The organism is Massilia agri, assembly GCF_024753255.1.
GTDB classification, from domain to species: domain Bacteria; phylum Pseudomonadota; class Gammaproteobacteria; order Burkholderiales; family Burkholderiaceae_D; genus Telluria; species Telluria agri.
Window position 1 is genome coordinate 1 of sequence record NZ_JANUHA010000026.1, and the last position, 52,208, is coordinate 52,208.

At 66.5% G+C, this 52,208-nt stretch carries 54 protein-coding genes; 18 read left to right on the forward strand and 36 right to left on the reverse strand.

The window, feature by feature from the left end; genetic code table 11:
- Positions 1–32: 32 nt before the first annotated feature.
- The 3 genes from NX780_RS23295 to NX780_RS23305 form a co-directional block, all read right to left on the reverse strand.
- On the reverse strand, positions 33–1,025 hold the full coding sequence (locus NX780_RS23295; RefSeq protein ID WP_258830277.1) for an MYG1 family protein: 993 nt from the start codon (positions 1,023–1,025) through the stop codon (positions 33–35).
- A 164-nt stretch (positions 1,026–1,189) separates the two neighbouring features.
- Entirely contained in the window at positions 1,190–2,017 is an 828-nt protein-coding gene (gene fdhD, locus NX780_RS23300; protein WP_258830278.1) for a formate dehydrogenase accessory sulfurtransferase FdhD, read from the reverse strand.
- Positions 2,014–4,320, reverse strand: coding sequence for an FdhF/YdeP family oxidoreductase (locus NX780_RS23305; protein ID WP_258830279.1), 2,307 nt, complete (start codon positions 4,318–4,320; stop codon positions 2,014–2,016). Before NX780_RS23305 ends, fdhD begins: the two co-directional genes overlap by 4 nt.
- A gap of 271 nt (positions 4,321–4,591) precedes the next feature.
- Here NX780_RS23305 and NX780_RS23310 point away from each other — a divergent pair, with 271 nt between their 5' ends.
- Positions 4,592–5,938, forward strand: a complete 1,347-nt coding sequence (locus NX780_RS23310; RefSeq protein ID WP_258830280.1) for an SGNH/GDSL hydrolase family protein — start codon at positions 4,592–4,594, stop codon at positions 5,936–5,938.
- Positions 5,939–6,122: 184 nt separating this feature from the next.
- Here NX780_RS23310 and NX780_RS23315 read toward each other — a convergent pair whose 3' ends face one another.
- Both NX780_RS23315 and NX780_RS23320 read right to left on the reverse strand, forming a co-directional pair.
- Positions 6,123–6,734 (reverse strand): tetratricopeptide repeat protein, encoded by a 612-nt coding sequence (locus NX780_RS23315; RefSeq protein WP_258830281.1) that lies wholly within the window; start codon positions 6,732–6,734, stop codon positions 6,123–6,125.
- 92 nt (positions 6,735–6,826) lie between these two features.
- On the reverse strand, positions 6,827–7,612 hold the full coding sequence (locus NX780_RS23320; protein ID WP_258830282.1) for a GIN domain-containing protein: 786 nt from the start codon (positions 7,610–7,612) through the stop codon (positions 6,827–6,829).
- A 363-nt stretch (positions 7,613–7,975) separates the two neighbouring features.
- Between NX780_RS23320 and NX780_RS23325 the strand changes: the two genes are divergently transcribed.
- From NX780_RS23325 to NX780_RS23340, 4 genes are all read left to right on the forward strand, one after another.
- Positions 7,976–9,370 carry a M16 family metallopeptidase gene (locus NX780_RS23325; RefSeq protein ID WP_258830283.1) on the forward strand — a complete coding sequence of 465 codons (1,395 nt, stop codon included), beginning with the start codon at positions 7,976–7,978 and terminating at the stop codon, positions 9,368–9,370.
- Positions 9,371–9,380: 10 nt separating this feature from the next.
- Entirely contained in the window at positions 9,381–10,790 is a 1,410-nt protein-coding gene (locus NX780_RS23330; RefSeq protein WP_258830284.1) for a M16 family metallopeptidase, read from the forward strand.
- Positions 10,791–10,917: 127 nt separating this feature from the next.
- Entirely contained in the window at positions 10,918–11,343 is a 426-nt protein-coding gene (locus NX780_RS23335) for a BPSL0067 family protein (RefSeq protein WP_258830285.1), read from the forward strand.
- Positions 11,344–11,346: 3 nt separating this feature from the next.
- Entirely contained in the window at positions 11,347–11,766 is a 420-nt protein-coding gene (locus tag NX780_RS23340) for an STY0301 family protein (protein ID WP_258830286.1), read from the forward strand.
- 148 nt (positions 11,767–11,914) lie between these two features.
- Here the strand turns inward: NX780_RS23340 and NX780_RS23345 are convergent, their stop codons facing one another.
- The 11 genes from NX780_RS23345 to NX780_RS23395 all read right to left on the reverse strand — a co-directional run bounded on the left by NX780_RS23345 (position 11,915) and on the right by NX780_RS23395 (position 24,446).
- On the reverse strand, positions 11,915–12,232 hold the full coding sequence (locus NX780_RS23345) for a DMT family transporter (protein WP_258830287.1): 318 nt from the start codon (positions 12,230–12,232) through the stop codon (positions 11,915–11,917).
- 91 nt (positions 12,233–12,323) lie between these two features.
- Positions 12,324–14,222: an ATP-binding response regulator gene (locus tag NX780_RS23350; RefSeq protein ID WP_258830288.1), complete on the reverse strand. Its 1,899-nt coding sequence runs from the start codon at positions 14,220–14,222 to the stop codon at positions 12,324–12,326.
- Positions 14,219–15,589 (reverse strand): ATP-binding protein, encoded by a 1,371-nt coding sequence (locus tag NX780_RS23355; protein WP_258830289.1) that lies wholly within the window; start codon positions 15,587–15,589, stop codon positions 14,219–14,221. The genes NX780_RS23350 and NX780_RS23355 overlap by 4 nt, the downstream gene beginning before the upstream one ends.
- Positions 15,586–16,614 carry an ATP-binding SpoIIE family protein phosphatase gene (locus tag NX780_RS23360; RefSeq protein WP_258830290.1) on the reverse strand — a complete coding sequence of 343 codons (1,029 nt, stop codon included), beginning with the start codon at positions 16,612–16,614 and terminating at the stop codon, positions 15,586–15,588. The genes NX780_RS23355 and NX780_RS23360 overlap by 4 nt, the downstream gene beginning before the upstream one ends.
- Positions 16,602–17,069 (reverse strand): anti-sigma regulatory factor, encoded by a 468-nt coding sequence (locus NX780_RS23365; protein WP_258830291.1) that lies wholly within the window; start codon positions 17,067–17,069, stop codon positions 16,602–16,604. Before NX780_RS23365 ends, NX780_RS23360 begins: the two co-directional genes overlap by 13 nt.
- Complete coding sequence (locus tag NX780_RS23370; protein WP_258830292.1) at positions 17,069–17,425, reverse strand: STAS domain-containing protein; 357 nt, start codon at positions 17,423–17,425, stop codon at positions 17,069–17,071. The genes NX780_RS23365 and NX780_RS23370 overlap by 1 nt, the downstream gene beginning before the upstream one ends.
- A gap of 13 nt (positions 17,426–17,438) precedes the next feature.
- The gene (locus NX780_RS23375) at positions 17,439–18,299 is read right to left on the reverse strand and encodes an STAS domain-containing protein (protein ID WP_258830293.1); all 861 of its coding nucleotides are present in this window, start codon (positions 18,297–18,299) and stop codon (positions 17,439–17,441) included.
- A gap of 141 nt (positions 18,300–18,440) precedes the next feature.
- Complete coding sequence (locus NX780_RS23380) at positions 18,441–21,605, reverse strand: efflux RND transporter permease subunit (protein ID WP_258830294.1); 3,165 nt, start codon at positions 21,603–21,605, stop codon at positions 18,441–18,443.
- 10 nt (positions 21,606–21,615) lie between these two features.
- On the reverse strand, positions 21,616–22,797 hold the full coding sequence (locus NX780_RS23385) for an efflux RND transporter periplasmic adaptor subunit (RefSeq protein ID WP_258830295.1): 1,182 nt from the start codon (positions 22,795–22,797) through the stop codon (positions 21,616–21,618).
- Entirely contained in the window at positions 22,794–24,032 is a 1,239-nt protein-coding gene (locus NX780_RS23390) for a TolC family protein (RefSeq protein ID WP_258830296.1), read from the reverse strand. The genes NX780_RS23385 and NX780_RS23390 overlap by 4 nt, the downstream gene beginning before the upstream one ends.
- A gap of 81 nt (positions 24,033–24,113) precedes the next feature.
- A complete protein-coding gene (locus NX780_RS23395) occupies positions 24,114–24,446 on the reverse strand; it encodes a hypothetical protein (protein ID WP_258830297.1) in 333 nt (110 codons plus the stop codon).
- 97 nt (positions 24,447–24,543) lie between these two features.
- Here NX780_RS23395 and cadR point away from each other — a divergent pair, with 97 nt between their 5' ends.
- Entirely contained in the window at positions 24,544–24,948 is a 405-nt protein-coding gene (gene cadR / locus NX780_RS23400) for a Cd(II)/Pb(II)-responsive transcriptional regulator (RefSeq protein ID WP_258830298.1), read from the forward strand.
- Here cadR and NX780_RS23405 read toward each other — a convergent pair.
- Together NX780_RS23405 and NX780_RS23410 are read right to left on the reverse strand one after the other, a co-directional pair.
- Complete coding sequence (locus NX780_RS23405; RefSeq protein WP_258830299.1) at positions 24,857–25,579, reverse strand: hypothetical protein; 723 nt, start codon at positions 25,577–25,579, stop codon at positions 24,857–24,859. The two genes, cadR and NX780_RS23405, sit on opposite strands and share 92 nt — an antisense overlap.
- A 111-nt stretch (positions 25,580–25,690) precedes the next feature.
- Complete coding sequence (locus NX780_RS23410; protein WP_258830300.1) at positions 25,691–26,065, reverse strand: hypothetical protein; 375 nt, start codon at positions 26,063–26,065, stop codon at positions 25,691–25,693.
- A 160-nt stretch (positions 26,066–26,225) separates the two neighbouring features.
- Here NX780_RS23410 and NX780_RS23415 point away from each other — a divergent pair, with 160 nt between their 5' ends.
- From NX780_RS23415 to dmeF, 3 genes are read left to right on the forward strand one after another with little or no spacing between them, the layout of a single operon-like run.
- Complete coding sequence (locus tag NX780_RS23415) at positions 26,226–26,498, forward strand: metal/formaldehyde-sensitive transcriptional repressor (RefSeq protein ID WP_258830301.1); 273 nt, start codon at positions 26,226–26,228, stop codon at positions 26,496–26,498.
- 8 nt (positions 26,499–26,506) lie between these two features.
- Positions 26,507–26,707 (forward strand): DUF1289 domain-containing protein, encoded by a 201-nt coding sequence (locus NX780_RS23420; RefSeq protein ID WP_258830302.1) that lies wholly within the window; start codon positions 26,507–26,509, stop codon positions 26,705–26,707.
- Positions 26,704–27,687 carry a CDF family Co(II)/Ni(II) efflux transporter DmeF gene (gene dmeF, locus NX780_RS23425; protein WP_258830303.1) on the forward strand — a complete coding sequence of 328 codons (984 nt, stop codon included), beginning with the start codon at positions 26,704–26,706 and terminating at the stop codon, positions 27,685–27,687. Before NX780_RS23420 ends, dmeF begins: the two co-directional genes overlap by 4 nt.
- Here dmeF and NX780_RS23430 read toward each other — a convergent pair.
- Positions 27,673–28,590: a LysR family transcriptional regulator gene (locus NX780_RS23430; protein ID WP_258830304.1), complete on the reverse strand. Its 918-nt coding sequence runs from the start codon at positions 28,588–28,590 to the stop codon at positions 27,673–27,675. The genes dmeF and NX780_RS23430 overlap by 15 nt on opposite strands.
- A 105-nt stretch (positions 28,591–28,695) precedes the next feature.
- Between NX780_RS23430 and NX780_RS23435 the strand changes: the two genes are divergently transcribed.
- The gene (locus NX780_RS23435; RefSeq protein ID WP_258830305.1) at positions 28,696–29,496 is read left to right on the forward strand and encodes an alpha/beta fold hydrolase; all 801 of its coding nucleotides are present in this window, start codon (positions 28,696–28,698) and stop codon (positions 29,494–29,496) included.
- Between the two features lie 44 nt (positions 29,497–29,540).
- Here NX780_RS23435 and NX780_RS23440 read toward each other — a convergent pair whose 3' ends face one another.
- The 4 genes from NX780_RS23440 to rpsO form a co-directional block, all read right to left on the reverse strand.
- On the reverse strand, positions 29,541–29,960 hold the full coding sequence (locus tag NX780_RS23440; RefSeq protein WP_258830306.1) for a hypothetical protein: 420 nt from the start codon (positions 29,958–29,960) through the stop codon (positions 29,541–29,543).
- Between the two features lie 8 nt (positions 29,961–29,968).
- The gene (locus NX780_RS23445) at positions 29,969–30,340 is read right to left on the reverse strand and encodes a hypothetical protein (protein ID WP_258830307.1); all 372 of its coding nucleotides are present in this window, start codon (positions 30,338–30,340) and stop codon (positions 29,969–29,971) included.
- Positions 30,341–30,504: 164 nt separating this feature from the next.
- A complete protein-coding gene (pnp, locus tag NX780_RS23450; RefSeq protein WP_258830308.1) occupies positions 30,505–32,607 on the reverse strand; it encodes a polyribonucleotide nucleotidyltransferase in 2,103 nt (700 codons plus the stop codon).
- 274 nt (positions 32,608–32,881) lie between these two features.
- Entirely contained in the window at positions 32,882–33,151 is a 270-nt protein-coding gene (rpsO, locus tag NX780_RS23455; protein WP_027867691.1) for a 30S ribosomal protein S15, read from the reverse strand.
- Positions 33,152–33,325: 174 nt separating this feature from the next.
- Here rpsO and NX780_RS23460 point away from each other — a divergent pair, with 174 nt between their 5' ends.
- Entirely contained in the window at positions 33,326–33,826 is a 501-nt protein-coding gene (locus tag NX780_RS23460; protein ID WP_258830309.1) for a hypothetical protein, read from the forward strand.
- A gap of 61 nt (positions 33,827–33,887) precedes the next feature.
- On the opposite strand, the gene NX780_RS23465 is transcribed toward NX780_RS23460, so the two are convergent.
- From NX780_RS23465 to NX780_RS23480, 4 genes are all read right to left on the reverse strand, one after another.
- Positions 33,888–34,436 carry a GyrI-like domain-containing protein gene (locus tag NX780_RS23465; RefSeq protein WP_258830310.1) on the reverse strand — a complete coding sequence of 183 codons (549 nt, stop codon included), beginning with the start codon at positions 34,434–34,436 and terminating at the stop codon, positions 33,888–33,890.
- 66 nt (positions 34,437–34,502) lie between these two features.
- Positions 34,503–35,375, reverse strand: a complete 873-nt coding sequence (pssA, locus tag NX780_RS23470; protein WP_258830311.1) for a CDP-diacylglycerol--serine O-phosphatidyltransferase — start codon at positions 35,373–35,375, stop codon at positions 34,503–34,505.
- Positions 35,376–35,457: 82 nt separating this feature from the next.
- Complete coding sequence (locus NX780_RS23475) at positions 35,458–36,237, reverse strand: SIMPL domain-containing protein (RefSeq protein ID WP_258830312.1); 780 nt, start codon at positions 36,235–36,237, stop codon at positions 35,458–35,460.
- Between the two features lie 147 nt (positions 36,238–36,384).
- Positions 36,385–37,302 carry a LysR family transcriptional regulator gene (locus NX780_RS23480; RefSeq protein ID WP_307733052.1) on the reverse strand — a complete coding sequence of 306 codons (918 nt, stop codon included), beginning with the start codon at positions 37,300–37,302 and terminating at the stop codon, positions 36,385–36,387.
- A gap of 96 nt (positions 37,303–37,398) precedes the next feature.
- Between NX780_RS23480 and NX780_RS23485 the strand changes: the two genes are divergently transcribed.
- Together NX780_RS23485 and NX780_RS23490 are read left to right on the forward strand one after the other, a co-directional pair.
- Positions 37,399–38,607 (forward strand): SGNH/GDSL hydrolase family protein, encoded by a 1,209-nt coding sequence (locus tag NX780_RS23485; RefSeq protein ID WP_258830313.1) that lies wholly within the window; start codon positions 37,399–37,401, stop codon positions 38,605–38,607.
- The gene (locus NX780_RS23490) at positions 38,604–39,710 is read left to right on the forward strand and encodes an alkene reductase (protein ID WP_258830314.1); all 1,107 of its coding nucleotides are present in this window, start codon (positions 38,604–38,606) and stop codon (positions 39,708–39,710) included. Before NX780_RS23485 ends, NX780_RS23490 begins: the two co-directional genes overlap by 4 nt.
- A gap of 57 nt (positions 39,711–39,767) precedes the next feature.
- On the opposite strand, the gene ilvC is transcribed toward NX780_RS23490, so the two are convergent.
- Genes ilvC through NX780_RS23505 form a run of 3 tightly spaced genes read right to left on the reverse strand, consistent with a single transcriptional unit; the run spans position 39,768 to position 43,060 of the window.
- The gene (gene ilvC / locus NX780_RS23495) at positions 39,768–40,784 is read right to left on the reverse strand and encodes a ketol-acid reductoisomerase (protein WP_258830315.1); all 1,017 of its coding nucleotides are present in this window, start codon (positions 40,782–40,784) and stop codon (positions 39,768–39,770) included.
- 57 nt (positions 40,785–40,841) lie between these two features.
- Positions 40,842–41,333, reverse strand: coding sequence for an acetolactate synthase small subunit (ilvN, locus tag NX780_RS23500; protein WP_027867685.1), 492 nt, complete (start codon positions 41,331–41,333; stop codon positions 40,842–40,844).
- Positions 41,333–43,060, reverse strand: a complete 1,728-nt coding sequence (locus NX780_RS23505) for an acetolactate synthase 3 catalytic subunit (protein WP_258830316.1) — start codon at positions 43,058–43,060, stop codon at positions 41,333–41,335. The genes ilvN and NX780_RS23505 overlap by 1 nt, the downstream gene beginning before the upstream one ends.
- Before the next feature lie 543 nt (positions 43,061–43,603).
- Here NX780_RS23505 and NX780_RS23510 point away from each other — a divergent pair.
- The 5 genes from NX780_RS23510 (at position 43,604) to NX780_RS23530 (ending at position 46,892) form a co-directional block, all read left to right on the forward strand.
- Entirely contained in the window at positions 43,604–44,173 is a 570-nt protein-coding gene (locus NX780_RS23510; RefSeq protein ID WP_258830317.1) for an RNA polymerase sigma factor, read from the forward strand.
- Positions 44,170–44,568: a DUF3619 family protein gene (locus NX780_RS23515; protein WP_258830318.1), complete on the forward strand. Its 399-nt coding sequence runs from the start codon at positions 44,170–44,172 to the stop codon at positions 44,566–44,568. Before NX780_RS23510 ends, NX780_RS23515 begins: the two co-directional genes overlap by 4 nt.
- Positions 44,565–45,329 (forward strand): DUF3106 domain-containing protein, encoded by a 765-nt coding sequence (locus NX780_RS23520; RefSeq protein ID WP_258830319.1) that lies wholly within the window; start codon positions 44,565–44,567, stop codon positions 45,327–45,329. Before NX780_RS23515 ends, NX780_RS23520 begins: the two co-directional genes overlap by 4 nt.
- Positions 45,330–45,339: 10 nt before the next feature.
- On the forward strand, positions 45,340–45,828 hold the full coding sequence (locus NX780_RS23525; RefSeq protein ID WP_258830320.1) for an RDD family protein: 489 nt from the start codon (positions 45,340–45,342) through the stop codon (positions 45,826–45,828).
- 95 nt (positions 45,829–45,923) lie between these two features.
- A complete protein-coding gene (locus NX780_RS23530) occupies positions 45,924–46,892 on the forward strand; it encodes an SDR family oxidoreductase (protein WP_258830321.1) in 969 nt (322 codons plus the stop codon).
- Here NX780_RS23530 and NX780_RS23535 read toward each other — a convergent pair.
- The 6 genes from NX780_RS23535 to hscA all read right to left on the reverse strand — a co-directional run bounded on the left by NX780_RS23535 (position 46,889) and on the right by hscA (position 52,116).
- The gene (locus tag NX780_RS23535; protein WP_258830322.1) at positions 46,889–47,620 is read right to left on the reverse strand and encodes an rRNA pseudouridine synthase; all 732 of its coding nucleotides are present in this window, start codon (positions 47,618–47,620) and stop codon (positions 46,889–46,891) included. The genes NX780_RS23530 and NX780_RS23535 overlap by 4 nt on opposite strands.
- Entirely contained in the window at positions 47,620–48,651 is a 1,032-nt protein-coding gene (ltaE, locus tag NX780_RS23540) for a low-specificity L-threonine aldolase (protein WP_258830323.1), read from the reverse strand. Before ltaE ends, NX780_RS23535 begins: the two co-directional genes overlap by 1 nt.
- A 16-nt stretch (positions 48,652–48,667) precedes the next feature.
- Positions 48,668–49,546, reverse strand: a complete 879-nt coding sequence (locus NX780_RS23545) for a class I SAM-dependent methyltransferase (protein ID WP_258830324.1) — start codon at positions 49,544–49,546, stop codon at positions 48,668–48,670.
- Positions 49,533–49,727 carry a Fe-S cluster assembly protein IscX gene (gene iscX, locus NX780_RS23550; protein WP_258830325.1) on the reverse strand — a complete coding sequence of 65 codons (195 nt, stop codon included), beginning with the start codon at positions 49,725–49,727 and terminating at the stop codon, positions 49,533–49,535. The genes NX780_RS23545 and iscX overlap by 14 nt, the downstream gene beginning before the upstream one ends.
- 16 nt (positions 49,728–49,743) lie before the next feature.
- Positions 49,744–50,085, reverse strand: a complete 342-nt coding sequence (fdx, locus tag NX780_RS23555) for an ISC system 2Fe-2S type ferredoxin (protein WP_258830326.1) — start codon at positions 50,083–50,085, stop codon at positions 49,744–49,746.
- A gap of 141 nt (positions 50,086–50,226) precedes the next feature.
- The gene (gene hscA / locus NX780_RS23560; RefSeq protein ID WP_258830327.1) at positions 50,227–52,116 is read right to left on the reverse strand and encodes a Fe-S protein assembly chaperone HscA; all 1,890 of its coding nucleotides are present in this window, start codon (positions 52,114–52,116) and stop codon (positions 50,227–50,229) included.
- Positions 52,117–52,208: the final 92 nt, after the last annotated feature.

Below are 52,208 nucleotides of genomic sequence, written 5' to 3' on the forward strand. Positions count from 1 at the left end.
CAGGGCGAGCCCACACTGAACGGTGACAGCGCCTAACTCATGGGCGTGACCGCCGGGCGCGGCACGAAGAGCGGCGTCTCGCCGCTGTCGACGGCCTGCAGGGCCTGCAGCGCCATCGCATAGGCGCCGTTGTAGGACTTGGCCGCGGCGATGAAGCGGCCGTTGTGGCAGAACTTCGCGTCAGGCACGCCGGTGACCGCCGCCAGATCCGCGTCGCGCAGCCCTGCCCAGCTTTCCGGCAGGTCGGCGCGCGCATCGAAGGTGTCGACGGTCGCCGGCACCGTGTGCAGCATGTGACGGTCTTCCGAGCGGCTGTAGCTGATCACGAACAGCACCTTCGGCATTTCCTTGCGCACCACCGAGGTCCAGGGCAGCGCCGCGTTCTTCAGGAACAGCAGGCGGCCGTTTTCCAGCACCTCGGCCTGGCGCACCTGCGACAGGGCCAGCGTCGCGCCGACGCGGTACTTGACGGCGTTGGCCATCACGTCGGTAAGAAAAGCCATCACCTTGCGGAACTGGGCCAGGCGAAAGGCTTCTGCTTCAAGCCCGTAGCCGAGGCGTTCCTCGTCCATCCAGTTCGGGTTATAGCCCGACACCACCGCCGACAGGCCGTAGCCGCCCGGCGCATTCTTGGCGGCGCCGACGTCCGACAGATCCAGGTATTGCACGATGTCGCCATCGATGGCGTAGGCCATCTGCTGGGCCGTCTCCTCGTCGAGCTGCTGGCCGGTGTGCTGGAGGGCGAGCGCGGCCACGCAGCGCGCGCCGTATTCGCGCCAGACCAGGCCGGCGCTGGCATAGGGCACGCCTGACATGCGGGCGCCGTCGAAGCCTTTCTGGTGATGGTCGAAGCGGCCCGTGGCCGGGTCCCAGATGCCGCCGACGTCGACGGCGAAGTCGCCCGACTCGATGATGGCCGGGTCGCGGGTGCGGACGATCTCCGCTTCAGGGAACAGGATGTGCAGGACGGCCACCGCCCATGCGTCGTCGGCGTGGAACTTGCCGTTGTGGGTCACGATGACCATGAATACTCCAGGATGCGCAGTGCGAAGGGTGGCATCATACTCCGATCACGATGATGCCTGTAGGGTGTTCGGCTCTGCCGAACGCGCGTTCAACCCGCGTGAGAATGGACGATACGCCTCATCTCGCCGTGCATTTGAACGCGCGGTCGGCGAAGCCGACCACCCTACGAAAGTCGTTCGCGGTGGCTGTAGAGCACGTGCCGCCCGCCGCGCACGAAACCGGCCAGCGTGAGGCCGGCCTGCTGCGCCAGCTGCACCGCCAGCGCGGTCGGCGCCGAGATCGCACCCAGCAGCGGGATGCCTGCGCGCGCGGCTTTCTGCACCATCTCGAAGCTGGCGCGGCTGGTCACTACCGCGAAGCCGGCGGCCGTGTCGATACCGTCGCGCGCCAGAGCGCCCACCAGCTTGTCGAGCGCGTTGTGGCGGCCCACGTCTTCGCGCACGCAGCGCAGCTCTCCGTCGCGGCCGGCCCAGCCGGCCGCGTGCACGGCGCCGGTCGCGTGGTGCAGTTCCTGGCGCGCGGCCATCGCCGCCATGGCCCGGTGCAGGGCGTCCGCGTCGAAGCGCACCGCCGGTCCATCGCGTGGCGGATCGAAGGACTCATCCTCGAAACAGGCCAGGCTCTCGACGCCGCACAGGCCGCAACCGGTGCGGCCCGTGCGGGCGCGCCGCGTTTCCTTCAGCCGCATCATGGCGCCGCCGGCAATCCGCATCTCGATCGCGATGCCATGGGCGCCCTCTTCCACCTCGAGCCCGTAGATATCGCGCGCGCTGCGCACGATGCGCTCGCCCAGCGAGAAGCCGATCGCAAAGTCTTCCAGGTCCAGGGGAGACGCCAGCATCACCGCATGGCTGATGCCGTTGTACACCAGGGCCACCGGCACTTCCTCGGCCACCAGCTCCGCGCCGTCTTCGCACACGCCCTCGCGCCAGCGCGCGGCCGGCAGGCGGCTCGCGCCCGCCGGCGCGAAGAAGCCCTCGCCCGCGTTCATGACAGCCTCCCGCCGCGCTCGAGGATGACGTCGATCGCCTTGGCCGCCGGCACCTTGCTCTCCTTCGCGTGGTGCCACAGCGGGATCAGGGCATTCAGTTCCGGATAGTAGCCGGCGATACAGCCCTCCGGCACGTCGTAGGGCACCACCGCCAGGCCGTCGACACGGCGCTCGACGCCATCCATGGCCGCGGTGCGCAGCGATACCAGTTCGCCCTCGCGCAGTGCGTAGCGCGCCACGTCCGCGCGCGCCATGAACAGCACCATGCGGCTGCCCTGCACACCGCGGAAGTGGTCGTCGTAGTTGTAGATGGTGGTGTTGAACTGGCCGTCGCTGCGCACGGTGAAGAGGCGCAGCGTTTGCGGGCCGCCGCGCAGGTCCGGATTGCCCTGCAGGGCCTCGGGCGCCGTGAAGTGGGCCTTGCCGGATTCGGTCTTCCAGACCCGGTGCGCGGCGCCCAGCGGCCGGCGAAAGCCGCCTGGCGTCCACATGCGCGCATTGAAGTCGTGGAAGATGTCGGGGTAGGTCTCGGCGATGGCCTCGCGCACCAGGGAATAATCGCCCACCCAGCGGTCCCAGTCCACGTTCGGGTTTGGGTCGAGGGTGGCCTTGGCCAGGCCCGCCACGATGGCCGGCTCGGACAGCAGCGTGGACGCCACGGGTTCGGCGCGCCCGCGCGAGCCGTGCATGCAGCCGGTGCTGTCCTCGACCGTCACGTCCTGCTCTCCGCCGGCCTGGCGGTCGATCTCGATCCGGCCCAGGCAAGGCAGCAGGTAAGACGCCTTGCCGTGGATGACGTGGTTACGATTGAGCTTGGTGGCGATCTGCACGGTAAGGGGAATCTCGCGCCAGGCCTTCTCCATCAGGCCGCGTTCCGGCACCGCGCGCACGAAGTTGCCGCCCAGGCCGATGAAGGCGTCCACCTTGCCGGCCAGGATGGCCTCGCAGGCCTCGACCGTGTTCATGCCGGCCTTGCGCGGCGGCTCGAAGCCGTATTGTTCCTTGAGCTTGTCGAGCGGCGCCAGCTCGGGCTTCTCGGTGATGCCGACGGTGCGCTGGCCCTGCACATTGGAGTGCCCGCGCACCGGACACACGCCGGCGCCCGGCTTGCCGATGTTTCCGCGCAGGAGCAGCAGGTTGACGATCATCGTCACGTTCTGCACCCCGTTGCGGTGCTGGGTCAGGCCCATGCCGTAGATGCCCATCACGGCGCCCGCCTCGCAGTAGGCCTCGGCCGCGGCCTCGAGGTCGGCGCGCCGCAGGCCGGATTCGCGCTCGATGTCAATCCAGCCGCAGGCGCGCACCGACTGCTCGAACTCCGCGAACCCGTGCGTGTGCTCCTGGATGAAGGCGACGTCGAGCACGCGCTGCGCGCCGGCGCGCTGGGCCGCGTCGTCGCGGTCGAAGACGGCCTTGCACAGGCCCATGATGGCCGCCGTGTCGCCGCCCGGCTTGACCTGGTGGTACTGGGTGCTGATCGGGGTCTCATGCCCGGTCAGCATTTCGACCGGGGACTGCGGATTCGTGAAGCTGACCAGGCCACGCTCGCGCAAGGGGTTGAAGGTAATGATCGGCACGCCGCGCCTACGCGCTTCCTGCAGCTGGTGCAACATGCGCGGGCTGTTCACGCCGACGTTCTGGCCGAAGAAGAAGATGCAGTCGGTTTCCTCGAAATCGTGCAGCACCACGGTGCCGACCGGCACGCCGATGGTCTTCTGCAGCCCGACCGAGGTGCTTTCGTGGCACATGTTCGAGCTGTCCGGCAGGTTGTTGTTGCCGTACATGCGGGCGAACAGGGAATACATATAGGAGGTCTCGAGCGAGGCGCGGCCCGAGGCGTAGAACACCACCTGTTCCCTGGCCATGCCGCGCAAGGTGGCGCCGATCTCGGCGAACGCCGTCTCCCAGCTCACCTCGCGGTAGGTGTCGCTGGCGGCGTCCCAGCGCAGCGGCACGGTCAGGCGGCCCTGGTCTTCCAGCGTGTGGTCGTCCCAGGCTTCGAGCTCGGTGACGGTGTGCCGCTCGAAGAAGTCGGCGCCGATGGTCTTGCTGGTGGTTTCCCAGGCGGTGGCCTTGGCGCCGCTCTCGCAGAACTCGAAGGGATGCGGATTGGCAGGCTTGGCCCAGGCGCAGCTGACGCAGGCATAGCCATCCGGCTTGTTCTGCTTCAGCAGCAGGCGACTGTCCTTGATCGGCACGCGCTGGTCCAGCAGGATCGTCGACACCTTGGCCAGCGAACCCCAGCCGCCCGCCGGCATGGTCGCGCGGCCGATCTTCACGTCCTTACCCGAATGATTGCTCATGTCTGCTCCTTGCGCGTCGATGGCCTACCGTAGCCGCCTCATGTCCAACGCTCGGTGCGCCGCCGAACAATGGGAGGCAATCGCCGGGTCAAGTGGGGTACAAGATTTCTCTCAGCGTCATGGAAAATTCTTGCAGGAATATTAATCTTTGCAGCTTTCGATGCGGCGCAAAGGGAGAGGTTGTTGCCTTCTTGTCCATGTCCCGCTGGCTGGGTAGATTGGTCATGCGAACTCATGCGTATCGCATGGGCGCCTTTTTCGGGAGCACACGATGAACCGCATCTTGCCCACCCTTGTCCACGCCGCGCAGCGCCTGGCGGCCGCCTTCACCCTCCCCACATCAAGCGTCCAGCCGCCGCGGCGCCGCCTCTTCCTGTCCGGCGCCATGCTGGCCGCCGCGATCGCCTTCACCAGCCAGCCGGCCGGCGCACAAAGCTGGCAGAACGAACACTGGCTTGGTGCCTGGGGCACCGCGCCGGCCGGTCCGCCGCCGGACACGAGCCTGCAGACCTTCACCGACCAGACGCTGCGCCTCATTGTCCACACCAGCATCGGCGGCAACCGGGTGCGCATCCGGGTGTCGAATGAACTGGGCAGCACGCCCCTGACGATCGGCGCCGCCCGCATCGGCCTGCGCGCGGCCGGCTCGGACGTAGCAGCCGGCACCGACCGCGCCCTCACCTTCGGGGGCCGCAGCTTCGTCACCATCCCGCCTGGCGCCCCGGCGCTGTCCGACCCGGTGGAGCTGAACGTCCCGCCACTATCCGACCTGGCCGTGAGCCTCTACCTGCCGGGCACCGTGCAGGCAACGACCGTGCACCAGCTGGCGCTGCAGACCAACTACGTCTCCCTGCCCGGCAACTTCACGGCCGCGCCGACGCTGCCCGTGCAGCGCACCATCCAGGTCTGGCCCTTCCTCACCGAAGTCGACGTCGATTCGCTAGGGCCCACCATCGTCACCCTGGGCGATTCGATCACGGACGGCACCCGCAGCACGCTAGACACCAACAACCGCTGGCCCGACTGGCTGGCGCGCCGCCTGCAGACCGAGCGCGACCCGGTCCTCGGCATCAACGCGCGCTTCGGCGTGGTCAACCGCGGCATCAGCGGCAACCGCCTGCTGGGCAATTCGCCGAACACCCTGGCGGGGCGCAGCGCGCAGGAGCGTTTCGACCGCGACGTGCTGGCGACCGCCGGCGTGCGCTACCTGGTGATCCTGATCGGGATTAACGACATCGGCAACAGCTCGGCCACGAACCCGGTCACGGCGGAAGACCTGATCGCCGGCTACCGCCAGCTGATCCTGCGCGCCCGCGCCAAGGGCATCAGCGTGATCGGCGCCACCCTGACGCCGTTCGAAGGAGCGGGCTACTACTCGCCCGAGAAGGAGGTCGTGCGCCAGGCCGTGAACAACTGGATCCGCAACAACGACGAGTTCGACGCCGTGATCGACTTCGACCGCGCCACCCGCGACCCGGCGCATCCGACGCGCTTGCTGCCGGCGTATGACAGCGGAGACCATTTGCATCCGAACGATCTCGGCTACCAGGCGATGGGGAATGCGGTGCCCTTGTCCTTGTTCAGAAGCGCGGCCAAGGCAGCCGCGCCCGTCAAGTAGGGGTGCACCGGTCCAGTGGACCGGTGCACGGCTCCGCCGAACGCGCGTTCAACCACATGGTGAACAATCGCGTAGCAGCCATTCACAGTGGAGTTGAACGCGCGGTCGGCGAAGCCGGCCACCCTACAAAACCCGGCAGCGCCCGTGAATGAAAAAACCGCCGGGCTAGGCCGGCGGTTCAAAATCAGGAATTCGTGCCCGTGCGCGACGTCGTCGGCAGCGGCCTGCCCGGCTTCCACGTGCGCGACAGCGACTGCGCCTCCTCGATCTGTTCCTGCGTCATCTGGCGCGAGATCGCGGCGCGCTGCTCGACCGCATTGTGGTTGCCGCTGGCGGCGGCCAGGTTCCACAGCATATAGGCCAGCACCATGTCCTGCGGCATGCCGGCCTGGTGGTAGCGGTACATCAGGCCGAGCGCGTGCTGGGCCTCGGCGTGCCCCTGCTCGGCCGCCCTGCGGAACCAGGCCACGGCGTGGCGCTGGTCTTGCGGGACGGCGTTGCCGGTGTAGTACATGGCGCCGACCACGTACTGCGCGTCGGACTTGCCCTGCAGGGCGGCCTTGTGGTGCCAGGCGAAGGCCTGCTTGTAGTCGCGCGCGACGCCGCGGCCCATGTAATACATCAGGCCCAGCAAATGCTGGGCATCCGCATGGCCGGCCTTGGCGAGCGGGACGATCTCTCTCAGTGCTGTCGCGTAGTTGCGCGCGTTATAGGCGCTGGCACCTTCCGCGAAGCCCGCATGCGCACCGGCCTGCAGGCCCAGTGCGAACGCGAACGCTACGAATAGTTTTTTCATGTCTCGTGCAGGGAATTCAGGATCTCTACGAACCCTTGTCCTCGTAAGGACTCACCTTGTTCTTGTTGTGCTGCGTGTTCTTGTTCTGGTCTTTACTTCCAGCTCACCTTGCCGAGGCCGTCGACGCTGACCTTGCGGTTGACCGGCTTGCCGTGCACCGTCACCGAGCCGAGGCCCGACAGCGTCAGGTTGGCGCTTTCCTTGGCGGTGATGGTCGCATTGCCCAGTCCCGACAGCTCGAGGGTCACGTTCTCGGCCGAGAAGGCCTGGGCATCGAGCCCGCCCAGTCCGCCGAGTTCGGCCTTGAGCTGGCGGCTGCGGCCGGACAGGGTCACGTAGCCGGCGCCGCGCAGGTTCAGTTCGACGCTCTCGCTGTTGATGCCATTGACGCGCATGCTGCCGACGCCGCCCAGGTTGGCGCTCAGGACCCTGTAATTACATGATACATTCATTGAGCCGGCCCCATCGAGGTTGAGCTCGAGTTCGTCGCCCGAGAAGCCGCTGACCACGGTGCCGCCCACGCTCTCCGAGGTCACCTCGCGCAGGTTCGGCAGGGTCAGCTCCGCGTGCAGCCCCATGCTGCGTCCGAGGTTGATGCTCACGCCACGGGTCTCGGTGCCGATATTGAGGGTGTCGCCACTCTGCATCGTGGTGGTCTTGCCCAGCAGGCGGGGATCCCCGGTGAGCACCAGCATCGGCGTCGCGCCCTGGCGAATCTTCATGTCCACTACCCCGTCCAGCTTGACGCGCACCACCCGCGCGTCGATCGGCCGGGTCTCGGTCGCCGTTTCCGGAGCCGCCTGGGCGACGCCGATGCAGGCGAGCAGCGAGGCGCACAGGGCCATGAAGACGAGGCCCGGCTTGGAAAGGTTTGTCATTAGATTCTCCGAATACATGTTCTTTGGTTTGGCGACGGTCGGGGGCGCGTAGCCCTGGCCTATCTTGGCATGTTGCAACTATATCGATTTTGTCATCACATACCTACCTGTCTGCGATGAACTGCACAAATCGCGGTCCAGGGTGACGTATGCGTGGACGGATGCTTGTTGCGCAATATCGACACAACAATAGATTTATCGCAAAAAATCGCGAATATGCATGCGAAAAAAGATTACTTATTGGCATGCCACTACGCTAAGATGCAGCGCACGATGGCCACCGCCGTCTGTACAAACCCATGGAGACAAATGGGTAACAATTCACTTCGCAGTCCCGTTCTGCGTTCATTTTCGAGGTCACCCATGCGCATGCGCCAATTACCTGTTTTGCTGGCCGGGCTCACCTTTTCGCTGTCGGCGTTCGCCGCATCAAGCGACCAGTGGACCCTGCCGATCAACGTCAAGAAGCTCGACAACGGCCTGACCGTCATCGTCACCGAAGACCACAGTTCGCCGACGGTCGGCGTGTCGGTCGTCTACCACGTGGGCATGCGCCTGGAACCGAAGAACCGCACCGGCTTCGCCCACCTGTTCGAGCACCTGATGTTCCAGGGAACCCCGAACGCCAAGAAAGGCGTGTTCGACACCACCATCACCGCAGGCGGCGGCCGCAACAATGGCTCGACCCGTCCCGACTACACCAACTACATCGAGACCGCGCCGGTGTCGGCGCTGGAACCGATCCTGTGGCTGGAAGCGGACCGCATGAAGACCCTCGACTTCAACCCGGCCACGCTGAAGAACCAGCAGGACGTGGTGAAGGAAGAGATCCGCGTGAACGTGAAGAACCAGCCCTATGGCGGCTTCTACTGGATCGATATCGGCCAGCACGCCTTCCAGAAATGGGAAAACAACCATGACGGCTACGGCAGCTTCGAAGACCTCGAGAACGCCAGCCTGGACGACGTGCGCGCCTTCCACCGCGACTACTACGGCCCGAACAACGCGGTGCTGGCGATCGCCGGCGACATCACCCCGCAACAGGGCTTCGCGCTGGCGCAGAAGTACTTCGGCTCGATCAAGGCCCGCCCGACCCCGAAACCGACCGACTTCAGCGAAGGCCTCAACACCGCCGAGAAGCGCGTGGTGCAGAGCGACGCCCTGGCCCAGGTGCCGGCCATCGCCGCGGCCTGGAAGGTGCCGCCGCGCGGCCACCGCGACCAGGCCGCCATGGCCGTGGTCGGTGAACTGCTGGGCGGCGGCGACGCTTCCCTGTTCTACCAGGGCCTGGTGAAAGGCCGCGAGATCGCGCTGAACGTCGACACCCTGTTCGGTCTGACCGGTCCCTTCGAATACGACGGCCCGACCGTGATGACCGTGTTCGCGCTGTACAAGCCGAACAGCAGCGCCGACGCCATGCTCAAGGCCATGGACGAGGAGATCGCCAAGGTCGCCAAGGACGGCGTCGACGATGCGACCCTGAAGCGCGTGAAGACCCGCATCCTGGCCGACTGGAACAACCAGCTGGAGAGCTTCATCAACCGCGCCGACACCCTGGCGAAGATGCAGGTGCTGTGGGGCGACGCCAACGTGGTCAACAAGATCCCGGGCTGGATCGAAGCCGTGACCTCGGAAGACATCCAGCGCGCGGTGCGCACCTACCTGGTGCCGAGCAACCGCACCGTCATCGACCGCAAGCCGGCCGCGATGCTCGCGACCCCGACCGCCGCAGCCGCCCCGGCCGCCGCAAAACAATAAGGAGCACATCATGAAGAAACTGATGCTCGCAATCGCCGTCACGGCCGCCTTCGCGCCGATGGCTTATGCCGCCCCCGCTGCGAAAGAGCTGCCCATGCCCGCCTATGGCAAGGACAAGCCGATCCCGGTACCGAAGATCACCAAGAGCACCCTGAAAAACGGCCTGACCGTCTGGGTCGTGCCGCGCAAGGGCCTGCCGCGCGTGGATTACGTGCTGGCCGTGCGCGGCGCCGGCTTCGCGGCCGACGCGCCGGCGACGCCGGCCTTCGCCAACATGCTGGCGGGCCTGCTCAACGAAGGCACCGAGAAGCGCGACTCGCGCGCGATCGCCGAAGCGGCCCAGGGCATGGGCGGCTCGGTCGCCGCCAGCGCCACCTCGGACGGCATCATCGTCTCGGCCAACGCCCTGCTCTCGCACTCGGCCCCGATGATGCAGCTGCTGGCCGAAGTCGCGCGCACGCCCTCCTTCCCGGAAAGCGAAGTCAAGCTGGCCAAGGCCAATGCGCTGCAGTCGCTGCGCGTGTCCGAGACCCAGCCGGGCTTCCGCGCGGAGCGCGCGATCAACCGCGCCGTCTACGGCGAGCACCCGTACAGCCGCACCACCCCGACGGTGGAAGCGATCAACGCCGTGAGCCAGGACATGCTGCGCAGCGAGCACGCCAAGCGCATGCGTCCTGACCACGCCCTCCTGGTGATCACCGGCCCGGTCAAGGAGCTTGATGCGCTCAAGCTCGCCGAGCAGGCCTTCGGCGACTGGAAGGTCAGCGGCCCGTCGATCGCCGACACCGCGCCGGCGCCAAGCGCGGCCAAGCCTGCGCGCATCCTGCTGCAGCGCGACGGCAGCGTGCAGTCGACCCTGCGCCTGGGCAGCCCCGGCATCGCCGCCAGCGCCCAGGACCAGATCCCGTTGCGCCTGGCCAGCACCATCCTCGGCGGCGGCTTCTCGAGCCGCGTGAATATCAACCTGCGCGAGGCCAAGGGCTACACCTACGGCGCCTCGGCCGGTGCGCGCCTGAACCGCGCGGGCGGCTCGATCATCGGCGGCGCCGACGTGCGCAACGAGGTGACCGGCGCGGCGCTGAACGAGTTCTTCAGCGAGTACAAGCGCATCGGCAGCGAACTGGTGCCGGCCAAGGAAATGGAGATGAACAAGCGTTATGTGGCCGGCGGCTACATGATCAGCAACCAGCTCCAGCGCGCCGTCGCCGGCACCCTGGCCTCCAACTGGCTGGTCGGCCTGCCCGCCGAGTTCCTCGGCGAGTACGTGCCGCGCATCCAGAAGGTCACGCCGGAACAGGTGCGCGATGTGTCGAAGAAGTACTACGCGCCGGAGAACCAGTCGATCGTGGTCGTGGGCGACCAGAAGGCGGTGGGCGAGCAGCTCAAGGCCTTCGGTGAGTTTACGGTGACGGACAAGTAATCCAACGCCAGGCGCCCTGCAAAACCCCGCATTTCTGCGGGGTTTTGTTTTTCTTGGGCTCCGTCACGCATACACTTGATGGTTTTCAAATCACGTTCAACCTGAGCCGGAAACAATTTCCTCCTAATTGCAAGGAGGACGCATATACCGCTATCCGAAAGCCAGTTCCCTGGAAGGCAGCAAACCTGTACGCGATGGAGAATGCGTCGCGCTGGTTCAACACTATGCCCATGTGCCCCATACTACCCAATGGCGTGCCGGCGCCCAGGTGCTCGATGCACCCATTGGCCTGATGCCTGGCACCGCTATCGCAACCTTCGTGAATGGCCGCTACCCGCAAGTCGGGAAAGGTACGCGGCATGCGGGATTCTTCCTGCACTATGGGCCGTTCGGCAGCGACGGCAAACCGAAAGGCATCTGGATCATGGAACAATTTACCTACCCTCCAACCAGGACCGTGCAGGCACGCTACATCGGGCGGAAAGGCAAGAATTCCGATGGCTCATGGTCGAGCCCGAGCAACAATGCCGATGCCTTCTTCGTGATCGAGTAAGCCGTGCGCAAATCAGTCACTCTAGTACTGCTCGCGCTTGCCGCTCACGCACCGGCAAAGGAGCAGAAGATCGCCTGCCCGGAAGAACTGGAAGCGGCGGCGGTGCGCATCACCGAACCGCCAAAGGGATGGAGCGGCCTGGTTCCCGCGCGCTTCCGGCTCCAGGCAGCCGGCATCACCCTCGGTCCGCTTGAACAGCATGCCGCGCAGTTGGGCGAGACCGAAAAGCTGGGCGGCAAGCGCTTCAAGGTCAGCTATCCTTTCATGAAGGATTCAAGCGAAGAGAAGTGGCTGACCTGCCGCTATGGGGTGAACGAAGGGCTGGTGCTGGGGAGGCGGTTGCCGGACGACACCCGGACGTGCGAGATGCTCTACACGCCCGATGGACACGGTCTGTTCGACATCGACATCACGTGCAAATAGTAGTCGCAACTCGCAGGATGGGCGGGGTACGCTCGGGCAGTACCCGGAATTCCCCGTCCACGCGGTTGACGCACGGTTGTGAGCCACGAAGCGGGCCAGGAAGCGTGATTTGAACGCGTGGGCAGAATCTGCCCACCCTACAAGGGCATCAGTCGGCCGACAGCTTCATCAAGACCAGGCCACTCACGATCAGCACCGCCGCGATGACCCGCATTGCGCTGGCCTGCTCGCCCAGCACAGTGATCCCGACGAGGAATGCCCCGACCGCGCCGATGCCGGTCCAGATCGTATAAGCAGTACCAAGGGGAATCGTGCGCATCGCCGCGGACAGCAGCACGAAGCTGACCACCATGCCGGCCAGCGTGACGAGGGTGGGCACGAGCCGCGTGAAGCCTGCCGACTGCTTCATCGCCACCGCCCACACCACTTCGAAGATACCCGCAACAAACAACATCAACCAAGCCATTGACCGGCTCTCCTTTCGAAAAGCCGGGCCGTCCCGGTCATTGTTCCCACTGCGGGGCAGGTCGTTCCTGCTAAACGTGATTCTAGCCGAATCAGCCTTTCAGCGCTTTCTCCAGGTCGTCCAGCTCGGCCGGCTTGACCAGGTGGGCGTCGAAGCCCGCTTCCTGGGCGCGGCGGCGGTCTTCGGGGGAACCATAGCCGGTGTGCGCCACCAGGCGGATGCCGGCCAGGGCCGGATTCTTCTTGATGCGGCGCGCGACCTCGTAGCCGTCCACGCCGGGCAGGCCGATGTCGAGCACGATCACCTGCGGCCTGTGGCGCAGCACCAGCTCTTCGATTTCGGAGGCATCCGAGGTGGTGCAGGTCTCGTAGCCCATCTCGGCCAGCAGGAAGCCCATCATTTCCATGGCGTCGACGTTGTCGTCCACCAGCAGCACGCGCATGCCGCTGCCGTCGCTCCCGGGCTGGGTGCAGTGCGGCTGCTCGCCCTGCGCGGAAGCGATGCGCAGCAGCGGCAGGTCCATGGTGAAGGTGCTGCCCAGGCCGATGCCGGGGCTGCTGGCCTCCAGGCGGCCGCCGTGCAGTTCCAGCAGGTGCGAGACCAGCGACAGGCCGATGCCCAGGCCTTCCGGCGCGCGGTCCGGCGGCACCTCGACCTGGGTGAACATGCCGAAGATGCGCGGCAGGTTGTCCTCGGCGATGCCGATGCCGTTGTCGCGCACGGCGATGCGTACGCGGCCCTCGTTCGCCAGGCTGACGGAGAGATTGATTTTCCCGCCCTTCGGCGTGAACTTGGCGGCGTTGTGCAGCAGGTTGCCGATCGACTGGGCCAGGCGCACCGGGTCGCCCGAGACCCACACCTCTTCCTCCGGCAGCTGCACCTCGAGCTGGTGCTCGCGCGCGGCGATCAGGGGACTGGCGGTCTCGATCGCCTGGTTGATCACGGCGCCCAGGTCCACGTCCTCGGTGCGCAGCACGATCTTGCCCTCCGAGATGCGGGCCACGTCGAGCAGGTCGTCGACCAGGTGCGCCAGGTGGTCGACCTGGCGCGTGATGACTTCGCGGGCGCGCGCCTGGCGTTCGCCCCCGCCGGGACCGTCGCCCGTGGCGCCGAGCAGCGCGGCGGCGTTGCGGATCGGGCTGAGCGGGTTGCGCAGCTCGTGCGCCAGCGTGGCCAGGAACTGGTTCTTGTTGCGGTCGGCCGCACGCAGCAGCGCTTCCATCTCCTTGCGCGCCGTGATGTCGCTGGTCACGCGCGCCACGCGGTAGACCGCGCCGCGCGTGTCGCGCACCGGGAACAGGCGGTCGCGCACCCAGCGCGTGCCGCCGTTCGGGGCGCTGATGCGGAACTCGTCGTCGTAGTGCGGCGCGTCCGTGAGGCGGCTCCAGCGCTCCCTGACGCGCTCGCGGTCGTCCGGATGCACGGCATCCAGCCAGCCGCCCGGCTCCTGGCGCAGCGACTCCACGCTCCTGCCCCAGATGTCGGCGTAGGCCGGGCTGACGTAGACCAGGCTGCCCTCGGGCACGGAGAACATCCAGAACACGTCGTCGATGTTGTCGGTGAGCTGGCGGAAGCGCTCTTCGCTGTCGCGCAGCTGGACCTGGGTTTGGCGCATGCGCAGCAGCGCGTTGACGTTGGCGATCAGCTCGTCGGCCTCGATCGGCGCGGCCAGGTAGTTGTCGGCGCCGCCCTCCAGGCCGCGGATCTTGTCGGCGCGCCCGGTCAGTGCGGCCGAGGTCTGCAGCACCAGCACCATGCTGCTGTCGGGGCTGGACTTGATGCGGCGGCACACCTCGATGCCGTTGATGTCCGGGAGCTTCACGTCGAGCAGCACCAGCGCCGGCGACAGGCGCCTGACCATGTCCAGCGCGTCGGTGCCGTTGGTCGCCTCCACCACTTCGTAGCCGGCGCCCTGCAGGATGCGGTTCTTGGCGTAGCGAGCGCCGTCGTTGTCGTCAACGTTGAGGATCAGGGTCGATTGCGGTTTCATGATTCGTTTCCGTCTTGATCAGGCGCCGGGAAGCGTCGCGGCAGGACCAGCGTGAAGGTGGAGCCGGCGCCTGGCGTGCTCACCACTTCCACCCGACCATGCAGCAGGTCTGCCAGCTTGCGGCACAGCGGCAGGCCGAGGCCCGTGCCCTTGCTGCGCCGCTGCAGCGGATGCTCGATCTGGCTGAACTCTTCGAAAATCAGTTGCAGGTTCTCCGGGCTGATGCCGATCCCGGTGTCGGCGACCGCGAACGCGATCGTGTCGTCCGCCGCATTGTGGGTGGCGCTGACCGTCACGCTACCACGCTCGGTGAACTTCAGGGCATTCGAAATGAAGTTGCGCAGGATCTGGGAGATCTTGCCCTCGTCCGTATCGAAGGCCTCCACCACCTCGGTGGGCGCGAAGACCAGTTCCACCCGCCCCTCGTCCACCAGCGGGCGCAGCATGCCCTTGAGGGCACGGAACAGGTTCTCGACGACCACCGGGGCCAGCTGCACCTCGACCTTGCCGGCCTCGATCTTGGCCAGGTCGAGCAGGTCGTTGACCAGCTCCGACAGGTCGTTGGCGGCCTTGGCGATGAACTGTACCTGGCGCTCCTGCTCGACCGTCAGGTCGCCGTCCATGCGGTCCAGCAGCAGCTGGGCCAGGGCGCGGATCGAGGACAGGGGTGTGCGCAGCTCGTGGCTGGTGTTCGACAGGAAGCGCGACTTCATCTCGTCCGCCTTGCGCAGGCGCTCGGCCTTGTCCTCGATCTCGGCGTACAGGGCGACGATGCCGCGGTTGGTGTCTTCCAGTTCGCGCGTCAGCGACAGCAGGTCTTCCTGGCGCTCGCGCAGCTCGGCCATGGTCGCCACCAGCTCCTGGTTCTGCAGCTGCAGCTCGTGCAGGGTGTTGGCGACCGGGCTGGACGCCAGGCGTTCGCTGATGTCGGCCAGCTGCGAAGTCTGCACAATGATCTGGGGCGGCAGGGCCTTGCGCATGGTGATGGCGGTGGCGATGCCCTCCTCCGGCTCGACGTCGCAGGAATCCATCAAGCGGTTCGCCGTGATCAGGGCCAGTTCGGGCAGCGAGCGGGTGATGCCTTCCTGCAGCCCGGCAGGGGCAGATGCCTTTCGCGGTCCGGCGCCTGGATTGATGGTCACTTCCAGGTGCTGGTAGGCGCCGAGCCTGACCAGGGAAAAGGCGGCGCGTCCGCCCGAACCCCGGTGGCAGGCCACGCGCGCCACTTCCGACACGGCGGTGGCGATGCGCACCTGGTCCTGCTGCGAAAAGCCGAGCAGTTCCGACAGCTGGCGGGCGCGCTGGCGCACCAGCACCACGTCCTGGTCGTTGTCCAGGGCCACGCTCAGGATGCGCTGACCGTTCATGCGTTTCCTTTCAGGCGGCGCACCACCAGCACCATGGCGTCGTCGCGGCGGCGGATGAAGTCGCGCATCAGCATGGCCGCGATCAGCACCGTGCTGCGCCCGGCCAGGCCGGGGTAGCGGGCCAGGTCCCATTGGGTCTGGATGCCGTCCGAATGCATGATGCACAGGGCGCCTGGCGCGAAGGGCAGCGCGAATTCCTGCACCTTGCGGATATTGTGGCCGACGATGCCGTTGTGCGAGACCAGCGGACGGCGGCCGTCGCCGATGACACAGCCGGCGATATTGCCCACGCCCGCGAAGCGCAGCTCATCCGACTCGAAATCGACGCGCGCGGTGGCCAGGGCCGCCCCACGGGTCGGGCGCAGCGCCTCGTGGGCGGCCTCCATCAACTGCCCCGCCTCGGCGCTCTTGTCGCGCCCGAGCGTCTTGACGGCCGCGGCGGCCGCGCGCGCGGCCTCGGGGCCGTGTCCCAGGCCGTCCGCGGCCAGCAGCGTGGCGCCGCGCGCGTCGCAGCGCACCGCCCAGCCGTCGCCGCACTCGTCCTCGCCGGCCATCGGCGTCCACAGGGCGCCGATCTCGACCCCGCACGGTTCCGGCGCCGGGACGTCGCGCCACAGGCGCATGAAGAAGGCGGCGCCCTGGCCCGGCTGGGTATAGACGTCGAACTCGTCGGACAGACGGCGCAGCGCGCCCAGGCCGTTGCCGGAGGTACCGGTGGTGGACATGCCGTCGACCAGGCAGGCGTCGACGTCGACGATGCCGGGGCCGTTGTCGAGCGCCAGCACGTCGACCCCGATGCCGGCCGCGGACTGCGCCGGTCCGATATGGATCTCGCCCTCGCCCGCATGCTTGAGGATGTTGGTCCCGGCTTCGGTGACGATCAGGGCCAGCTGCCCGGCGCGGATCTCGTTGAAGCCGAGTTCGTCGGCCAGGCGCTGGCCGGCGCGCCGCGCGGCGGCGATGTCGCTGGCATGGGTGATGGCGAACACCTGCTGCCGCGTCAGGGAACTGATCAGCGCTTCCATTTGACTACCAATACGGCAGTGCCCTCTCCCGGACGGCTGTCGATCTCGAATTCGTCGACCAGGCGCTTCGAACCGCCCAGTCCCAGGCCCAATCCGCCCCCGGTGGTGAAACCGTCGCGCAGCGCGCTGTCGAGGTCCACGATGCCGGGGCCGGCGTCGACGAACAGTAGGCCCACGCCGTTGCGGATGCCGTCCGCCAGGGTGTCGAGGTGAACCTCGCCGCCGCCGCCATACTTGAGGGTATTACGGGCCAGCTCGCTGGCGGCCGTGACCAGCTTGGTCTGGTCGACCAGGGACAAGGCAATGGCCACCGCGCGTTCGCGCACCTGCTTGCGCAGGCCTACGACGTCCTCGTCCGAGCGCAGGCGCAGGGTCACGCGTGCGGTGCGATGCTGGCGGTGGCGCTCCAGCAGGGGGGTCTCGAACAGGACTGCATTGGATTGCGCGTCCATCATCAATGGAAGTTCTTTCCGAGCAGGGTCATGCCCTTCTCGACGTTCAGGGCGGTCTTCACGCCGTGCAGGGTCAGGCCCAGCTCGACGAGGGTGATCGCCACCGCGGGCTGCATGCCCACCACCACCGTGCGGGCGTCGAGCACGCGCGCCATGGCGGCGGTGTTGCTGATCATGCGGCCGATGAAGGAGTCGACCAGGTCGAGCGCCGAGATGTCGATCAGGACGCCCTTGGCGCCGTCGGCCACGATGCGCTCGGTCAGGTCGTCCTGCAGCTGCATGGCGAGGCGGTCGTGCATGTCGACCTGGATCGTCACCAGGAGCAGGTCGCCCATGCGCAGGATAGGGATGCGTTCCATGTGCGGGGCGTCCTTATGCCTTGCTGATGACCGAGGTGCCGGTGCGCTCGAGCGCGACCACGAAGGCGTCCGCCAGGGTCGCCTTGGTGGTGACGTCTTCCAGGTTCACGCCGAGGTGCACGATGGTCTGGGCGATCTGCGGGCGGATGCCGGAGATGATGCAGTCGGCGCCCATCAGGCGCGCCGCGGCGATGGTCTTCATCAGGTGCTGGGCCACCAGGGTGTCCACGGTCGGCACGCCGGTAATGTCGATGATGGCGATCGAGGCGCCGGTGTCGACGATCTTCTGCAGGATGTTTTCCATCACCACCTGGGTGCGGGCCGAGTCCAGGGTGCCGATCAGCGGCAGCGCCAGGATGCCGTTCCACAGCTTGACCACCGGCGTGGACAGCTCGAGCAGCTCCTGCTGCTGGCGCACGATGATCTGGTCCTTGGTCTTCTGGAACACCTCGATGGTGTACAGGCCCAGCTTGTCGAGCAGGGTGCTGATGGTCCAGGAAGCCGCACCGGCCGTTTCCGGTTCGCCCTCGAAGGCCTGGCGCAGGTGCGAGAACAGCGTCTGCTTCAGGGAGAACACGAAGGTCGCGGTCTCGCTCGGGGTCGAGCCCGACTTGGCGCGGCTGGACGAGATCTCCGCCAGCAGGTCGCGCACCTCGTCCCAGGAACGGTGATCGATGTTCTCCAGTTCGCCGGAGCGGGCCGCAGCGGCAAACGCACCCAGGAACTGCTGGGTATGAATGCGCAGCTGCTCGCGCGAGGCGGCATTGCCGCGCACCGTCAATGCCTCCAGCTGGCCCAACCACTCGCTGGCGATCACCGCCTGCTGGTCCTGGAGCATCTGGCTGACACGGTTCGCGTAATCCTTGGTGGTCATCGGTGTTATCCCTTGTTTTGGTGGTTGGTCATCGCCTCGCGGCCGGGTGCGGACCGCCGCGACGGCAAATTCTGCAAAATGACCAACTATATCATTTCTGCCATGGGGGATAGAACACCGTTGAGTAGCATCCGGAAATAGCTATTTCAACCTCGACAACACACCGGATAGCCGCCCGGCAGGCGCCCGCTCCCGGTGCGCCAGCTCCACCAGCAGCGGCAGCAGGAGCAGGGTCAGCGCCGTCGAGGACAGGATGCCGCCGATGACGACGGTCGCCAGCGGCCTTTGCACCTCGGCCCCGGTCCCGGTGGCCAGCGCCATCGGCACGAAGCCGAGCGAGGCGACCAGGGCCGTCATCAGGACCGGCCGCAATCGCCCCAGCGCGCCCTCCTCGATCGCCCGCGCCAAGGGCAATCCCTCCTCGCGCAGCTTGCGGATGAAGGAGAGCATCACCAGGCCGTTGAGCACCGCCACCCCGGACAGGGCGATGAAGCCGACGGCGGCCGAGATCGACAACGGGATCCCGCGCAGCCAGAGCGCGAACACGCCGCCGCTCAGGGCGAAGGGAATGCCGGAAAAGACCAGCAGCCCGTCCTTGACGCCGTTGAAGACCAGGTAGAGCAGCATGAACACCAGCGCCAGCGCCGCCGGCACCACCACCTGCAGGCGCCGGGCGGCAGCCTCCAGGTGTTCGAACTGGCCGCCCCAGCCGATCCAGTAGCCCGGCGCCGTCCTGACCTGCGCAGCCACCCTGTTCTGCGCCTCGGCCACGAAAGAGCCGATGTCGCGCCCGCGCACATTCGCCGTCACCACCACGCGGCGCTTGCCGCCCTCGCGGCTGAACTGGTTCGGGCCCGGCGCCACCTCGAAGGCGGCGATTTCGCCGAGGGTGATAAAGCGCCGGGCTTCCCCCTGTCCGGCCGGCAGCGGCACCGGCAGCCGCTGCAGGAAATCGATATCGCCGCGCCGCGGGTCCGGCAGGCGCACCACGATGCCGAAGCGGCGGTCGCCCTCGAACAGGGTGCCCGCCTCGCGTCCGGCGGTGGCGGTCGCGACCAGGTCCTGCACGTCGCCGATGTTCAGGCCCATGCGCGCCGCCCGTTCGCGGTCAACCCGTACCTGCAGCATCGGCAGGCCGGTGGTCTGCTCGACGTTCACCTCGCTCGCGCCCGGCACGCCCCGGAGCACGTCCGCCACCTTGGCCGCAGCCGTGTTCAGCGTATCCAGGTCGTCGCCGAAGACCTTCACGGCCACGTCGCTGCGCACGCCGGAAATCAGTTCGTTCACGCGCAGCTGGATCGGCTGGCTGAACTCGTAGCTGTTGCCCGGCAGGCGCTCGAGGGTTTCGCGGATCGCCGCCAGGAGCCCGGCGCGGGTCTTCTTCGGCGTCGGCCAGTCGCGCTCCGGGCGCAGCATGATGATGCCGTCGGCGACGTTCGGCGGCATCGGGTCGGAGGCGATTTCGGCGGTGCCGATGCGGGCGAACACGCGCTCGATCTCGGGGAAGCGCCGTACCAGTTCAAGCTCGATCTGCTGCTGCATCCTGACGGACTGCGACAGGCTGGTGCCGGGCACGCGCATGGTCAGCACGGCGATGTCGCCCTCGTCCAGGGTCGGCACGAATTCGGTGCCGAGGCGGCTGGCGAGCAGGGTCGAGACGGCCAGCACGATGCCGGCGAAGGCCAGCGCCACCGGCTTGTTGGCCATCGCGTAGCGCAGGGCCGGCTCGTAGGCGCGCCGCGCCGCGTGCATCAGGCGGTTCTCCTTCTCCTCCACCCTGTCGCCGATGAACAGGGCCACCGCCGCCGGCACGAAGGTGAGCGACAGGATCATCGCGCCCAGCAGCGCCGTGACGACCGTGATCGCCATCGGGTGGAACATCTTGCCTTCGATGCCGGTCAGGGCGAAGATCGGCAGGTAGACGATCATGATGATGAGCTGCCCGAACACCAGCGGCCGGCGCGCCTCGCGTGCGGCCTCGAAGACTTCCGCAAAGCGCTCCTGCAGGCTCAGGGTCCGGCCCAGCCGCGCCCGGGCATGCGACAGCCGGCGCACGCAGTTCTCGACGATGACGACGGCGCCGTCGACGATGATGCCGAAGTCGAGCGCGCCGAGGCTCAGCAGGTTGGCGCTGACCCGGTTCACCACCATGCCCGAGAAGGTGAACAGCATGGCCAGCGGGATCACCATCGCCGTGATCAGGGCGGCGCGGATGTTCCCCAGGAAGGCGAACAGCACGGCCACCACCAGCACCGCGCCCTCGAGCAGGTTGTTGCGCACCGTGGCGATCGCCTTTTCCACCAGCACGGTGCGGTCGTAGACCGTGACCGCCTTCACGCCCGGCGGCAGGCTGCGATTGATCTCGACCATGCGGCGGTCGACGGCGCGCGACACCTCCCGGCTGTTCTCGCCCATCAGCATGAAGACCGTGCCCAGCACCACCTCCTGGCCGTTCTCGGTTGCCGCGCCGGTGCGCAGCTCGCGCCCCAGCGAGACGGTGGCGACGTCGCGGATGCGCACCGGCATGCCGCGGATGGTCGCCACCACGATGTTGGCGATGTCCTCGCTGGACGCCACCTGGCCGGGGGCGCGCACGAGGTACTGCTCCCCTGCCCGCTCGATGTAGCCGGCGCCGACGTTGCCGTTGTTCTTCTCGATGGCGCCCACGATGTCGCCCAGGTCCAGGCCGTAGGCGGACAGGGTCGCCATCTCGGGCGCGACCAGGTATTCCTTGTCGAAGCCGCCGATCGAGTTGATCTCGGTGACGCCGGGCACGCTGCGCAGCTGCGGCTTGATGATCCAGTCCTGGATCTCCCGCAGGTCAGTTGGTGAGTAGGGCGAGCCGTCGGGCTTCTTCGCGCCGGGGACGGTTTCCACGGTCCAGGAATAGATTTCGGACAGGCCCGTGGCGATCGGCCCCATGGTCGGGACCACGCCATTCGGCAGCTGTTCGCGCGCGTCCTGCAGGCGCTGGCCTACCTGCTGGCGCGCGAAGTGGATGTCGGTGCCCTCCTCGAACACGACGGTGACCTGGGACAGGCCATAGCGCGACAGCGAGCGGAAGCTCTCCAGCCGCGGCAGGCCGGCCAGCTGGGCCTCGACCGGGTAGGTAATGCGCTGCTCGGCTTCCAGGGGCGAGTAGCCCGGCGCCGCCGTGTTGATCTGCACCTGCACATTGGTGACGTCGGGGACGGCGTCGATCGGCAGGCGGCCGTAGTTGTAGATGCCCAGCAGGGCCATCGCCACGACGAAGGCCATGACGAGCCAGCGCTGCGCGATCGCGGCCTGGATGATGCGGTTGAACATGACGTCTCCTTCAGTCGTGGTGGCCGGCTTCGCCCTTGCCCTGCTCGGCCTTGACGTCGAAGGAGCCCGATGCGGCATAGCGTTCGCCCGGCTTCAGGCCGGACACGATCTCGACGAAGCGGTCGTCCGAGCGCCCGGTGCCGACCGGCTGCGCAACAAAACCCTCCGGCACGCGCTTGTAGACCACCTGCCTTCCGTCGACCGTCTGCAGCGCCTCGCGCGCCACCGCCACCGGCACCCGGGCCGAGCCGGTGACGATGTCGACGTTCACCGCAAGGCCGGGGCGCCAGGCCAGGTGCGGATTGGCCAGCACCACGCGCGCCTTGGCCGAGCGCGATTCCTCGCCGATCAGGGCGCTGACAAAACTCACCTTGCCCGGCGCCGTCGTGTTCGAAGCGATCGAGCGGATCACGGCATCGGTGCCGACGCGGACGATCTCGAGGTCGCGGCTGGGCACGACGACATCGGCCCAGACCTGGGACAGGTCGCTGACCGTGAACACGCGGGTGTCGGCGCCGACCATCTCGCCGAGCACGATGTGCTTCTCGACCACCATCCCGTCGAAGGGCGAACGCACCTGCAGCCGGTTCGACGCGCCCGCCGCGCCCCCGGCGCCGAGCGCCTGCAGCGACTGGCGGGCCGCCTGCACGTTGACTTCGGCTTCCTGCAGTTCCTGTTCCGCTTTCAGGTAATCCTGGCGTGCACCGATCTTCTCTTCCCACAGCGTCTTTTCAAGGATGTAGCTCTTCCTCGCCAGTTCGCGCCGCTGTTCCGCCGTCGCCAGTGCCGCGCGCCGTGCGGCCACGTCGCTGCTTGCGATTACTGCCAGCAGGTCGCCCTTTCTCACCACCTGGCCCAGGTTGGCCTCGACCTTCTCGACCGCGCCTTGCGCGCGCGGGGTGACGTGGGCGGTGCGGTCCTCGTTGAGGGCGATCTGGCCCGGCATGCGGATGAAGGAATCGATCTGGCGCGCTCCAACGCTCAAGACCGTGATGCCGCTGTTGACGACCTGCTCCTCGCTGAAGCGCACGAGGCCGTTCCCGGCATGAGCGCCCTGCTTTTCTTCCTGGTGGCCGGCTTCCTCATGATGTTCGGCCACGGCCGGGGAACGGTCCTCGAGAATGACGTAGCCGCTGAATGCGATCGCACAGGCCAGCATGGCGCCGATGATCTTCGTTTGCTGCTTGTTCATGGTTTCTCCTGGGGCGCCGGGCCGACGAGCCGTTCGATGTCGGCCAGCGCGCGGTAGCTTTCCGCTACCGCCTTGAGGTATTGGTGACGCGACTGGACCAGCGTGCGCTGGGCGTCGAGCACGTCGATGAGGCCGAACTTGCCGAGTTCATAGCCACGGTTGGCGGCCGCGTACGCCTGCTCGGCGCCGGGCAGGACCTCGCTCTCGACCAGCGCCGCCTCGTCGCTTGCCGCGGCCAGGTTGCCATGCGCCTGGCTTAGTGCGGCATGCAGGCGGACGCGTTCGGCATCGAGTTCGTCGCGCGCCTTGTCCACGCGGCGCAGCGACTCCAGCACCGCGCCGCTGTTGCGGTTGAATAGCGGCAGCGGCACCGACACGCCGAGCACGGCGCGCCGTTCCTCGCCCGGACGCTCGTTCGAGGATTCGCGCTGGGCGCCGACGATCAGGGTCACATCCGGTACGCGGCGCGACTCCTCGATCCGCACCAGCGCGCTGCGGTGGGCGACGCCTGCCACGGCGCGGCGCAGGTCCGGCGCGTCTGCCAGGCGCGCCTCCAGCTCGGCCAGCGGCGGGACGGCGGGCGGGTCGATGGCGCCAGTCTGCGCGAGGGCCAGGGTGGACGGATCGCCGCCCCACAGGGCCGCGAGCCGGATCCGGGCCGCGGCCAGCTCGCGCGTCGCCTGGATCGCCTCGATCTGCAGGGCCGACTGGGCCACTTTGGCGCGCGTCGCTTCCAGCGGCGAGGCCTTGCCGGTATCGGCCCGGCGCACGGCGGCCTGCGTCGCACGTTCCGCCAGTGCCACCAGCTCCTGCGACAGGCGCTGCCGCTCGCCGGCGGCGGCGACCTCGTAATACGCGGCGACCGTGTCGGCCCGCACCTGGGCGCGCAGCGCATCGAGGGCGGCCAGGGCCAGCGCGCGCTCCTGCCTGGCGGCGCCGACGCGGGCGGCGCGCTTGCCGCCCAGTTCGAATGGGATGCCGAGCTGCGCGGTGGTGGTCCGGTTGTTGCGCTCGCGTCCTTCGCGCAGCAGCTCCAGTTCGGGATTGGGCAGCGCACCGGCCTGCCGGATGGCGCCTTCCTGCGCCAGCGCCTCGCTGCTGGCTGCGCGCAGGCCCGGGTTGGCCGCCAGCGCCCTGTCGATGGCGGCGGGCAGCGTCAATGGCGCCTCGAGCGCGGAGGCGCTGCCTGCGAGCGCGCATGCCGCCATGGCAAGGCGGATGATGTGGTTCTTCATGATGGTCCGATTCCGTTGAAACGATGTCGACGGCGGGACGATGCGCGCTGCTGCGCGCGCGTGCTGAACGGTCCCGCCCCTTCAGGCGCGGGATGGCCGCTTGGGCGGTGGAGGCAGGTCGGGAATGTAGGAAGTGTAGTGCGGCGTGTCGAAGGCGGTGTCCGCGACGCGCTCCGGCGCCGGCAGCACGGCCGGGGACGCGAGCAGCGCCCCACCACAGAAGTGGTGGCAGCAGTCACAGCCCTCATCAATCGCCAGGGCGTCCCCGTCGTCGTCGTTGCATTGCTGCTGCGCCTGGAGGCAGACGTGCTGGGTGCGCGCCTTCTCGTCAGGGGCGCAGCAGGCGCCGGACGCCGCCCAGACGAGCTGCAGCGGCATCAGGACCAGCAGGAGTAGGACCAGCAGGCGTTTCATCGGTTGGCGGCAAGGACGGACTTGTTCATATATGATCGCTATTTAAAACCCTGTAGTCGCTACAGGGTCAAGTGCCATCAAGCGAAGCGAGGGAGCGATGAAAATAGGCGAACTGGCCGGGCGCACTCACTGCCCGGTGGAGACGATCCGCTATTACGAACGGATCGGCCTGCTGGCGCCGCCGCAACGGGCCACCAACAACTATCGCAGCTACGGCGAGCGCCATGCGGAGCGGCTGCAGTTCATCCGCCACTGCCGGGCGCTCGATATGGGCCTCGAGGAGATCCGCCTGCTGCTCGATGCGCGGGACCAGCCGGACGGCGACTGCACCGACGTCAACGCCCTGCTCGACCGGCACATCGAGCAGGTCGCCGGCAAGATCGCGGAACTGACGGCGCTGGAGCGCCAGCTCAAGCAGCTGCGCGGCTGCTGCGTGGCGACGCAAGCCCCCCAGGCCTGCGGCATCCTGCACGCGCTGTCCGAGCACGAGCCCATGCAATAAGCGCCACCAGGCCGGAGAGCAGGAGCGTCGCGCGGCCGGGCTCGGGGACGGCCGAGATGCTCATGGCGAAATGATACGCCGTTCCGGATATCCAGCCGGCGCGTTCGCCGCCCATTTCCAGGTTGAAGTAGACCTCGCCAATGTCGCTGCCATCGAAGGTCCAGGACTGCGCGACCCAGGTTTGCGTGCCCGGGAAACCGCCGGGCAGCCAGCTGACGCGCTGGTAGCCGGACATCCCGATGCCGTAATAGGTGCCGGTGCTCACGCCGTGCTGGAAGAACTCGGTCGCGCCACCCCAGGGAAGGGCCGATCCGAACTGGCCGGAGCTGACCGCCCAACCCGTGATGTCGCGGAAGGTCTGGCTGATGCCGTTCACGGTGAGCACCACCGAGCCGCTGCCGGAGGCATAGAAGGATGTGGCGGGATCGTAGCCCTGCATGGCGGCGCGCGCGAAGGTGGAGGTGGCGACCAGTTCGTAGTCGAAGCTACCTTCCGGCAGCCCGAGTTCGCGTTGCGCGACGGTGGAGGCCTGCATGGTGCCCGTGCTGCGGGTGACGATCGAGATGCTGTCCTGGGCCTGGGCCGTGAACGAGGCAGCAAGCAAGAGCGTGGCGGCAATTCTGGCGATCATGGGGGACCTCGGCATTGGCTGGCGTTGCGTCCAGTGTAGCCGGGGCGCTCGAGCAGGCTGAGCCGCGTGTATGGCGTGCGCGACTCGACAGCAGCAGTATTGGCCCTTGGTTCAAGAGTCCGGCACCAGCCGGGTCTCGACAACCCGCCCGGTTTGCCTGTCGGTGACGAAGACCAGCAAATGCGCGCGGCGCGCTGCGTTTGTGCCCGCGGCCGGTTCGACCAGGTAGGCGGGAAACTCGTCGTAGTCGGCATAGCGCGTCGGTTCACCCAGCAGGCTCTTCACCTCGGCCGCCGTCATCGCGCCGGGTGGATGCTTGTCGAGCAGCGATGCGAGCATGCAGCCGCGCCCCGTCCGATCCGCGTGCGACCAGCGTTCCCGGTCGAAGTCGCAATCACCCCAGTTGATAAAGAGCGCCACCGACGTGTCTCCACCGCACGCCTGCAGGCACATCAGCAAACAGCCCAGGGAAATCAGGGAACGCATGGATCGCCCATCGAGGATCGGGATAGCAGTTTCGATTCTCGCGGTGTGTCGCCCCTATTACTTGTGCTGCCTCAATCGTGCGAATGGGTTCGAGGCGGGCTGGTCCCGGGCGGGCCCGGCTGATAATATACCCCCCTACCCTATATTTCGAGGAACGCCTGTGCATACCGCACGAGAAAAAACCAAGCTGCTGGCGCGCGTACGCCGGATCCGCGGCCAGGTCGAAGCCATCGAGCGCGCGCTTGAAGCCGAGAGCGGCTGCGCCGAAGTCCTGCACCTGGTCGCCGCCGTCCGCGGCGCGACCAACGGCCTGATGGCCGAGCTGATCGAAGACCACATCCGCGAGCACGTCGTCGGCGAAGAGCACAGCAAGGCCGAACGCGACGCCGCGACCGACGAGCTGGTCGACGTCGTGCGCGCCTACCTGAAGTAAGGCGGCGCATGGCAGTCGAATCCCCCTGCATCGCCCTCTGCCGCTTCGACGGCAAGACCGGCTTTTGCACCGGGTGCCTGCGCACCCTGCCGGAAGCCCGGGAATGGAAGAAGATGACCGACCACCGGCGTCACCAGGTCATCGGGGAGCGGCCCCGCCGCGAGAAGAAACTGGCCCAGCACGCAAGGGCCGAGAAGGAAAGACAATGAAGGAACTGCAGCACCAGCAAGGTAAGCACCAGGGCCCCCTCGCCGCCTACCGGCACGAACACGTGTTCGACGCAGGCAAGCACGCCGCCGAGCGCGGCACCCGCCTGGTCATGTGGATCACCCTGGCGATGATGGTCGTCGAGATCACGACCGGCTGGTGGTTCAACTCGATGGCCCTGCTGGCGGACGGCTGGCATATGAGCTCGCACGCGCTGGCCATCGGCCTCAGCGCCTTCGCCTACGCCGCCGCGCGCAAGTACGCCCGCGACCCGCGCTTCGCCTTCGGCACCTGGAAGATCGAGATCCTGGCCGGCTACACCAGCGCCGTGTCCCTGCTGGGAATCGCCGCGCTGATGGCGGTCGGCTCCATCGAAAGACTGTTCTCGCCGCAGCCGATCCACTACCGCGACGCGATGATCATCGCCGTCATCGGCCTGGTCGTGAACGTCGCCTGCGCCCTCATCCTCGGGCATGCGCATGATCACGGGCACGATCATGGGCATGGGCACCATCACCACGACGACCATCATCATCACCACGACCTGAACCTCAAGGCCGCCTACGTGCACGTGATCGCGGACGCCGCGACGTCGGCACTCGCGATCGCCGCGCTGGCCGGCGGCTGGCTGTATGGCTGGGCGTGGCTCGATCCGGTGATGGGCATCGTCGGCGCGGTGCTGGTGGCGGTGTGGGCCAGGAACCTGATCCGGGACACCGGCAAGGTCCTGCTCGACCGGGAAATGGATGCGCCGGTTGTGGAGGAGATCCGCGAAGTCGTCGAAGCCGAGGGCAATGACGCGAAGGTGGTCGACCTGCACGTCTGGCGCGTCGGCCAGCACGCCTATGCCTGCGCGCTCAGCGTCGTCACCGGCAATCGATCGCTATCCGCCAGCGCGCTGCGCGAGCAGCTCGGCATCCACGAAGAGATCGTCCACTCGACGATCGAGGTCCATTACCTGTCCTGGTCACGCCGCCCCTGACGACGGCGCCTGCAGCAGCGGCGCCCGGGTTTGCAGGAAAGTCCACAAGGCCTCGCCGATCGGGCCATGCACGCGATCGGCGCGGCGCGCGGCCACCAGCGCCTCGGTGCTCCCGGCCAGGTAGCGCCCGGCAAGCGACACCAGCCGGCCGTCGACCAGCTCTTCCTCGATCAGGAAGTCCGGCAGATGCCCCCAGGCCAGGCCCTGCAGGATGACCTCCTTCTTCATCTGGTGATCGGCCGCCGTGCACTGGTGCGCGCCCTCGACCAGGTAGTAATCGCGTGCGGCGCCATGGCGCGCGCTGTCCCGGATTACGCACTGGGTAAAGGGCCGCATGTCGCCGGGGCGGATCGTGCGCTTCACGGCGAAGGGAAGAAAACCCGGTGCGGCGACCGGCAGCATGCGCACCTTGCACAGGTCGAGCCATTCCAGCCTGGCGTCGCCCTTGTCGACGCCGTGCAGCATCAGGTCGGCCTTGCCGTCCAGCAGGCGCTCCGATGGCCCCGTCACCGACTCGAAATGCAGATGCAGGCGGGTGCGCGGATGGCTTGAAAAGAAGCTGCTGAGCAGGGCCAGTGCCGGCGTCCGCGGACACAGGTCGCCGATCACCACGTGCAGGTCGGTCTCTTCGCCCGCGACAAGTTGGGCCGCATGCTGGCGCAGCACGTCCATCTCCCGCAGCAGCGACTGCGCATGCCGGTGGAAGGAGCTGCCGGCCGGCGTCGTGCGGACCCGGTATCCGCTGCGGTCCAGCAACTGCACGCCCAGCTGCCGCTCCAGCTTGCCGACTGCCGCGAAGACGGCCGGGTGGGATCGGTGCAGGGCCTGGGCCGCGGCCTGGAAACCGCCAGCGCGGACGACGGCATCGAAACATTGCAGGTCGTGGAAGGTAAACGGCGACATGTCAGCTTTCATGACAAAGAATGTCCGATCTTTGTAATGTCTTTTTCACCATCGCGCAACTAGGATGTGCTTCCCTACCTCGGAACAGCAAGCAAAGGAGAAGACATGCAGGAACAGCACACCCAATTCGCGACCATGGGCGACGGCACGCGCATCGCCTATCGCCTGGACGGACCGGGGCACCTGCCCGTCCTGGTCCTGTCGAATTCGATCGGCACCACGATGCAGATGTGGCAGCGGCAGGTGCCGCAGCTGACGGACCATTTCCGGGTGCTGCGCTATGACATGCGTGGGCACGGCAGCTCGGACGCGCCCGCGGGCGCCTACTCCCTGGACCGGCTCGGACGCGACGTGCTCGAACTGCTGGACCTTCTGGAGGTGGACAAGGCACATTTCCTCGGCCTGTCGCTGGGCGGCTACGTGGGCCAGTGGCTGGGCGTGCAAGCCGCGGACCGCATCGACCGCCTCATCCTGAGCAATACCTCGCCCTGGCTGGGCCCGGCCGCACAGTGGGATGCGCGGATCGCCGACGCCCTGGGCGCGCCCGACATGCGCGAGATCGCGGAAGGCTTCCTTGCCAACTGGTTCCCCGCCTCCATGCGCGCAGCCGGGGATCCGGCGGTCGAGGAATTCCGCGGCATGCTGCTCGAGACCGATCCCCGCGGCCTGGCCGGCGCGTTCGCAGCGGTGCGCGATGCCGATCTGCGCAGGACCAACACCTTGATCACCCGGCCTACCCTGGTCATCGCCGGGCGCGACGATACCGTGACCCTGGCCAGCCACGGCGAGCAGATCGCGGCGGCGATTCCTGGCGCCCGCCTGCTGGTGCTGCCCACGGTCCACCTCAGCAATGTCGAACTGCCGGAGCGGTTCATGCAGGCGGTGCTGGAGTTTCTCGTTCACTGAGCGGCAGGCTGCACGCGGCCGGCTCTTCCCGCAGGGACTGCTCCCTAGCGCAGTGGCGGCACCAATTCGATTTCATCTATACCGCCATTGCGCTTATCGGTAATGAAAACCAGCATGCGCTCCTTGCCGTATTTACTGTCGACCGTCGGCGGTCCAATGAAATACGCCAGGTTCTCGTCGTACTCGTAGTAGCCGGTGGGTTTGCCCAACAGCTTCTTGACTTCAGGCGCCGTCAAACTCCCGGGCGGGTGTTGTTCGAAGAAGGATCCCAGCATCTGCCCTCGCTCGACCGTGGTGGTCGCCGCCCACTTTTCGGGGGTGAACTCCCTGCTGCCCAGGACGGGCACCTGCTCCTCGACGGACGTGCGCGTACAGGCAGAGGCGAGTGAAAGCAGGAGCAGAAGGGTTGCCAGGTAACGCATGGGGCTATGCCACCATGACTCCGGATCGGCAACCTTCATCATCGGTCCGCTCAGGATGCGGGCCGCAGCATGGCTTCAACGACGCGCCCGCTGCGCCGGTCGATCCGAAACACCAGCAGTTGCTCCCCGACCGGGCGGCCATTCGGCCCTGACTGCGCCACCAGATAGGCCGGGTCCTCGAGGTCGGCGTAGGTGTTGGGCTCGCCCAGCCACAACTTGAGCTCGACGATGTTCATCCCTGCGGGCGGATGCTTGTCGAGGAAGGACGCCATCATGCAGCCGCGCCCGATCCGGTCGGCCTGCGCCCAGCGGTCGCGATCGAAGTCACAGGAACCCCATTCGACATGCAAGGCAACCGAGCTTCCACCGCCGCAGGCGTGCAGCAAGAGCGTCAGGCAGACAACAGGGATCAGGGAACGCATGCCTTGCCTCTCGAACAAAGGACATCAGCCTACGATTCTCTAACCTTGCCTTCCGGACATATTGTGACGGCTCAAAGCGCAGGCGCTGCCCATAAAAAAACCGCCAGGCTCACGCACTGGCGGTTTTCATGGGGAGCGGCGAACCGCTCAGGCTTGACGCAGAATTACTGCGCCGCGCCTTCCACCGGATCGGCAGCCTTCATCGACAGCTTCAGGCGGCCGCGCTCGTCGGTCTCGAGGACCTTCACGCGCACTTGCTGGCCTTCCTTCAGGTAGTCGGCGACGGCATTCACACGCTCGTTGGCGATCTGCGAGATGTGCAGCAGGCCGTCCTTGCCCGGCATGACTTGCACGATCGCGCCGAAGTCCAGCAGCTTGAGCACGGTGCCGTCGTAGGTCTTGCCCACTTCGACCGATGCGGTCAGCTCTTCGATGCGGCGCTTGGCTTCCTGGCCGGCGGCGGCGTCGACCGACGCGATCGTCACGATGCCTTCGTCGGTGATGTCGATCTGGGTGCCGGTTTCTTCGGTCAGCGCGCGGATGACGGCGCCGCCCTTGCCGATCACGTCACGGATCTTTTCCGGGTTGATGCGGATGGTGATCAGGCGCGGGGCGAAGTCCGACAGTTCGGTCTTCACGCTCGGCACGGCCTTCTGCATCTCGCCCAGGATGTGCTGGCGGGCTTCCTTGGCTTGCGCCAGCGCCACCTGCATGATTTCCTTGGTGATGCCCTGGATCTTGATGTCCATCTGCAGGGCGGTGATGCCGGCCGGGGTACCGGCGACCTTGAAGTCCATGTCGCCCAGGTGGTCTTCGTCACCCAGGATGTCGGTCAGGACCGCGAACTTGCCGCCTTCCTTGATCAGGCCCATGGCGATGCCGGCGACGTGCGCCTTCATCGGCACGCCGGCGTCCATCAGCGCCAGGCAGCCCCCGCAGACCGACGCCATCGACGAGGAGCCGTTCGACTCGGTGATTTCCGAGACCAGGCGCACCGAGTAGCTGAACTCTTCCGGGGTCGGCAGCGCGGCGACCAGGGCGCGCTTGGCCAGGCGGCCGTGGCCGACTTCGCGGCGCTTCGGGGTGCCCACGCGACCGGTTTCGCCGGTGGCGAACGGAGGCATGTTGTAGTGCATCATGAAGTCGTCGGTGTACTCGCCCATCAGCGCGTCGATCTTCTGGCTGTCGCGCGCGGTGCCGAGGGTGGCGACCACGAGGGCCTGGGTCTCGCCGCGGGTGAACAGGGCCGAGCCGTGGGTACGCGGCAGCACGCCGGTGCGGATCGCGATCGGACGCACGGTGCGGGTGTCGCGGCCATCGATGCGCGGCTCGCCGTTCAGGATCTGCGAACGCACGACCTTGGCTTCCATGTCGAACAAAATGTTGCCGACTTCGGCCGCATCGGCGTCGACGCCCTGGGTCGCCAGGCCGGCCATCACTTCGGCCGAGATCGACTTCAGCTTCTGCTGGCGCGCCGATTTCTCGCGGGTCTGGTAGGCGTCACGGATCTTCTCGGCAGCCAGGTCGCTCACGCGGGCGATCAGTTCTTCGTTCTTCGGCGCCGGGCTCCACTCGACTTCCGGCTTGCCGCCTTCGGCCACCAGGTCGTGGATCGCGTCGATGACGGCCTTCATCTGGTCGTGGCCGAAGACGACCGCGCCCAGCATGACTTCTTCCGACAGTTGCTGCGCTTCCGATTCCACCATCAGCACGGCGGTCTCGGTGCCTGCCACGACCAGGTCCATCTGCGAGGTCTTGAGCTGGGTGGTGGTCGGGTTCAGGATGTACTGGCCGTTCGCGTAGCCGACGCGCGCCGCGCCGATCGGGCCATTGAACGGGATGCCGGCGATGCACAGCGCAGCCGAGGCGCCGATCATCGACGGGATGTCCGGGTCGATCTCGGGGTTGACCGACAGGACGTGGATGATGACCTGGACTTCGTTCAGGTAGCCTTCCGGGAACAGCGGGCGGATCGGACGGTCGATCAGGCGCGAGGTCAGGGTTTCTTTTTCCGAAGGACGGCCTTCGCGCTTGAAGAAGCCGCCCGGGATCTTACCGGCTGCGTACGTTTTCTCCATGTAGTCGACGGTCAGCGGGAAGAAATCCTGGCCCGGCTTGGCGTCCTTCTTGGCGACCACGGTGGCCAGGATGACGGTGTCTTCGACCGACACGACGACGGCGCCGCTTGCCTGGCGCGCGATTTCACCCGTCTCCAGGGTGACCGTGTGTTGACCGTACTGGAAGGTTTTCGTAACTTTGTTAAACATGGGTAATCCCTTTCATTTTGCCGACAGATTTTCAGGAGCTGTCGTTCACCTCACCACGAAGAGTGTGTGAAAAAACCGCCGGGGCAAGGCGCCGAGTCGAAGACAGTACGCTAGTACGGCGAGACGAGGCAACGCAGCCATGGCGGAATTTTTCACGCACTCGGACGGAACATTTCCGTCATTACTGCGAAACAACTAACAAATCAGAAACAAAAAATGCCCGCGACAGGTATCTGGCGCAGGCATTTCGTGACTAAATCGTCTTGACCAACGATTACTTACGCAGGCCGAGCTTGGCGATCAGGTCGCGGTAACGGTTCGCGTCTTTGCGCTTCAGGTAAGCCAGCAGGCTCTTACGACGGTTAACCATCATGATCAGGCCACGACGCGAGTGGTGATCTTTCTGGTGTGCCTTGAAGTGGCCGTTCAGCTCGTTGATGCGTGCGGTCAGCAGTGCAACCTGGACTTCCGGCGAACCGGTATCGTTCTGGCCACGTGCGTTGTCCGCGATGATCGCGGCTTTGTTGATGTTTTCTACGGTCATGATGTTACCTTTCACATGCGGTGCATGAGTCGAAACCCAGCGCACCGTGATTGTTTAAATACCTGTCCAAATCGGACAGACCCGCCAGTATAGGGGAAAACCCGGCGTGCGGCCACTGTTTGCATCGCCTGGATGGTGCATCATGGGGTTTTCGGGCTTTATGAGGGCCAAACCATGGATAAATTGATCAGAATTACAACACTCGCTGCTCTTCTCCTGCTCGGCGGCTGCGCCGGGATTCTCCGCCAGGCGCCCACCATCGGCGACTCGGCCGAAGTGGTCCAGCAGAAGATGGGGGCCCCCACGGCCATCTACGGCGCCGGCCACGAGCGCATCTTCGAATACGCGACCGGGCCGATGGGCCAGCAGACATACCTGGCGCGCATCGGCGCCGACGGGCGGCTGGTCTCCTACGAGCAGGTGCTGACCAGCGAGAAGTTCGCCACCATCAAGATCGATTCGGCGAACAAGGAAGAAGTTCTGCGCACCGTGGGCCGTCCTGCCGAGACTTCGCGCGTGGCGCTGCGCAACTACGACGTCTGGTCCTACCGCTACAAGGAAGCCGGGGTGTGGAATTCGCTCATGCACGTGCACTTCGACCAGCAGGGCGTGGTGCGGCAGATGATGAACGGGCCCGATCCGATGTACGAGCCGAAGGAGCGCGTCGGCTGGTAGCCTGACGAGCACCAGCTGGCCGGCGCGCGGCGCTGCGCCTACCGCATCGTGCCGATCGCGGTCACGCCATCGGCTGGCGGATGATGGTTTTCCAGCGGGACGGGTCGCCGCGGCGGATATCGCTCAGGTAGATCTCGTGGTGCTTGCCCGCCAGGGCGCCGCGCTCCTCGATGAAGGCGTGGACGCGCGCGATCGTCGGCCCCTCCTCGCTGAACGGCCCGACGTGCAGGACCTGGGCGCAACGCCCCTCGTGGAAGGTTTCCAGGCGCAGCGCATCGAGCGCCGGCAAGCCCTTCTTTGTGCGTACCTGTTCGATCGCCGCGTGGACAAGGGACTCCTCCACGAGGTCGGGCTGGTTGATCATCATCGTCCACTTCCACTGCGTACGGTCGTTGGAAATGAAGGATGAGAGGTCATCGGCCCACCACAGGCCCTCGAGCGGCATGACGGCGTAGTCGATGGCGTCCGCACCTTTTTTCAGCATGAACTTGGCCGTGTACGACACCGAGAAGAGCGCTTCCACCGCCTGGACATAGGCCGGCGAGGTATTCGGGTCGCCCTCCCCGTCGATCATCAGGAAGCGCAGCGGCGGCACATCCACCTGCACCACCTGCTTCGCGCCGGGCTGGTACAGTGCTTGCGCTCCCGCCTGAAATCGATCTTCGCCACGTCCACCCTAGCGGCGCACGCCGCCGGTATCGTCCTCGTCATCGTCCAGCGGAATGATGCTGACCGGCTTGCCCTTGGCCGCGCGATACGCGAACACGGCGTAGCCGGACAGGCCGTAGATCACGAAGATCGGCCACAGCACCTTGGGCGGGTCGATCGCCACCAGCGCGAAGCCGAGCGCGATCAGGAACACCACGATGAAGGGCACCGACTTGCGGAAGTTGATGTCCTTGAAGCTGTAGAAGGGCACGTTCGAGACCATGGTGAGACCCGCGAACACGGCGATCGCCCAGCTCACCCAATCGACCTGGCGCGAGCTGACGTTGATGTCCGGGTCCGTCATCATCATGATGAAGCCGACCACCAGGGCGGCGGCGGCGGGGCTCGGCAAGCCCTGGAAGAAGCGCTTGTCGACCACCTGGATATTGGTGTTGAAGCGGGCCAGGCGCAGCGCGGCGCCGGCGCAGTAGATGAAGGCCGCGATCCAGCCGAGTTTACCCAGGCCGCGCAGCGACCATTCATAGATCACCAAGGCCGGGGCGGCGCCGAAGGAGACCATGTCGGACAGCGAGTCATACTGGGCGCCGAATTCGGACTGGGTGTTGGTCAGGCGGGCGATGCGTCCGTCCAGGCCGTCGAGAACCATGGCGATGAACACGGCCCAGCAGGCGTGCTCGAAGCGCTGGTTCATCGCCATCACGATCGCATAGAAGCCGCAGAACAGCGCGCCGGTGGTGAAGGCGTTGGGCAGCAGGTAGATGCCGCGCCCGCGCTCGCCTTCCAAGCGGTCTTCCGCCCTCCTCCCGAAGCGTTTCAAACGGGAAAAACGGGGCGATTTCGGCGCTGCGCCTGGCGTCCTGCGTCGTGGAAAGGTTGGCATAGGGGTCCGTGTCAGTAATACAGTTAGCTGCATTATAGAGGCGCGGACCCCTCGTTAGCGAATCGCTACTGTTGCGTGAACATTATTTGAAGCGAACCTTGCCGACCAGACGCATCTGCAAGGTGGTTTCGCCCGGCTCGAAGCTCGGCTCCGGGACCTCGTCGGCCATCTCGCGCTTGGCGCTCATGCGCATCATCTGCGGCGCGGCCGCGGCCTGGGCGTCGCCCGCATAGTTGCCGGAGCCCTCGAAGTCGACGGTGTCGAGCACGGCTTCCTGAGGCTGGCGGCCCATGGCGCGGGCGATCGAGACGATGCGCTCGTTCAGGTTGCGGTAGGTCGCGGCGATGCGCTGGTCGTCCAGGCGCTTTTCCAGTTCCGGGCTCAGGCCGAAGTTCACGCCGTTGATCTGCAAGACTTTCTGCGCGGCAGCAGCGGTCTTCGGCAGCGCGGCCAGGTTCTTCGTCTTGACTTCCAGGTACTGGCCGACGCGCCAGGCGATCGGCACCGGTTTCGCGGGAGCGCGGGTGGCCGGCTGCGGCATCGGCGGCACTTCAGGGTAGACCGGATAGGTGTAGTAGCCCATGGTCTTCAGCTCGGCTTGCGGGTCGGCGCGGCGCACGATGTCCGTGCCTTCCTTCATCTTGCGGTTCACACGCGCCGCGGCGGCGGCCTTGTCCTTGTCGTGCTCCTCGACGGCAAACATCATGGTCGCCTGGTCGTTGGCGTGCTTGACCTCACCGAAGGCGGGGACCACGACCAGGGTGCCGGTAGTGGCCGGGGCGGCGGCCTGGGTCTGGGCCTGGACCTGCGCCTGGAAGGCCAGCACCAACGCTGCGGCGACGAGGGATTTCGAAAGTTTCATTGTTGTTCTCCAGTATGTATGACGAATGTCGGCGTCACTTATACGATACCGGGCCTGGGACATCTATCGTGATTTTGTAATGAACAGTTGCAAAACACCAAGTGGCGTAACAGCTGTCTTGAATTGTCTCGGCGCGATTGCAATTGATTACAAGGCAGGGCTCGGCAGCTCGAAGCCCGGCAGGGCGCGTATCCGGTCGATCGCGAAATCGATGAAGAGGCGCGCGCGCAAGGGCTGGAAGCGGCGCGAGGGATACAGCAGATACAAATCCTGGGGGCTGGCCGACCAGTCCGGCAGCACGCGGACCAGCTCGCCGCTATCCAGCAAGTCACGCACCAGCCACTCGGGACATACGCCGATGCCACTGCCAAGCATCAGTGCTTCGCGTATCGCCAGCGCATTGTTCACGCGGTAGCGGCTCGAAGTCGGCACCTGCAGCTCTTCGCCCTCGCGGAACAGCGCGAGGGCGTTTCCCGGCGTCCAGGCGAACCGTACGAAGTCGTGCCCGGACAGATCCTGGGGCGTCGCCGGCGTCCCTCTCGCCGAGAGGTAGCCGCTTGACGCAACCAGCATGCGCGGGATCGTCGCGAGGCGCCGGCCGACGGCATCCGGCGGCAGCGCACCGCCGAGGCGGAAGGCAATGTCGACGCCCTCTTCCACGAGGTCGACGAAGCGGTCGTTGAGGATCAGTTCGATCTCGATCGCCGGATGCGCCGCCAGGAATTGCTGGACGATCGCATTCAGACGGTATTGCCCCAGCGCGACCGGCGCATTGACGCGCAGGACGCCGGAGGGCTTGCCGCTCATGCCCTGCACCGCGCTGACGGCGGCATCGTACTGTTCGAGCACCAGCCTGGCGTCGCGGTAGAACTGCTGCCCCTGCTCGGTCGGCGACAGGCCGCGCGTGCTGCGCTCGAAGAGGCGCACGCCCAGGTCGTCCTCGAGCTGGGCCAGCAGCTTGCTCACGGTCGGCTGGGTCGTGCCCGCTTCCCGCGCGGCCGCGGACAGGCTGCCCAGTTCCAGGGTGCGCACAAAGAGGCGCATGGCGCGCAGGGTATCCATCATTCATTCCAATTCGGAATATCAGACCTTCCATCCTACCATCTTCATTTCGATTTTCGAATGACCTATCGTGGAACCACTTTAACGATGGAGAACACGATGACGACCCTACGCACTTCGATCGCCCTGCTTGGCCTGACGCTTGCACTCGGCAGCGATGCTTCTGCCGGCAACTGGACCACCTCCTGGTACGCGGCCCCGCAGCCCGGTTGGGACCAGCATTTCATCCTGCCGATGAACGTCCCGGCCCTGCTGGAAAAGCAGACCATACAGGAATCCCTGCGCCTGAGCACCGGAGGCGAGCGCGTCAGGCTGGTCTTCTCGAACCGCTATGGCCGCGACACGCTCGCGCTCGGCGAAGTCCGCGTGGGACTGGCCGGGCAGGAAGCGCAGCCGCAGGTCGTGCGCTTTTCGGGCAAGACCGCCTCCACGATCGCGCCCGGCGGCAGCCTTGTGAGCGATCCGGTTCCACTTTCCGTCCCGGCGCTGGCGCGCCTGGACGTGAGCACCTGGCTGCCCGCACGCACCCCGGTCACGAGTTTTCACTGGGGCGGACAGCAGACTTTCCGTCTGAGCGATGGCAAGAATTCTCCGCAGCGGGCCGAAGGCCGCCTCTTCCTGAGCGCCGTGCAGGTCGATGCCGGACCGGACGCGCGTACCGTGGTCGCCCTGGGCGACTCGATCACGGACGGCAATGGCTCGACCCCGGACGCGGATCGCCGCTGGCCCGACTTCCTGGCCCAGCGCCTCGCACCGCATGGTGTCGCCGTCGCCAATGCCGGCATCTCCGGAGGCCGCCTGCTCAGGGACGGCATGGGCGAGAGCGCGCTGGCGCGCTTCGAGCAGGATGTCCTGAGCCAGCCGGGCGTCTCGGACGTCATCGTCCTGCTCGGCATCAACGACATCGGCTGGCCCGGCAGCCCCTTCGCGCCTGGTGAACAGGCCGTGACGCTGGACGAACTGCGCGCCGGTTACCGGAAGCTGGCCAGGGCGGCCCATGCGCGCGGCCTGCGCATCACGGTCGGCACCCTGCCGCCCTTCGAAGGCGCACTCGAAGGCACGCCCTTCGCCGGCCACTACAGCCCCGCCAAGGAAAGCTTGCGCCTGCAGCTGAACGACTGGCTGCGCGGCGCGGGCCTGTTCGATGCGGTCGTCGACTTCGACGCGGTGCTGCGCGATCCCGAGCGGCCGCAGCGCATGCGCCCCGCATTCGATTCGGGCGACCATCTGCACCCGGGCGATGCCGGCTACCGCGCCATGGCCGAGGCCATCGACATCGCTCCCATGCTGCCGAAGGTGCGGCCATGAACGCGACGCTGTTCGACTCCTTCAGGCTGGGCGAGCTGGCCCTGCCGAACCGCATCGTCATGCCGCCGATGACGCGCGCACGCGCCGGCGCCGCAGGCGTGCCGACTGCGCTCATGGCCGAGTACTACCGCCAGCGCGCGACAGCAGGCCTGATCATCACGGAAGGCACCCAGATCAGCCCCGAGGGCCAGGGTTATGCCTGGACACCCGGCATCCACACACCGGAACAGCTGCGCGGCTGGCGGCAGGTCACCACGGCGGTGCACGCAGCCGGCGGCAGGATCTTCGCCCAGCTCTGGCACGCCGGCCGGCTGTCACACGTCTCGCTGCAGCCGGGTGGCGCCGCACCGCTCGCACCTTCGGCGCTCCTTGCCGAGGGCGTGCAGGTCTTCATCGATCCGGACAGGCTGGGCGCGGAGGCGGCGCAAGGGCGCAAGGTCCGGCACTCGGCGCCACGCGCGCTCGAGACCGGCGAGATCGAAGACATCGTCGGCCAGTTCGCCCAGGCCGCGCGCAATGCCATCGCGGCCGGCTTCGACGGGGTCGAACTGCACGGCGCGAACGGCTACCTGATCGAACAGTTCATCGATTCCGGCAGCAACCAGCGGAGGGACCGCTACGGCGGCTCGCTCGCCAATCGCCTGCGCTTCCTGCAGGAGGTGGCGCAGGCAGTCGTCGCGGCGATCGGCCCGGAGCGCGCCGGCGTGCGCCTGTCGCCGCTGACTTCACTGCAGGGCGCGGTAGACGACACGCCGCAGGCCACCTACCTTGCCGCCGCCCGGCTGCTGGACGATATCGGGGTCGCCTACCTCCATATCGCGGAAGCGGACTGGGACGACGCGCCGCCCATGCCGCCCGCGTTCAAGGAAGCCCTGCGGCTGGTCTATGGGGGCGCGATGATCTACTCCGGCCACTACGACCGCGCGCGTGCGGAAGAAGCGCTCGCACGCGGATGGGCCGACCTGGTCGGCTTCGGCCGCCCCTTCATCGCCAATCCCGACCTGCCGCGCCGCCTGCAGTCCGGCGCCAGCCTGCAGGAGGGTGACCCGGCCACCTATTTCGGCGGCGGTGCGCGCGGCTATATCGACTATCCGGCGCCATGAAAAAAAGCGGCAAGCGCCTGCACAGCGCTTGCCGCCCTTCGGGTAGAAACAGGAAGCTTAGTTCTTCGACTGGTCCACCAGCTTGTTCTTCGCAATCCACGGCATCATCGCGCGCAGCTTGGCGCCGACTTCCTCGATCTGGTGTTCCGAGGTCAGGCGGCGGCGCGAGATCAGGGTCGGGGCGCCGGCCTTGTTCTCGAGGATGAAGCTCTTCGCGTACTCACCGGTCTGGATGTCCTTCAGGCACTGGCGCATCGCGTCCTTGGTCGCCGAGGTGACGACTTTCGGGCCGGTGACGTACTCGCCATACTCGGCGTTGTTCGAGATCGAGTAGTTCATGTTGGCGATGCCGCCTTCGTAGATCAGGTCGACGATCAGCTTCAGCTCGTGCAGGCACTCGAAGTAGGCCATCTCCGGCGCGTAGCCCGCTTCCACCAGGGTCTCGAAGCCGGCCTTGATCAGTTCGACGGTACCGCCGCACAGCACGGCCTGTTCGCCGAACAGGTCGGTCTCGGTCTCTTCGCGGAAGTTGGTCTCGATGATGCCGGCGCGGCCGCCGCCGTTGGCCATGGCGTAGGACAGCGCGATGTCGCGCGCCGAGCCCGATTTGTCCTGGTAGACGGCGACCAGGTGCGGCACGCCGCCACCCTGGCGGTAGGTGCCGCGCACGGTGTGGCCCGGGGCTTTCGGCGCGATCATGATGACGTCGAGGTCGGCGCGCGGCACGACCTGGCCGTAGTGAACGTTGAAGCCGTGGGCGAAGGCCAGCGCGGCGCCCTGCTTGGCGTTCGGTTCGACGTTGTTCTTGTAGACCTCGGCGATGTTCTCGTCCGGCAGCAGGATCATGATGACGTCGGCGGCTTTCACAGCCTCGTCGACTTCGGCGACTTTCAGGCCGGCCGCTTCGACCTTGTTCCAGGAAGCGCCGCCGCGGCGCAGGCCGACGGTGACGTTCACGCCCGATTCGGAGAGGTTCTGGGCGTGGGCGTGGCCTTGCGAGCCGTAGCCGATGATGGCGACGTTCTTGCCTTTGATGAGGGAGAGGTCGCAGTCTTTGTCGTAGAAAACTTTCATGTTCATTCCTTAATAATTTTTAAATGTGTGAATACGTGCAGTCGTTGAGCTACGACGTCAGACTTTGAGGATGCGTTCGCCGCGGCCGATGCCGGAGCCGCCGGTACGGACGGTCTCGAGGATGGAGGCGCGGTCGATGGCGTCGATGAAGGCGTCCAGCTTGCTCTTGGCGCCGGTCAGCTCGATCGTGTAGGTCTTCTCGGTCACGTCGATGATGCGGCCGCGGAAGATGTCGGCGGTGCGCTTCATCTCTTCGCGTTCCTTGCCGACCGCCCGCACCTTGATGAGCATGAGTTCGCGCTCGATGTGCTGGCCTTCGGTGAGGTCGACCACCTTCACCACCTCGATCAGGCGGTTCAGGTGCTTGGTGATCTGCTCGATGATGTCGTCCGAGCCGCTGGTGACGATGGTCATGCGCGACAGGGTCGCGTCTTCGGTCGGCGCCACGGTCAGGGTTTCGATGTTGTAGCCGCGCGCCGAGAACAGGCCGACCACGCGCGACAGCGCGCCGGCTTCGTTCTCGAGGAGGACGGAAATGATGTGTCGCATTACAGGTCCTCCGAGCCGAGCAGCATTTCAGACAGGCCGGAACCCGCCTTGACCATCGGCCAGACGTTCTCGCTCTGGTCGGTGATGAAGTTCATGAACACCAGCCTGTCCTTCATGGCGAAGGCTTCGCGCAGCGAACCCTCGACATCGTTCGGATTCTCGATGCGCATGCCGACGTGGCCATAGGCCTCGGCCAGCTTCTCGAAGTCCGGCAGCGAATCCATATAGGACTCGGAATAGCGCGAACCGTAGTCGATCTGCTGCCACTGGCGGACCATGCCGAGGAAGCGGTTGTTCAGCAGGATGATCTTCGGCGTCAGGTGGTACTGCTTGCAGGTCGCGAGCTCCTGGATGCACATCTGGATCGAGCCTTCGCCGGTGACGCAGGCGACCGTCGCGCCTGGGTTCGCCATCTGCACGCCCATCGCGTAGGGCAGGCCGACGCCCATGGTGCCCAGACCGCCCGAATTGATCCAGCGGCGCGGCTTGTCGAAGCCGTAGTACTGGGCAGCCCACATCTGGTGCTGGCCGACGTCCGAGGTGATGAAGGCGTCGCCGTCGGTCACCTTGTGCAGCAGCTCGATGACGCTCTGCGGCTTGATGACCTCGTTCGAACGCGGATAGGCCAGGCAGTCGCGGCCGCGCCATTCGGCGATCTGCTTCCACCACGCCTGCAGCGCATGCGTCTGCGGCTGCGCCGTCGATGCGTCCAGCTGCGACAGCAGCTCGACCAGCACGTCCTTGACGTTGCCGACGATGGGAATGTCGACCTTCACGCGCTTCGAGATCGACGAGGGGTCGATGTCGATGTGGATGATCTTGCGCGGGTTGGAGGCGAAGTGCTTCGGGTTGCCGATCACGCGGTCGTCGAAACGGGCGCCGATGGCGATCAGGACGTCGCAGTTCTGCATCGCCATGTTCGCTTCGTAGGTCCCGTGCATGCCCGGCATGCCGACGAAATGCGGGCTCGAGGAGCGCGAGGCGCCCAGGCCCATCAGGGTATTCGTCACCGGGAAGCCGGTCTTCTCGACCAGGCGGTTCAGCTCATTCGAGGCATTGGCCAGGATCACGCCGCCGCCCGCATAGATCATCGGACGTTCGGCGCCCTGCAGCAGCTGCACGGCCTTGCGGATCTGGCCCGCATGGCCCTTGTCCACCGGCTTGTACGAACGCATCTCGATCTCGCGAGGGTAGTCGTACACGCACTTGTGCATGCTGATGTCCTTCGGGATGTCGACCAGCACGGGACCGGGACGGCCGGTGCGGGCGATGTAGAAGGCTTTCTTGATGGTCGATGCCAGGTCCTTGACGTCCTTGACCAGGAAGTTGTGCTTGACCACCGGGCGGGTGATGCCGACGGTATCGCATTCCTGGAAGGCATCCTGGCCGATCGCATGGCTCGGCACCTGGCCGGTAATGACGACCATGGGGATCGAGTCCATATAGGCCGTGGAAAGGCCGGTGACGGCATTGGTCACGCCCGGACCGGAGGTCACGAGGGCAACGCCGACGGTGTTGGAGCTGCGGGAATAGGCGTCTGCGGCATGCACCGCGGCCTGTTCGTGGCGGACGAGAACGTGCTGGAACTTGTCCTGCTTGAAGATCGCGTCGTAGATGTAGAGGACTGCCCCGCCGGGATAACCGAAGACGTGCTTGACGCCCTCTTCCGCGAGACAACGCACCACAATTTCAGCACCCGTGATGGGGGCTGATGTTTCGTTACTCATGTTCATTCCTTTCAAGACCCAATGGGAGTTTGATCGGATGCCCGTTCCTAACGAGGTGCGACTGACGCAACAACCCTCATGCTTCCCTTCTCTCTGCGTGGCACGTCCGTGGTTCAGGTCGCCGTAGGGACCTTACGCACGAGCGCTGGGCGCAACTCGTTCGGCTTGAGTGTTTGTTGGCGGTGGGACGCATCTCTCGCGCTTGTGGCGCGGGTCGGAGCAAACTGCCTACAAATGAAAGCGCGTCAATCCGGAATGGGCGTGTGGGCCTGGACCGGATGACTTGGGAGCTTCGGGGGTGCAAAGCGTTGGAACACATTACTGCGTTGCACCATTTTGGTCAAGCCTTCAACATGAAAATTTATTGACGGTCCAAAATGGTGCGTTGACGGCCTCGGCACTGCCTTCCTTGGCATGTTCTACAGGCAAGCGCACGCCCTGAAACGGCCGCGCTGCGCGATTTGGATGCGCGTGCCATGGTTTTTTGCTAGCATTCGTCAGTTTTCCTCACGGCATTCGCATCACACGCCCTTTCAACCACGCATGGCCACAGACAAAGAACTCAACGACTTCCTCGAGAATGTCGAACGGCGTGCGTTCAAGCAGGCGGTGTATGCGGTCCGCAAGGACGAGGCGGCCCTCGACATCGTCCAGGATGCGATGATCAAGCTGGCCGAGAAATACGGCGACAAACCCGCCGCCGAGCTGCCGATGCTGTTCCAGCGCATCCTGCAGACCACCATCCTCGATTACTTCCGCCGCGAAAAAGTCCGCAATACCTGGATCAGCCTGTTCTCGGGCTTCAGCCGGCCGGACGGGGACGACGAGGAGTTTGATATACTTTCCTCGTACGAAGCGGAGGAAGGGACGGCCGCTGCGGAGTCGAGCGCAGACCAGTATGAACGGGCCCAAACCTTGCGGCTGATCGAACAAGAGGTAGAAAAACTCCCGGCGCGTCAACGGGAAGCCTTCCTCATGCGTTACTGGCAGGATATGGACGTGGCCGAGACGGCCGAAGCGATGGGCTGTTCCGAGGGTAGCGTCAAAACACATTGCTCACGTGCAACTCACACCCTCGCCGAGGCGCTGAAGGCCAAGGGAATCAAGCTATGAACACGGACGACATCAACCTCGCGTACAAGATACGCCATGCCCTGAACGAGAACCTCGACGCACTGCCGGCTTCGACGACCGACCGGCTGGCGGCGGCGCGCGCGGCCGCCCTGGCGCGCAAGAAGGCCGATGCGGCGCCCGCCAGGCCGGGCAAGCGTCCGCTGTTCGATTTCAACGCTTTGTTCACCGGCCCAGCGCTGGCGCGCCTGGGCGTGGCAATCCCGATGCTGGCCCTGGTCATCGGCATGGGCGGCGTCTACCAGTACGAGCAACAGCAGCGCATCGCCGCCCTGGCCGATATCGACGCGGCCGTGCTGGCCGACGAGCTGCCGCTGACCGCGTACCTCGACCATGGTTTCAACGCCTACGTGGAGTCGCAGCAGCGCAAGCAATGACGAAGCCCGCTCAGAAGCCCCGTATCGCCGTTGTTGCAACTGCGGCAGCGGTCTTGATTGCCGGGGCCGCGACCTGGGCGGTCTACAACCGGTCCGCATCGACGGCGCCCGGCGCCTCCAGTGCCAATACGGCGGACACCACGGCGGTCGGCGCCAAGCCGGTCGCCAAGACCCTGGACAAGCCCCTGTGGCGCGAACTGTCGCGCAACCAGCAGGCGGCGCTCGCTCCCCTGAAGCCCGAATGGGACCAGCTGGAAGGCATGCGCAAGCGCCGCTGGCTCGAGCTGTCCGCGCGCTTCGCCTCCATGAGCCCCGCCGAGCAGAAGCGCGTGCACGACCGCATGCGCGAATGGATGCGCCTCACGCCCGAGCAGCGCAACCTCGCCCGCGAAAACTTCAACAAGACCCGCAGGCTCGATCCGGGCAGGAAGGCCGCGACCTGGGAAAGCTACAAGCAGCTGTCCGAAGCCGAAAAGCGCAAGCTGGCCCGCTCCGGCAAGCAGCCGCAGGGCGTGCCCTCGATGCCGCATTCGCCGATGATCGACACGCCCGTGACCTGCCCGCCGGGCGCGATGCGGCGCGGGACGTCCTGCATCATGCCGACGCCGGCGCCCGCCACGGCGGCAAACCCGGCCCCGGCCGTACCGGCCACGGCGCCGGCGGCTGTTCCGGCAAGCCCTTCAACTGCCGTTCCTCCCGCACAGAATGCATCCAATGCAAGCAGCCCAAGCAACGCCAGCGCCAGCAACGCCAGCAACTGAGCCAATCAGGGTGGAGACGCCGAGCGTGCGGCGGCGCCTGATGGCCATGGTGTACGAGGCCTTCTGCCTGTTCGCCGTGTGCGCCTTTGCGATCGGGCTGTACATGCTGCTGACCCTGAACAGCCAGCATCCGGTGGCGAAGATCGGCATGAACCTGTGGCTGGTGGCCGTGGCCGGCGCCTATTTCATGTGGTGCTGGATCGACAGCGGCCATACGCTGGCCATGAAGACCTGGCGCATGAAGGTCGTCAAGGTGGGCCATGCGAAGGTGCCGTTCAGGACGGCGCTGCTGCGCTATGTGCTGGCCTGGGGCTGGTTCGCGCCGGCGATGATGGTGTGCTGGGCATTCGGCCTGCACAAACCGGGCCAGATCGCCATCGCGCTGGCGGTGGGCATCGTGCCATGGGCGATGACGGCGCTGTTCGACCGCGACCGCCAGTTCCTGCATGACCGCCTGGCCGGCACCCGGCTCATCGCCCTGCCCAAGCGCAAGCGCTAGACGCACCGAGGCTTGCCGCGCGGCATTCGAACGCGGCACTACCCAAAACCACGGAATAATCGGCAGCTTCCAACCATCTTGAAGAAAGGTGAGCCATGAAGCTTTCGAACACCCGCGTCGTCATCATGGGCGCATCGAGCGGCATCGGCGCCGCGACCGCCGTCGCTTTTGCCCGCCAGGGCGCCCGGCTGGTGCTGGGCGCGCGCGGCAAGGCGGGCCTGGAAGACGTCGTGCACCGTTGCCGCCAGGCCGGCGGCGAGGCCGAGGCAATCGTCGTGGACGCGATCGACGCCGACGCGGTCGCGGCATTCGCACGCGAGGCCCGCACCATCCTGGGCCGCATCGACCTCTGGTTCAGCAATGTCGGCGCCGGCGTGGTCGGCAAGTACGCCGAAGTGCCGATTGCCGACCACCGCCGCGTGATCGAGACCAATCTCCTCACCCACATGAACGACGCCCACGCGGTGCTGCCGATCTTCCTCGAGCAGGACCACGGCATCTGGGTCAACATGATCTCGAGCGGCGGCTTCGTCGCCGCGCCTTACGCGGCAGCCTACTCGGCCAGCAAGTACGGCCTGCGCGGCTTCAGCGAGGCCCTGCGCGCCGAACTGGGCAAGCGGCCCAACATCCACGTCTGCGACGTCTACCCTACTTTCGTGGATACGCCAGGGTTCAGCCACGGGGCCAACTACACCGGCGCGAAGCTGTCCTATCCGCCCGGGGTGCTGTCGCCGGAAAAGGTGGCGGATGCCGTCGTCGACCTGGCGCGCCGTCCCCGCCCGACGACGGCGGTGGGCGCGCCGGCGACCCTGTTCAGGCTGAGTAACTTCGCGGCGCCGAACCTGATCGCGTCCGCCATGAATACCTACCTGGACAGGTGGGCGAAGCGGGCCGACCGCGTACCGGACACGCGCGGGGCGCTATACGAGCCGCCACGCGGCGCGAGCGGAATCCATAGCGGAGAGCGCAGGCCCGCGCAGCCGCAGAACAAGGCGCTGATTGTCGGCGCCGTGGCGCTCGGGGCCGCCGTGGGGATGGGGCTGTTGCGGAGGCGCTCCGGCTAGAAGCGCTCGTAGTCGAGCAGGTAGCGCCACTGGCCTGCCTGCAGGCCCGCCATCGGCACGCGGCCGATGCGGATGCGCCGCATGTCGACGATCTCCAGCCCGACTTCCCGGCACATGTGGTCGATCAGGCCGGGCTTGACGCCCTTGAGGGCGAAGCGCAGGCGGTGTTCGCTCTGCCAGCTGACCTTCATCGGAGGGATCGGCTTGCCGTTGAAGTTCAGGCCGTGGTTCAGCAGCGCCAGGCCGCCTTCCTTGATGGCGCCGCTGACGTCGACGATGAATTCCTGCTCGACGCGATCGCCCTCTTCCACCAGCTTGCGCGCCACGCGGAAGTCCTGGGTGAAGACCACCAGCCCGCTCGCATCGGTTTCCAGCGGGTTGGTCAAGGTCAGCTTCGCAAGGTGCCGCTTGAGGAAGCGCGGCTGGCCGTGGCCCTGCGCCAGCGATTCCGGCGTGAGGCAGGCGAGCGCGGATTCACCGCGCGCACCGACGCCGGAGTTCATCCCGGCCGGCTTGTGCAGCAGGATGGTGACCGGCGGCGCCTCTTCCGACGATGCCCCGGGCAGCAAGCGCACATCCTGCGAGGGCAGGACGCGGCTGGCGGGATCTTCGACCACCTGGCCGTCGACGCTGATGCCGCCGCCGGCGATGTAGCGCTCCGCCTCGGCGCGCGAGCAGCCCAGCTGCGCGGCGACGCGCTTGGCCAGGCGGATGGCTTCGTCAGTCATCAGGCCCGCCAGTCAGCGAAGAAGGCGGTGAACACCTCGACGGTGCGGGCAACGTCGGCGGCGCTCACGTCCAGGTGGGTCACGAGGCGGGTGCGCGGGCCGATTGAGGCGCGGATCTGCGCACGGGCCAGGGCCTGGCGCAGCGGTTCGCAGGCCGCAAGGGGGATGTCCAGCCAGAAGATGTTGGTCTGCGGCGTGCCGACCTTGAGCTGCCCGATCTGCGACAGGCCGCGCGCCAGCTCGGCGGCATTGGCGTGGTCGTCGGCGAGGCGCTCGACGTTGTTCTCCAGCGCGTACTGCGCAGCCGCCGCCAGCACGCCGGCCTGGCGCATGCCGCCGCCCAGCATCTTGCGCCAGCGCTTGCCCTGCTCGATGAAGGCTTTCGGGCCCAGCAGGACCGAGCCGACCGGAGCGCCCAGGCCCTTGGACAGGCAGACCGAGACGGTGTCGAAGCCTTGCACCGCTTCGCGGAGCGTGACACCGTTCTTGACGGCCGCATTGGCGATGCGGGCGCCGTCCAGGTGGGTGGCCAAGCCCTTCGCATGGGCCAGGTCGGTCGCCGCCTTGACGTAGTCCTGCGGCAGCACGCGCCCGCCGATGGTGTTTTCCAGCGCCAGCAGGCGGGTGCGCGCGAAGTGCATGTCGTCGGGCTTGATGTAGGCCTCGATGTCGCTCAAGGCAATGCTGCCGTCCGCCTGGTTGACGATCGGCTGCGGCTGGATCGAACCCAGCACCGCGGCGCCGCCGCCTTCGTACTTGTAGGTGTGGGCTTCCTGGCCGACCAGGTACTCGTCGCCGCGACCGCAGTGGGTCATCAGCGCGATCAGGTTGGTCTGGGTGCCCGAAGGGGCGAACATGCCGGCCTCATAGCCGAACAGCTCGGCGGCATAGTCCTGCAGGCGGTTGACCGAAGGGTCGTCGGCGTAGACGTCGTCACCGACTTCGGCGGCGGCCATCGCGGCGCGCATCGCCTCGGACGGCTGGGTGACGGTGTCGCTGCGCAGGTCGATCCAATTGTTCGTGTCGCTCATCTCGTTCTCAGTCCGCTTAGTTTGCTTCAACAGGGGTATAGAAGCGCTGCTTCATTTCGTCGAGGCCCAGCTCGGCCATCACTTCCTGCAGGCGCTCGGCCGGACGGCGGCGCGGCAGGTTCTTGTAGGTGGCGACGATGAGTTCGTTCTTCATCGAATGCTCCCAGCCCACCAGTTCCGTCACGGTCACCTGGTAGCCGTGCGCCTCGAGCTGCAGGCAGCGCATCACATTGGTGATCTGGCTGCCGAACTCGCGGGTGTGGATCGGGTGGCGCCAGATCTCGGTCAGCGCGCTGCGGCCCAGGTCCCTGCCCTTGTTCTTGCGCAGCACGCTCGCCACTTCCGCCTGGCAGCACGGGACCAGCACCATGTGCCTGGCCTTCTTCTTCAGTGCGAAATCGATGGCGTCGTCGGTGGCCGTGTTACAGGCGTGCAGCGCGGTGACGATGTCGACCGTCTCGGGCAGCTTGCTTGACGTGGTCGATTCCGCGACCGACAGCGGCAGGAAGGACATGCCGCTGAAGCCCAGGCGCGCGGCCAGCTCGGTCGATTTGCTGACCAGCTCTTCGCGCGTCTCGATGCCGTAGATGTGGGAGCCGTCCTCCAGGCCCTTGAAGAACAGGTCGTAGAGGATGAAGCCGAGATAGGACTTGCCGGCGCCGTGGTCCACCAGCGATACGGTCTGCTTCTCTTCCCGCACGCTGTCGAGCAGCGGCTCGATGAAGTTGTACAGGTGGTAGACCTGCTTGAGCTTGCGGCGGCTGTCCTGGTTCAGCTTGCCGTCGCGCGTGAGGATGTGCAGTTCCTTCAGCAGCTCGATGGATTGGCCGGGGCGGACTTCTTCCGGCAGGGTGGTGGCCGCTGCCGGCTTGGTGGTGTTCTTAGCGTGCTTCATCGATCCATGCTGCCTGAATGGCTTCCAGTACCCGTTCGCCGCCGCGCGTACGGTCGTCGCTGAAGTCCTCGAGACCGACGACCCAGTTGTGCAGGTCGACGAAGCGCACGGTGGCGGGGTCGACGTCCGGGTACTTCTCGTACAGTGCCTCGGCGATGGCCGAGACGTCAGTCCACCTCATGGCAGGCCTCCCTGGCTCAGTGGTTCTTCTCTGCTGCGTGGTTGATGGTGTACTTCGGGATCTCGACGACGAGGTCTTCATCGGCAATGATCGCCTGGCAGGACAGGCGCGAGTTCGGCTCCAGGCCCCAGGCCTTGTCCAGCATGTCCTCTTCCTTTTCTTCCTGCTCGTTCAGCGAGTCGAAGCCTTCGCGCACGATCACATGGCAGGTGGTGCAGGCGCAGACGCGGTCGCAGGCGTGTTCGATCTCGATGTCGTTTTCCAGCAGGACGTCGCAGATCGACTTGCCGGCCGGGGATTCCAGCACGGCGCCGTCAGGGCAGAAGACTGGGTGGGGGAGGATGACGATTTGTGGCACTTGATAACCTCAGTTGTATGTTTTTTGTTGGGTGGACCGGGCCACGAAAGGCGGCTCTGCCGTCCGCGCGTCCAACTCACGGTCGATCCGTGGCGGCGCATACCCAAGTTGAACGCGCGGTCGGCGAAGCCGACCACCCTACTAGACCTCGTCCAGCGACTTGCCGGCCAGCGCCTTGCGCACGCTCTTGTCCATGCGGCGCGCCGCGAATTCCTCGGTGCCCTTGGCCAGCGCCTGCACCGCCGCGTGCAGCCCGTCCTGGCGCTGCCCCGCTTCGAGCGACGCGTCGTTCGAGCGATGGATGGCGTCACGCACGCCATGCACCAGCTTCGCGACTTCGTCCTGCTCCGCATCGCTCAGCAGCTCGGCATCCGCATCCAGCGCCGACTGCGTCGCCAGCAGGATGCGCTCGGCCTCGACCTGCTCTTCGCGCAGTGCGCGCATCTGCATGTCGCCCTGGGCCGAGGTGTAGGAATCCTGCAGCATGCGCGCCACTTCGTCGTCGCCCAGGCCGTAGGACGGCTTGACGGTGATCGACGCCTCCACGCCCGAACGGGTTTCGCGCGCCGAGACCGACAGCAGGCCGTCGGCGTCGACCTGGTAGGTCACGCGGATGCGCGCCGCGCCGGCCGCCATCGGCGGGATGCCGCGCAGCTCGAAGCGCGCCAGCGAGCGGCAGTCGGAGACCAGTTCGCGCTCACCCTGCACCACGTGCACGGCCAGGGCCGTCTGGCCATCCTTGAAGGTGGTGAATTCCTGCGCACGGGCGCAGGGAATCGTCGAATTGCGCGGGATGATCTTCTCGACCAGGCCGCCCATGGTCTCGATGCCGAGCGACAGCGGGGTCACGTCGAGCAGCAGCCAGTCGTCGCCTTCGGCGCGGTTACCGGCCAGCAGGTTCGCCTGGATGGCCGCGCCCAGCGCCACCACCTTGTCCGGGTCGATGTTCGCGTGCGGGATGGTGTGGAAGAAGTCGCCCACCGCGCGGCGCACGTGCGGCATGCGGGTGGCGCCGCCGACCATGACCACGCCGTCGACGTCCTCGACTGAAACGTCGGCGTCGCGCATGGCCTTGCGGATCGCATTCATGGTCTTGGCAACCAGGTGCTTGGTGATCTCGGCGAAGGTCTGCGCCGTGATCGTCACCTGCACGATTTCGCCCGACTTCAGGATCGCCTCGATCGTCGTTTCTTCATTGGTCGACAGCAGTTCCTTGGCCTGGCGCGCCTTGACCATCAGGGTGGCGGTGTCGACTTCGGACAGCGGCGCCAGCTTGGCCTGCTCGACGATCCAGCAGAACAGGCGGTGGTCGAAGTCGTCGCCGCCCAGGGCCGAGTCGCCGCCGGTGGACAGCACTTCGAACACACCCTTGGAGAGCTTCAGGATCGAGATGTCGAAGGTGCCGCCGCCGAGGTCATAGACCGCATAGATGCCTTCCTTGCCATGGTCGAGGCCGTAGGCGATGGCGGCGGCGGTCGGTTCGGACAGCAGGCGCAGCACGTTCAGGCCGGCCAGCTGGGCCGCGTCCTTGGTCGCCTGGCGCTGGGCGTCGTCGAAATAGGCCGGCACGGTGATGACGGCGCCGACCAGTTCGTCGCCGAGCGAATCCTCGGCGCGCTGGCGCAAGGTGGCGAGGATCTGGGCGGAGGTCTCGACCGGGCTCTTCACGCCGGCCACGGTGTTGATCTGCACCATGCCGGGGCCATCGACGAAATCGTAGGGCAGGTTCTCGGCGTGGGCGATGTCGGCCAAAGCCCGGCCCATGAAGCGCTTGACCGAGACGACCGTGTTCTTCGGGTCGGTGGTCTGGTGCGCCTGCGCCTTGTAGCCGATGTTGGCATTGCCGTTGGGGAGGTAGCGCACGACCGACGGCAGCAGCGGACGGCCGTCCTCGTCGCTCAGCACTTCCGGGCTGCCGCTGCGGACAGTGGCAACCAGCGAGTTGGTGGTGCCCAGGTCGATGCCGACCGCCAGGCGGTGCTGGTGCGGGGCGGTGGACATGCCGGGTTCGGCGATTTGGAGTAGTGCCATGGTCGTGTTACCTGTTTATTTTTCTTTGCTGCGATGTGGCCGGGGGGGGGGGGGGGGGGGGGGGGGGGGGGGGGGGGGGGGGGGGGGGGGGG

Excerpts from the sequence above, each read along its gene's own strand:
- cadR (WP_258830298.1), top strand. The coding sequence starts at position 24,544 with ATGAAAATAGGCGAACTGGCCGGGCGCACTCACTGCCCGGTGGAGACG.
- NX780_RS23345 (WP_258830287.1), bottom strand. The coding sequence starts at position 12,232 with ATGGCTTGGTTGATGTTGTTTGTTGCGGGTATCTTCGAAGTGGTGTGG.
- NX780_RS23505 (WP_258830316.1), bottom strand. The coding sequence starts at position 43,060 with ATGAGTAACGAAACATCAGCCCCCATCACGGGTGCTGAAATTGTGGTG.
- iscX (WP_258830325.1), bottom strand. The coding sequence starts at position 49,727 with ATGAGGTGGACTGACGTCTCGGCCATCGCCGAGGCACTGTACGAGAAG.
- NX780_RS23325 (WP_258830283.1), top strand. The coding sequence starts at position 7,976 with ATGCGCATGCGCCAATTACCTGTTTTGCTGGCCGGGCTCACCTTTTCG.
- pssA (WP_258830311.1), bottom strand. The coding sequence starts at position 35,375 with ATGCCAACCTTTCCACGACGCAGGACGCCAGGCGCAGCGCCGAAATCG.
- NX780_RS23310 (WP_258830280.1), top strand. The coding sequence starts at position 4,592 with ATGAACCGCATCTTGCCCACCCTTGTCCACGCCGCGCAGCGCCTGGCG.
- NX780_RS23385 (WP_258830295.1), bottom strand. The coding sequence starts at position 22,797 with ATGAACAAGCAGCAAACGAAGATCATCGGCGCCATGCTGGCCTGTGCG.
- NX780_RS23510 (WP_258830317.1), top strand. The coding sequence starts at position 43,604 with ATGGCCACAGACAAAGAACTCAACGACTTCCTCGAGAATGTCGAACGG.
- ilvC (WP_258830315.1), bottom strand. The coding sequence starts at position 40,784 with ATGAAAGTTTTCTACGACAAAGACTGCGACCTCTCCCTCATCAAAGGC.
- NX780_RS23375 (WP_258830293.1), bottom strand. The coding sequence starts at position 18,299 with ATGACCACCAAGGATTACGCGAACCGTGTCAGCCAGATGCTCCAGGAC.
- NX780_RS23445 (WP_258830307.1), bottom strand. The coding sequence starts at position 30,340 with ATGCGTTCCCTGATCCCTGTTGTCTGCCTGACGCTCTTGCTGCACGCC.
- NX780_RS23405 (WP_258830299.1), bottom strand. The coding sequence starts at position 25,579 with ATGATCGCCAGAATTGCCGCCACGCTCTTGCTTGCTGCCTCGTTCACG.
- pnp (WP_258830308.1), bottom strand. The coding sequence starts at position 32,607 with ATGTTTAACAAAGTTACGAAAACCTTCCAGTACGGTCAACACACGGTC.
- NX780_RS23435 (WP_258830305.1), top strand. The coding sequence starts at position 28,696 with ATGCAGGAACAGCACACCCAATTCGCGACCATGGGCGACGGCACGCGC.
- NX780_RS23440 (WP_258830306.1), bottom strand. The coding sequence starts at position 29,960 with ATGATGAAGGTTGCCGATCCGGAGTCATGGTGGCATAGCCCCATGCGT.
- NX780_RS23370 (WP_258830292.1), bottom strand. The coding sequence starts at position 17,425 with ATGGAACGCATCCCTATCCTGCGCATGGGCGACCTGCTCCTGGTGACG.
- NX780_RS23320 (WP_258830282.1), bottom strand. The coding sequence starts at position 7,612 with ATGACAAACCTTTCCAAGCCGGGCCTCGTCTTCATGGCCCTGTGCGCC.
- NX780_RS23480 (WP_307733052.1), bottom strand. The coding sequence starts at position 37,302 with ATGATGGATACCCTGCGCGCCATGCGCCTCTTTGTGCGCACCCTGGAA.
- NX780_RS23430 (WP_258830304.1), bottom strand. The coding sequence starts at position 28,590 with ATGTCGCCGTTTACCTTCCACGACCTGCAATGTTTCGATGCCGTCGTC.
- NX780_RS23520 (WP_258830319.1), top strand. The coding sequence starts at position 44,565 with ATGACGAAGCCCGCTCAGAAGCCCCGTATCGCCGTTGTTGCAACTGCG.
- NX780_RS23530 (WP_258830321.1), top strand. The coding sequence starts at position 45,924 with ATGAAGCTTTCGAACACCCGCGTCGTCATCATGGGCGCATCGAGCGGC.
- NX780_RS23295 (WP_258830277.1), bottom strand. The coding sequence starts at position 1,025 with ATGGTCATCGTGACCCACAACGGCAAGTTCCACGCCGACGACGCATGG.
- rpsO (WP_027867691.1), bottom strand. The coding sequence starts at position 33,151 with ATGACCGTAGAAAACATCAACAAAGCCGCGATCATCGCGGACAACGCA.
- NX780_RS23410 (WP_258830300.1), bottom strand. The coding sequence starts at position 26,065 with ATGCGTTCCCTGATTTCCCTGGGCTGTTTGCTGATGTGCCTGCAGGCG.
- NX780_RS23330 (WP_258830284.1), top strand. The coding sequence starts at position 9,381 with ATGAAGAAACTGATGCTCGCAATCGCCGTCACGGCCGCCTTCGCGCCG.
- NX780_RS23485 (WP_258830313.1), top strand. The coding sequence starts at position 37,399 with ATGACGACCCTACGCACTTCGATCGCCCTGCTTGGCCTGACGCTTGCA.
- NX780_RS23380 (WP_258830294.1), bottom strand. The coding sequence starts at position 21,605 with ATGTTCAACCGCATCATCCAGGCCGCGATCGCGCAGCGCTGGCTCGTC.
- NX780_RS23365 (WP_258830291.1), bottom strand. The coding sequence starts at position 17,069 with ATGATGGACGCGCAATCCAATGCAGTCCTGTTCGAGACCCCCCTGCTG.
- NX780_RS23460 (WP_258830309.1), top strand. The coding sequence starts at position 33,326 with ATGGATAAATTGATCAGAATTACAACACTCGCTGCTCTTCTCCTGCTC.
- NX780_RS23355 (WP_258830289.1), bottom strand. The coding sequence starts at position 15,589 with ATGAACGGTCAGCGCATCCTGAGCGTGGCCCTGGACAACGACCAGGAC.
- dmeF (WP_258830303.1), top strand. The coding sequence starts at position 26,704 with ATGAAGGAACTGCAGCACCAGCAAGGTAAGCACCAGGGCCCCCTCGCC.
- NX780_RS23395 (WP_258830297.1), bottom strand. The coding sequence starts at position 24,446 with ATGAAACGCCTGCTGGTCCTACTCCTGCTGGTCCTGATGCCGCTGCAG.
- NX780_RS23545 (WP_258830324.1), bottom strand. The coding sequence starts at position 49,546 with ATGAAGCACGCTAAGAACACCACCAAGCCGGCAGCGGCCACCACCCTG.
- NX780_RS23475 (WP_258830312.1), bottom strand. The coding sequence starts at position 36,237 with ATGAAACTTTCGAAATCCCTCGTCGCCGCAGCGTTGGTGCTGGCCTTC.
- fdhD (WP_258830278.1), bottom strand. The coding sequence starts at position 2,017 with ATGAACGCGGGCGAGGGCTTCTTCGCGCCGGCGGGCGCGAGCCGCCTG.
- NX780_RS23390 (WP_258830296.1), bottom strand. The coding sequence starts at position 24,032 with ATGAAGAACCACATCATCCGCCTTGCCATGGCGGCATGCGCGCTCGCA.
- NX780_RS23420 (WP_258830302.1), top strand. The coding sequence starts at position 26,507 with ATGGCAGTCGAATCCCCCTGCATCGCCCTCTGCCGCTTCGACGGCAAG.
- NX780_RS23515 (WP_258830318.1), top strand. The coding sequence starts at position 44,170 with ATGAACACGGACGACATCAACCTCGCGTACAAGATACGCCATGCCCTG.
- NX780_RS23305 (WP_258830279.1), bottom strand. The coding sequence starts at position 4,320 with ATGAGCAATCATTCGGGTAAGGACGTGAAGATCGGCCGCGCGACCATG.
- NX780_RS23360 (WP_258830290.1), bottom strand. The coding sequence starts at position 16,614 with ATGGAAGCGCTGATCAGTTCCCTGACGCGGCAGCAGGTGTTCGCCATC.
- NX780_RS23315 (WP_258830281.1), bottom strand. The coding sequence starts at position 6,734 with ATGAAAAAACTATTCGTAGCGTTCGCGTTCGCACTGGGCCTGCAGGCC.
- hscA (WP_258830327.1), bottom strand. The coding sequence starts at position 52,116 with ATGGCACTACTCCAAATCGCCGAACCCGGCATGTCCACCGCCCCGCAC.
- NX780_RS23490 (WP_258830314.1), top strand. The coding sequence starts at position 38,604 with ATGAACGCGACGCTGTTCGACTCCTTCAGGCTGGGCGAGCTGGCCCTG.
- ltaE (WP_258830323.1), bottom strand. The coding sequence starts at position 48,651 with ATGAGCGACACGAACAATTGGATCGACCTGCGCAGCGACACCGTCACC.
- ilvN (WP_027867685.1), bottom strand. The coding sequence starts at position 41,333 with ATGCGACACATCATTTCCGTCCTCCTCGAGAACGAAGCCGGCGCGCTG.
- NX780_RS23535 (WP_258830322.1), bottom strand. The coding sequence starts at position 47,620 with ATGACTGACGAAGCCATCCGCCTGGCCAAGCGCGTCGCCGCGCAGCTG.
- NX780_RS23350 (WP_258830288.1), bottom strand. The coding sequence starts at position 14,222 with ATGAAACCGCAATCGACCCTGATCCTCAACGTTGACGACAACGACGGC.